The organism is Hydrobacter penzbergensis, assembly GCF_900106985.1.
Classification (GTDB): Bacteria; Bacteroidota; Bacteroidia; order Chitinophagales; family Chitinophagaceae; genus Sediminibacterium; species Sediminibacterium magnilacihabitans.
The window spans coordinates 115,344-173,014 of sequence record NZ_FNNO01000009.1 but is presented as its reverse complement, the minus strand read 5'-3'; the positions used below and the strand labels follow the sequence as shown (position 1 = coordinate 173,014).

Genomic DNA, 57,671 nt, shown 5'->3' with positions numbered 1-57,671 from the left:
CGTTCATGCCGGCAACAGCTTCATTGAACTTATCTGCCTGGCAACCTACATAAGACATGAATGCGAACTGGTCTTCTTTTTTAGCAGGTGTTTGCAATACCGCAAAAGTTGAATAGGCCAGCGCTTTCGATTCCCTTATGGTTTGGAATACAATGGCGCCCATTCCGAATCCGAAATAGTTATTGAAAATACCGGTTACCGCTTCTTTCTTAGGGTCATACGCATCCAGGTTCCTTACCCAGAAAATCTCCGACTGCACCATATCATAATCGGCAAACAGGACTTCATTTTTACCCTGTGTTCTGCGGGTAAATTTAGCCGGCTCTTTGGCAGCCATCCATGCAGCCGGGAGCTGGTGTATTTTGGCAATATCGGTTGCAAACGCAGCCAATGGTTTAGGGCCGTAATAAATAACCCTGTGCTGGTAATTGAACAGGTTATGCAGGATGTTCACCAGGTCTGCCGCTTTGATATCTTTGATCTCAGCGTCGGTTAAAGTATAATTGAAAGGATTTTTTTCTCCATACACACCGTAGTTGCGGAGCGCAGTCATGATCATACTTTTGTTGAGCTTGTTATTGGCCCTTGCGCGCATGAGCCGGTTCTTCATTCCTTCCAGCGCTGCCTCATCGGCTTTGCAATTGCGAACCAGGTCTTCAAGCAAAGTGGAGGCTTTATCAAAATTCTCCTGCAATCCATTCAGGGAAACCGTTGTTTCCTCATTGCCCGCATTCGCATTGAAACTGCAAGCCAGGTTGTAAAACGCTTTGCTGATATCTTCGGAAGATTTTTTCTCCGTACCAATGAATTGCAGGTACTGCAATGCCAAAGGCAAGAGCTTATCATTCCATCCGCCCATTTCAAACCTGTACTGCAGGTTGAAAAGGCCGTTGTCTTTGTTGGGTACATACAAAACTTCCGCCTTTCCCGCTTTAGCACGTTGCATATCCGTTGCAAAATTCAGCCATACAGGTTTTACAGGCGCCATAGACATGCCGTTGATGGCTTTTACAAAAGGCGATTGCTTATCTGCATTGGTCTCTACTGGTGTAATGGGCGGCTTTTCTACTTTTGCTACACCTTTCGCCTCCCCTTTGCGTTTGTACAACAACACATAGTTATTGGGATGAAAGAATTGATTGGCAAACGCCACCAGTTCTTCCTTGGTTACTTTACCCATCTTATCCAGCACAGCTACATCATCATTCCACAACAGTCCTTTGTTTTTGATGAATCCATCGGTAATCTCTTCCACACGGTTGGCATTGTTTTCCAGTCCCTGCAACTGTTGCAGTTTATAATTGGCTACAATGGCTTTGATCAGTGAAGCATCGAAATTTCCTTTCTTCAGGATATCCAATTGCTCCATCACCAGGTCTTTGGCTTCTTCGAGTGTCTGCCCTTGTTTGGGTGAAGCGTTGATGATGAACACGCCATAATCTTTGTACTGTCTCACCCCTGCATTGGAACGAAGTACTTTCTGTTGTTTGTTCAGGTTGAGGTCCAACAGGCCGGCTTTGCCATTCGACAATACAGAAGATGTAAGATCGGCCAGCAATGCCTCTTTCGAATTGGCAGGTCCCACCCTGAAATCGAGTTGCAGGCTTTCAGCGCTGGGTCCGAAAATATCTTTTACCGTTGACTCGGTGATGGGTTTTTCCGGTGAAGGCTTATATTCCTGGATCGGCTTGGCGTTCATGTAAGAGAATTTAGCATCGATGAGCCGAATGGTTTTATCGGGATCCAGGTCGCCCGACATTACGATGGCCATATTGTTGGGCACATAGTATTTATGGTAATAATCACGGATAGCATTGATAGAAGGGTTTTTCAAATGTTCGATGGTACCGATGGTAGTTTGCTGTCCGTAATTGTGTGTGGGGAACAGGTAGAAATGAGAAGCTTCCTGTATTTTCCAGGCATCTTCATCGAGCGAGCGGTTCTTCTCTTCATATACTGCTTCCAGCTCTGTATGGAAGATCCGCAGTATCGGGTTACGGAATCGCTCGGCCTGCAGGTCTACGAATTTTTCCAGCGCATTGGAAGGAATATCTTCTTCATATACGGTCTCTTCCACCCAGGTATGTGCATTGGAACCCTGGCCGCCCATGGCAGCCATCATTTTATCATACTCGTTGGCAATAGCATGTTTGGCAGCTTCACCAGAGGTTTTGTCGATCTCCTTATAGATCTCTTTTCTTGCTGCTTCATCTTTGGTGGAATTATACTGTTCGTATAACGCATCTATCTTATCTAGATAAGGCTTTTCTTTGGCCCAGTCGAGCGTACCGTATTTGTCTGTTCCTTTGAACAGCAGGTGCTCGAGGTAGTGGGCCAGGCCGGTATGGTCCCTGGGATCGGTATTACTGCCCGCTCTTACCGGGATGCGCACGGCAATGCGTGGCTCTTTTTTATTCACTGACAATACAACGGTGAGCCCGTTCCTGAGGGTATAGAACCGGGCATGCATGGGGTCGTTGGTCACGTATTTGTAAGTGTATCCCCCTGATGTGGCCTGTTTCCACTCATATTGTGTTTGTGCAAAATTCACCTGGACAATCATGACCAGTGCAACAAACCCAACCGATTTGATCCATTTCATAAGTACAGTTTTAGGCGGGTAAGATAAAAAAATATGATATGTTTTTCAGGATAATTTGTTGAATGGTTTTTTCCAAACCGTCTGCCCTTCTTGCGTTAACTTTGCAGCGTCAAAAATGATAAAATCATGAGTTACCGTATCGAAAAAGACACCATGGGTGAGGTTCAGGTGCCGTCCCATGTATACTGGGGCGCCCAAACGCAGCGCAGCATTGAGAATTTCAAGATCGCACAGGATATCAATAAAATGCCCAAAGAGATCATCAAGGCTTTTGCTTACCTCAAAAAAGCAGCGGCCCTTACCAATCTCGATGCAGGGGTATTACCGGAAGAGAAAGCCCGGCTGATTGGCCAGGTGGCCGATGAGATACTGGAAGGTACACTCGATGATCAGTTTCCCCTGGTGATATGGCAAACAGGCTCCGGCACGCAGAGCAATATGAATGTGAATGAAGTGATCGCCTACCGTGCACATGTGATCAAAGGTGGTGCACTGACCGATAAGGACAAATTCCTGCACCCGAACGACGACGTAAATAAATCACAATCATCCAACGATACTTTCCCTACTGCTATGCACATAGCAGCGTATAAAATATTGTTGGAAGTAACCATCCCCGGCATCAAAAAATTGCGCGATACACTGGCTGCCAAGAGCAAGGCTTTCATGCAGGTAGTAAAGATCGGCCGTACGCATTTCATGGATGCTACGCCGCTTACCGTGGGCCAGGAGATCAGTGGTTATGTAAGCCAGCTGGATCATGGCTTGCGTACCATCAACAACAGCCTCGCGCATCTCAGCGAGTTGGCATTGGGTGGTACAGCTGTAGGCACCGGCATCAACACACCTAAAAATTATGCGGTGAATGTGGCCAAACATATTGCAACGCTTACCGGTTTGCCTTTTGTTACGGCTGAAAATAAATTTGAAGCGCTGGCTGCACACGATGCCATCGTGGAAGCGCACGGCGCTTTGAAAACAGTGGCGGTAAGCCTGATGAAGATCGCTAATGACATACGCATGCTCAGCTCTGGCCCACGCAGCGGTATTGGCGAATTATTCATTCCCGATAATGAGCCCGGTTCTTCCATCATGCCTGGCAAAGTAAACCCCACACAATGTGAGGCCCTGACGATGATTGCTGCCCAGGTAATGGGTAATGATGTGGCCATCAACATAGGCGGCGCTACCGGTCATTTTGAACTGAATGTGTTCAAACCGGTGATGATCGCCAACTTCCTGCACAGCGCCCGCCTGATTGGCGAAGGTTGTGTAAGCTTCAACGATAAGTGTGCCACGGGTATTGAACCTATCGAGGCCAATATTAAAAAACATGTAGACAACAGCCTGATGCTCGTAACAGCGCTCAACACAAAGATCGGTTACTATAAAGCTGCCGAGATTGCGCAAAAGGCGCACAAAGAAGGTACTACGTTGAAAGAGATGGCAGTAAAACTGGGTTATCTTACTCCCGAAGAGTTCGACCAGTGGGTAATACCAGCAGACATGGTGGGAGAGATCAAATAACTTTCTTCCCTCCCAGGTAAGTGGCTTTCACTTTCACCTTTAAAATATCGGTCTCCGGAACCTTCATCAGGTCCTGGTCCAGCATAATGAAATCGGCTTTCTTGCCTTGTTCAAGACTGCCGATTTCTTTTTCCATGAAATTGGCTTTCGCTGCCCAGATGGTCATTCCCCTGATGGTTTCCTCGCGCGTCAAGGCATTCTCTGTTTGGAAACCATTGGCTGGATATCCTTTCGCATCTTTCCGCACCACTGCGGCCAGGAATGTTTTGAAAGGAGAAATATCTTCTACCGGGAAATCAGTGCCCAAAGGAATCCATCCGTTCTGTTGCAGCAGTTGTTTATACGCGTACGCACCTTTCAGTCTTTCTGCGCCCAGCCTGTCTCCCGCCCAGTACATATCGCTGGTGCCATGTGTAGGTTGTACAGAAGGAACAATGCTGGCATCACCGAACAAATGAAAATCCTGCTGGTTGATCACCTGCGCATGTTCTATGCGCCAGCGTTTGTCGTTTTTGCCATGCAGGTATTTATTGTAGATCTGTAATATTTCGCGGTTGGCGCTGTCGCCAATAGCGTGTGTACACATTTGAAAATCGGTGCTTGCCAATACCCGCGCGAGGGAATCATAGTGACTGGGATTGCGCAACAGGAAGCCCGTCCATCCCGGCTTATCATTGTAAGGTTGTAAAAGACAGGCGCCCCTGCTTCCCAAAGCGCCATCGGCATAAACTTTCACGCCTTTTACCAATAATTTATCTGTGCGGTAGGGGCCTTTTTTCAGGTATCTTTCAAGATTAGCCGGCTCATCACTCAACATAACATACAACCGCATATTCAGCTTGCCTTCTTTCTGTAATGCATCAATGGCTTCTACATCTCTGTAACCCAACCCGCAATCGGTAATGGTGGTTAGTCCCTGTGCGAAACAGTTTTTCTCTGCCTGCTGCAACCATTGCGTGTACATTTCTTTCGAAGGTTCGGGTATCTGTGCATATACTTTATCATCTGCATTATCGATCAATACACCGGTCAGCTTTCCGTTCTTCACTTCTATGAAACCGCCTGTGATGGTTTGTCCCGCTTTGATCCCGGCCAGATCCAATGCTTTCTGGTTGGCAATAGAAGCATGTCCGTCTACCCTGGTGAGCACCACAGGTTTATTGGGAAAGAGTTGGTTCAACGCTTCATTGGTGGGGAAAGATTTACCGGGCCACCGGTTCTGGTCCCATCCTCTACCCTGTATCCAATCGAGGTTAGGGTGTTCTGCAGCGAATGCTTTCACCCTGGTTACTGCTTCTTCCCAGTTATTGCATCCAAAAAGATCCACCTGGAAGAGGGAGCGCCCGTAACCTACAAAATGCGCATGTGCATCAATGAATCCCGGGTAAACCGCTTTGCCTTGTGCATCGATATTTTCCAAAGCGGTGAAATGCTTTAGTATATCTTCATTCTTTCCTGTGGCCAGGATTTTGCCATCTTTTACAGCCATGGCTTCAGTAACAGAAAAAGCTGAATCTACAGTGTATATTCTTGCATGATGAATGATCAGATCGGCTTGGGGGGCCTTACAGGCACAAAACATCATGACTGCTGCAATAGAAATGATTCTTCTCATAAAGCTATTTTAATGATCCTAAAATTAATAAAGGAGGAGCTAATTTCTCTTGTTCCTCAGGCTGAAGCCTGAGGCAAAGATTGTGAATGATTTGTTTTGCAGAGCTTTTGAATACTTTCCTCCAGGCTTCCTCTATCAAAATGATGCAGATACAAAAAACTACAATTTCTCTTGTTCCTCAGGCTGAAGCCTGAGGCAAAGATTGTGAATGATTTGTTTGTGGAGCTTTTGGATGTTTTATTACAGGCTTCAGCTATCAAAATGTAACTGATGCAGAAAGCCCTAATTTCTCTTGCCCCTCAGGGTGAAGCCTGAGGTAAAGATTATGAATGAGATACAAAGCAAATAAATTGAAACTTTGCTCCAGGCTTTAGCCTGGAGAACATAAAGATGTTTTTGTTGATGGGGCTTTAGCCCCTGTACAGGATTTTTTGAAAGAAAAATCAGGTGTTTATTCCTATTGTGTCATTCATTCTAAATCTCTTGTTTTACAAATAAAAATGCCTTACACAAGAGTATGTATCCATTATGTCTGGGCTACAAAATACAGAAAGCCCATTCTGATAAAACCTTTCAGAGAAATGTTATTCAATCATATAAAACAAAATGCTTTCGCTAAAGGAATCCATATTGACAGGATCAATGGATACGTTGATCATGCTCATTGCCTTGTATTCTTAAAGCCTACCCAAACTATTAATGACATTGTACAATTGATCAAAGGAGAATCTGCGCATTGGTTCAATCAACAGGCCAATGCACCTCCTTCAAAGTTGCAATGGCAAAGTGATTATTTTGCTGTCTCTGTAAGCGAATCGGCCATTCCGAACGTACAGCGATATATTGACAACCAGGAAGCACATCATCAACGAAAAACATTTCTGCAGGAATACAATGCATTCCTGAAATACCATGGTTTCAGCGAGACAAACTGATAGTTAATAACAAGAATAATTACTGCAACAATTCGCAGGGCTTGATACCTGTATGCTTCTTGAAGGCAGCGGAGAAATGCGAGATAGAAGAATAACCCAGCAAAGCAGAAACATCAGTCACGCTTAAGCTTTTCTCATACAAAAGGTATTTGGCGTGCTCCATGCGCTGTTGCTGGTAGAAATCGAATATGGTAGTGCCGAAGACTTCTTTGAAACCTTTTTTGAGGTAGCACTCGTTCATAGCCACTTTGCGGCTCAGTTCTTTGATCGTGATGGGATCACCGATGTGTTGTAATAAAATATCGCGCGCCTGGTAAATGCGTTCGCGGCCGCTTTCATCAGCCAGGAACTTGCAGACAAAACCTTCTTCTTTTTCATCAACCAAACATTCCAGGCTGTACAACAGGAGTTCATGCACTTTGGCATTCACGAAAATGTTTTCCAAAGCGCCTGAATAGCTGTGATTGAGTAACGCGTCCAAGGCATTCCGTTTGCGGTTACACAAAGGGAATATCTTGGTGAAAGCGTGCGGATGCCTGAAAGCCAGCACTTCATCTTTGCGGTTGCTCAACTTCACATTATGTACAAACTGGGCCAGGAAACTGGCTGTGAAATGAAAAGTGAATACATCTACCGTTTTGTGTTTTCCACTGCAGTTTTCTGTGGGCAGTTCACTGCAATTGGCACAGCTTTTTTCGCTGCAATAACGGTTACCGGTAGTGCAATAGCGTAATTCCAGGTAGTTTTCAGCAGATTTATCGGGGTTATAATGGTAAACCATCATGCCGGTATCTTCCGCCACCCAGGGATGTTGTGCATAATATCTCTTGATCTGGTATTGGATGGAACCGGGAACATGTTGCTCTTTCTGGTACAAAATATCCAAATCCGGCTCTATGCCGCTTTTGCTAGCCACTCTTAGTATATCCATTACCTGCAACATGCGGCACAAAATTAATGTACAAACATCTATCTGCAAAAACAGGCCCTATCAAAACCGTCACGGGCCTGTCATTTTATAACTTGGGAAGCGGGTTATAAATGGGGAAAAATTGCTCTATTAGCCTCGGCAGAACCCCTTATTTTCATTAACTTTGTCAACTTTGCAAAATCAGTTAAAATACAGGATTATCAAGCATTTATGAGTGAGGAACAAATGACCAAAGAAGAGGCACAAAATAAAAATTATGGTGCCGACAGCATACAGGTACTGGAAGGTTTGGAAGCGGTTCGTAAAAGGCCCGCGATGTATATCGGCGATGTAGGGGTAAAAGGTCTGCATCACTTAGTGTACGAGGTGGTGGACAACTCCATTGACGAAGCACTGGCCGGTTATTGTAAGAACATCAGCGTTACCATTCATGAAGACAATTCCATCAGCGTGCAGGACGACGGGCGCGGTATCCCTACCGCCATGCACAGCAAGGAAAAAAGAAGTGCTTTGGAAGTGGTGATGACCGTACTACATGCCGGTGGTAAATTCGATAAGAACACGTACAAAGTATCGGGCGGTTTGCACGGTGTGGGTGTGAGTTGCGTGAATGCCCTCAGCACCACTTTGCACGTGACCGTTCACCGCGAAGGAAAAATATTTGAGCAAGAGTACCATATCGGTGTGCCCCAGTATCCTGTTAGGGAGATTGGCACCAGCAATATCACCGGTACCATTGTACATTTCTGGCCAGATACCACCATCTTCCAGGAAACAGTATATAAAAAAGACATCCTGGAAGGCCGTTTGCGCGAGCTCGCTTACCTGAACAAACGCATCAGCATTACCCTCACCGACTTACGTGAGAAAGACGAAGAGGGCAATGTCTATATCCGTAATTTTTATAGCGAAGGTGGCATCGTTGAGTTTGTTACCATGCTCGATAAGAACGGCAACCGCACGCCCCTCATTGCGAATCCTTTGTATGTGGAAGGACACGATGAGTCTACCAATGTAGCCGTGGAAGTGGCGCTTACCTATAACGATGATTTCAAAGAGCACATCTTCTCTTATGTCAATAACATCAATACCATCGAAGGCGGTACACACGTAACGGGCTTCAGACAGGCCCTGACAAGGGTATTTAAAAACTATGGCGATAAGGAAGGTCTCTTTGAAAGAGCCAAGGTAACCGTTGAAGGAGATGATTTCAGGGAAGGACTGAGCGCTATCATTTCGGTGAAAGTACCCGAGCCGCAGTTCGAAGGACAGACCAAGACCAAGCTGGGTAACAGTGAAGTGAGCGGTGTGGTGCAAACCACCGTGTCGAGGGTATTGGAAGCCTACCTGGAAGAAAATCCGAAGGAAGCCAAATATGTGATCTCCAAAATCATCCTGGCTGCACAGGCAAGGGTAGCCGCTAAAAAAGCGCGCGACATGGTACAGCGCAAGACCGTGCTGAGCGGCGGTGGCCTGCCCGGTAAGCTGGCCGATTGCAGTGAACGCGATGCGGAGAAATGTGAACTCTACCTGGTAGAGGGAGACTCGGCAGGCGGTACGGCCAAACAGGGGCGCGACAGGAGCTACCAGGCTATTCTGCCGTTAAGGGGTAAGATTCTGAACGTGGAGAAAGCCATGGAACATAAGATCTACGAGAATGAAGAGATACGCAACATGTACACAGCGTTGGGCGTAACAGTAGGCACTGCCGAAGATCCCAAAGCGCTGAACACAACCAAACTTCGCTACCACAAGATCATCATCATGACCGATGCCGATGTGGACGGATCGCATATCGCCACCCTTATTCTTACGTTTATTTTCCGTTATATGAAGGAACTGGTAGAACAGGGTTATGTATACATTGCCCAGCCACCGCTGTACCTCGTGAAAAAAGGAAAAGAACAGGAATATGCGTACAATGAAGAGCAACGCAAATTGCTGGTGGAAAAACTGGCAGGGGGCCGGGAAGACAGCGTTACCATCCAGCGATACAAAGGTTTGGGTGAGATGAATGCCGACCAGCTCTGGGAAACCACCATGGATCCCGCCCGCCGAACCCTTAAACAGGTGACCATTGAAAGCGCTTACGAGGCCGACCGTATCTTCAGCATGCTCATGGGTGATGAAGTGGCGCCGCGCCGCGAATTCATTGAAAGTCATGCCAAATACGCCAAGATCGACGTTTAATGGCGCAACACTGGTTAGTAAATAAATGGCGGTATTAAGGAAAAAACCTTATTTTAGAATAGTTGAACTTTCATTAACCCTAAATTCGTATTACTATGGACACTTCAAAAATGATCAAAGCATACTGTCTCAAGACCAAAGAGAAGAATGTTCCCATGCAAGACGCAGTGATTACCAAAACTGCACGCGGCGGGTACATGGCTGCCGGTCATGATGGAAAAGGCAATAAAATGGCTGCCATCCTTGGCGAAGCAAAAGCGCTGCAGGCAATAGCCGATGGTGTGGCGAAGAAAGGATTCTAAGCCTTGCGGCAGTTTTTCATAACTCATTAATAGCGAAGGATCCGGTTCTGCAAAGGACCGGATTTTTTATTGCGCGAGGGCAGGTGCGGCCAATACTGCGCTGTGCATTTGCTGAAGGAAACGATACATGGCATCCATGTCTTTCACCTGATCAACCACCAGCAGGAAATTTTTGCCCGCTTGTTTCAGCCTGGCTTTATTGGTACCGGTTTGTAGATAAGCCAGTATCTTTTTAAACAATTCCGATTCAAAATAAGGCGAGTCCGGCCGGTTGATGAAATAACAACGCAGGGTATCTTCTTTCAAAGTCATTTTTTCAAAGCCCAGGTCTACCGCCAGCCAACGGCACCGCACCGTTGTGTACAGGTCTTCTACCTGCGGCGGCATAGGACCGAAACGGTCTACCATTTCCTGGTGGAAGCCGGTCAGTTCTGTTTCCTGTTCGCAATTATCCAGCCGCGTATAAAGCGATAATCTTTCGGTGATGCTTTCCACATAATCATCGGGTATCAACACTTCGAGGTCGGTATCAATAGTACAATCGCTCACATAATCATCTTGTTTGCTGATCTCTTCCTTGAACAAATCCTTGAAAGCACTGCGCTTGAGTTCACGGATGGCTTCTTCCAGTATCTTCTGGTACATCTCAAAACCGATATCCGCCATAAAACCACTTTGTTCACCACCCAGCAGGTTTCCTGCACCCCTGATATCCAGGTCGCGCATCGCAATCTGGAAACCACTGCCCAGGTCACTGAACTGCTCCAGTGTTTGCAAACGTTTTCTCGAGTCGGAAGGCAATGTACTCAAGGGGGCCAGCAGATAACAGAAGGCTTTTTTGTTGCTGCGCCCTACCCTTCCGCGCAACTGGTGCAGATCGCTCAGTCCGAACTGGTGCGCATTGTTTACAATGATGGTATTCACATTCGGAATATCTACGCCACTCTCCACAATATTGGTACATACCAATACGTCGTATTTCATGTCTATGAAATCCATGATGCGCTCTTCCAGTTCATGCCCTTCCAGTTGTCCATGCGCATGTCCCACACTCAGATCAGGACATAACCCTTGTATCAATGCGCTCATTTCTGCCAGTCCCTGTACACGATTGTGAATGAAGAAGACCTGTCCGCCCCGTTCTGTTTCATAATAAATGGCGTCGCGGATAAAATCTTCATTGAACACATGCAACTCTGTTTGAATGGGCTGCCGGTTAGGCGGAGGCGTATTGATAATACTCAAGTCCCGGGCACCCATGAGACTGAACTGCAGGGTCCGCGGAATGGGTGTAGCCGTAAGGGTGAGACAGTCCACATTCGTTTTCAGGGTCTTCAATTTCTCTTTGTGTCCCACGCCGAATTTTTGTTCTTCGTCTACGATCATTACACCGAGGTCTTTGAACTTCACTTCTTTCCCCAATAACCCATGTGTACCTACGATGATATCTACTTTGCCCTCCTCCAGTTTTTTCAGGGTTTCTTTTTTCTCTTTGGCCGACTTGAAGCGGTTGATATAATCAACGGTTACCGGGAAGTCCTTCAACCGTTCACTGAAAGTTTTGTAATGCTGAAAAGCCAGAATGGTAGTGGGTACCAGTATAGCAGCCTGCTTGCCATCTACTACCGATTTGAAAGCGGCGCGGATAGCCACTTCCGTTTTACCGAATCCTACATCGCCACATATCAGCCTGTCCATCGGCGAAGCGCTTTCCATGTCTTTCTTTACATCAGCCGTAGCCTTGCTCTGGTCGGGCGTATCTTCATAAATAAAGGATGCCTCCAGCTCGGTTTGCATATAGTTGTCCGGCGTATGCGCAAAGCCTTGCTGCGACTTACGCTGCGCATATAGTTTGATGAGGTCGAAAGCCACTTCTTTGACCTTCGCCTTTGTTTTGTCTTTCAGTTTTGCCCAAACATCACTGCCCAATTTATTCACCTTGGGAATCGTACCTTCTTTGCCTGTGTACTTGGAAATTTTATGCAGTGAATTGATGTTCACATACAGGATATCACTGTCTTTATAAATGATGCGCACAGCTTCCTGTAGTTTTCCGTTCACTTCCAGTTTTTGTAGTCCGCTGTACCGGCCCACACCATGATCGATGTGCGTAACAAAATCGCCCGGCTGCAGGTCGCGCAAGGTTTTAAGCGTAAGCGCCTTGTTTTTATTGTATGCCTGCTTGACCTTGTATTTATGGTAACGCTGGAACAACTGGTGATCGGTATAGCAAACTGTTTTGAGGTCTTCGTCGATGAAGCCTTCATGAATGCCCGACACCACCGGCACAAATTGTATATCGGTATTGAGGTCATTGAAAATACTGTGCAATCTTTCCAATTGCCTGGCCTGTTCGGCAAAAATGTATATGCTGAACCCGGCAGACTCATGCGCTTTGAGATCACGAATGAGCAAATCGAACTGCCTGTTGAAAGAAGGCTGGGGCCTGGTTTTGAATTCGATCTCGAAATTGGCGAGATAAGGCTTCAGCCCAAACTCAACAACATGCCGCTGTCTCAATGCATCTTGTAACGACGCCGCTTTGATAAAATCCTCGCTATTGATCTCTTTCAACACTTTGGTCTGGTCGTCGTCATCGAAAGACTGCATGGAATATCCTCCTTTGAGCATATCTATGAATCCTTCCAGGTCTTCTTCCTGCTGTTGCAGTTTCTCCTGCACTACATCGAGGTCTTTGAGCCATACCACCGTATTCTCGGAAAGGAATTGCAGCAGCGGTATCTTTTCTTCCGAACTGAATTGCGTTTCTACATTCGGAATGATATTTACTTGTAACAGCTTGCGTTCACTCAATTGTGTTTCGGGATCGAAAATGCGGATACTGTCTACCTCATTGCCAAACAATTCAACACGGTAAGGTTTCTCATTACCGAAAGAATAAATATCCAGGATACCCCCACGAACCGCAAACTGTCCGGGTTCATACACAAAATCGGTACGTTCAAACCCATACATCACAAACAATTCCATCAGGCTTTCAGGGTTGATGGTATCATTGGTTTTGATGCTGATGATATTACTGTTGAGTGTTTTGGGCAGCACCACTTTTTCAAAAAGCGCTTCGGGATAAGTAACAATGATCTTTTTATTACCTCCTGCGGCCAGTCTTGTCAGGGCTTCTGTACGCAACATCACATGCGAACTGTTGAGCACTTTAAAGTTTCTCCTGTTCTTAAAAGAAGCCGGGAAATAAAAAATATCCAGTGCCTGTGTGAGGCTCTCCAGGGTATTTAGAAAATAAGCGGCTTCTTCCGGGTCGTTCAGTACTACGAGATGGTTCAGTTGCTGATCGCGTTGAAAAACAGCGCTTACGATAAATTCTGTGCTGCTGCCCTGTAAATTTTTAAGAAAGATTCGCTGGGGATCGGCAAAAGAAAGCCTGTCCGCCAGCTGAAAAAGGCGGGGGTCATTTTGATACTGCGCTAACAACGTCCCCAGGTTCATACCGAGGTGCAAAGATAACAAAAAGTATCCGATCAATAAACGGCTGTAGTACTCACTGTGATCTTAACCGTGGTAAGCTTTCCTTCTTCCACCGTATACAATGCAATATTGTTGTTGTTATCGAACAGGTTGGCATAATAATGGTCATTTCTTTTTACGAAGAGTGAATAAGCGCCGGGAGGGAGTGCAATGGAAAAAGTGCCGGAACTATCGGTTTCCACCGAGGCAATCTGCCTGGTATGAATGGCCGTATATTCAGGTGCGTCTCCCATCCTGGTTACCTGTGACAAATTGGTAGGTTCATACACCAATATGGTTCCTTTGAGGGGTTGCGGATCATTGGGCGGGGCGCCTACCATGGGCATGTGGTTTCCCGAAGCAAACAGCAGTTTTCCGCTAATGCCCTGTTTGGGAACGGATGAATGCAGCTTTTTTCCCGATGAACACGCCATAAAGGTTAAACAGAGTCCGAAAACGAAAAAAAGAATATGCTTCATGCTTCACTTTGAATGATGAAAGTATCTAAATTTAACGATGATTCTACTCTTTAGATGGGATTTATGGCAAATCTTGCGATACGCTAAACTAAACAGGTTATGTTGAAAAAATCAATGCTCTGCCTGGCGCTTATGATGGGAATTGTGACAATAGGTCTGGCGCAGGTTTCTACGAACAACAAAATATTGGAACAGGCTGCACGTGGGTACAGGATTTTGGAAGATGATGGTTATACCCGTGCATTGTCAATGGCCAAACAAAAAGGATGGCCATTGGTCATTACCGGTAAAAATGGGGCGAAAGCTGTACTGGTGGGTGTTGATGCTTTCAATTATCCTAAATACTACATTACCAACAACAATACCATTGCCGCTGCCACCACCAGGGCCAACCAGTTATGGCCGGGGGGCGCAAGCGGACTTAACCTCAGCGGCAGTTCAGATTACCTGGCCAACAAGATGGGTATATGGGATGGTGGCAGGCCCCTGGATGCCCATGTTGAACTTACCGGGCGCATCGTTCAAAAAGAAGCGGCTACCGTAGCTTATGACGACCATGCTACCCATACCACCGGTACCCTGATGGCTTCGGGTGTAAATCCTTATGCAAAGGGAATGTCATTCGGACTGAAAAGCATCATTGCTTATGATTTCAAAAATGATATTTCTGAAATGGCCCTGGAAGCGCCGGGCCTGTTGATATCCAATCATTCCTATTCTATTATTGCAGGATGGAATTACAACGATACTAAGAGCCGTTGGGAATTCTATGGACGTCCCAATGAGAACAGGGACTATAAATTCGGGTATTACAGCATTGATGCCCAGGCATTGGATTCCATCACCTATTATGCTCCCAACTATCTGATCGTAAAATCTGCCGGCAACAACCGCACTTCGAACGGTCCGCCCGTTGATTCACCTTATTACCGTTACGATGCCAGTAACCAGATGGTTTTAGCAGGAAAGCGCCCAGCCGGCATCAGCAACAATGATAGTTATGGCAGCATCCCCTGGGATTGTAATGCCAAGAATATCCTCACAATAGGCGCCGTGCAGGGATTGCCCAACGGCTACAGCCGTCCTTCCGATGTGGTAATGGCCAATTTCAGCAGCTGGGGGCCCACCGATGATGGCCGTATCAAACCAGACCTGGTTGCAGACGGTGTCAATGTGTTATCGAGTATCGCCACTTCGAATAAAAGCTACGCCAGTTACAGCGGTACCTCCATGGCATCGCCCAATGCAGCGGGCTCTTTGTTCCTCCTACAGGAATACTATTCCAAACTGAAAAGCAGTTCCTCCGCTTTCATGCGTTCCGCTACATTGAAAGGCCTGGCCATTCATACTACAGAAGCAGCAGGCACAAATCCGGGACCCAATTATATGTTCGGATGGGGTTTGTTGAACGTTGAGAAAGCGGCGGCAGTGATGACCGCTGCCATTGGTAGCAACAATGCAGCTACCAGTACGCATTTGTTATATGAAAAATCACTCGACAATAACAGTTCCAGTAGTTTTACTATTCCTGTGGTGAGCTCAGGTAACGGGCCTTTAAAAGCCACCATCAGTTGGACCGATGTGGCAGGACCTGTAGAGACCGTTATGAGTGATACCACCAAAAGGCTGGTCAACGACCTTGATCTCCGTATTACCCAGGGCAGCCGTACTTATATGCCCTGGACACTTAACCCTACCAATCCGGGTGCTGCAGCGGTGCCGGGAGATAACAGGACAGATAATATAGAGCGCATTGATATAGACAGTACAGTACCCGGACGAACTTATACCATCACGGTTACCCATAAAGGCTCCCTCGTAAACGGCGGACAAGCTTATACCTTATTGGTAAGCGGTGCAGGTGGAACCGCTTATTGCGCTTCTACCCCCACATCAAATGCCGGATCGAGGATCGACAGCGTGAGCTTCTCCTCTATTCATTACGCCAATCCCGGTACTGCTACTACGTATACCGATAATACCAAACTCACTGCCAACATCGAACCCCTGCAAAACATTCCCATCTATGTGAAAGTAGGCAGTGCTGATGCTTCGGCTGCCAGCAAAATTGTAAAGGTCTTTATCGACTACAACAACAACGGCAGCTTTGCTGATTCGGGCGAATTGGTGGCAGTAAGCAGTGTTCTGTCTAATGGAAGTGTTTTTCAGGCAACTGTCAGTACCCCCAATACCCTGGTGGTGGGTAATTTTTACATGATGCGCATTGTGGAGGAAGAAACGACAGATACCAGTGTGGTGACACCTTGCAGCAATCCAGGTTATGTAAGAGGCGAAACCCAGGATTACCGTCTCCGGGCGGTGCCGCCTTCAATAGATATAGCAGCAGCGGGTATCGCTACGCCGGCCGCGCTTGAGTGTCCAGATAACCCTAAGTATTTTACCGTAACACTGAAGAATAACGGAACGGCCGCCCAAACCAATATACCGGTGCAGGTAGTGGTGAAAAACAGCGGCGGCACAACAGTGGCTACACTTACGGATACTTTGAAAAGAAACCTGGCTTCCCTCAGCTCTGATAATTTCACTTTGCAGACGCCTGTGAGCAGCATGGCGCCGGGAACGTATTCGATCACCGCTACCGCTTCATTACCAGGTGATCAGCTTCCTGCCAACAATACGATCACTACCAGCATTACCATTAGTTCTTCACCGGCAGGTCCTGCTGCTACGGCTGAACTTTGTAGCAGCACCGTATTCCTCAAAGCAACCAATCCGCAACAGGGTGCCAATTATCTTTGGTACACGTCTGCAACAACTGCTTCTCCTTTTGCAACAGGAGCGAGTACCAATACGGCCACCATTACCAGCGACAAAACTTATTATGCTGGCACAGATGCGGATGTATTCATTGGCCCCACAACTAAAATGGCTTATGACAGTGGCGGATATAATAATTTCTCAGGAAATCTCATCAAGTTCAACAACAGTGTGCCGGTTATATTGAAAAGCGTCAGGTTGTACACCAGCAATCCAGGTACTATCAAATTTACTGTAGCCAATCTGGGTTCGGCTGACCTTACCAACCGCACGTATACTTATACAATCCTGGCTACTACTACATTGAATGTTTCTTCTTCTAACCCTGTTATACAACCGGCTACTTCAGGTGAGGTTAAGGGTAATGATCCGAAAGATACCGGTGCGGTTTATTTTCTCAACCTGCCTGTAACGCAAACAGGAGATCATATCCTCATCACCGAATGCGATGCGGGCGGCGCCACTATTTTCAGGAACAACAATATCGCAGGAAGCAACACTTATCCTAAGGGTATACCCGGTATCATGACCATCACCGGTAATACCCTCGATGTATTCCCGCAAAGCGGTCAGCCCTCATCGGCTTATTATTATTTCCTGTACAATTTGAATGTTACCACGGGCGCCTGTATGAGCGCGAGAACAGCGGTAGTGGCTACATCACCCATAGCACCTGTTATCACACAGGTGGGCGATTCGCTTGTCAGCAGCGTAGGCGGTAACTTGCAGTGGTATGTAGACGGACAAGCCATCTCCGGAGCAAACGGTCAGAAATACAAACCGGTGAATTCCGGCGCTTATACCGTTTCTATAACGGATGGCATTGGATGTATGAAAACTTCCAATCCTTTCCAGGTAGCTGTTACAGCTATTCCACCGGAAGTGCTCGCCAGGGAGATCAAGCTCAGTGTATCACCCAACCCCAACGACGGTCGCTTCAATCTTTCGTTTGAAGTGAATACCAAAGCAGATCTCGGTATTGCCGTTTTCAATGCAGCCGGACAGCAGGTGTACCTGCGTTCGTATCCAGGCTTCTCTGGCAAGTTCTCTTCGCAAATTGACCTGGGTCAACTCAGTGCTGAATTTTACATATTGAAAATTCAGCACGATAAAAAAACCTATTCGCAAAAAATACTCATCGAACGATGAGCCAATATCTTATCTATGCGTTTGTTGATGATCTCTTTGTTATGCGAATTGGGTATTACCGTTTCTGCGCAAAAAAACAACCTGGTATATGGTTACCTGAAAGACAGCATCAGCGCTGAACCGGTGGCGCTGGCCAGTGTAACCAATATGAACACAGGCACTACTGTGATGACGAATTACCGTGGACTTTTTAAACTGCCCGTAACCGAAAACCAGGTATTGTCTTTCGGTGCTATCGGATACAAGTTCGATACTTTGCGATACAATGACCGTTATATATCACGCGATACCCTGGTCATTTTACTTCCTGTATTGCGAAGAAACCTGGGCATGGTTACGGTAAGGGCTACCATGAACCGGTACCAGGTTGATAGCATGCAGAGAAGAAAAGATTTTTTGCAGGATATTGTGAACTATACCATCCCTACGATAGCGGAAGCCAATTCCGGTGCGGGCATTGCACTCAATATCAGCCGTTTTTCGCGTCATGAAAGAAACAAACGGAAGGCATTTGCTTTTTATGAATCAACCGAAAAAGAAGCGTATATCAATTACCGTTTCAATGAAAAGCTGGTTACAGCATACAGTGGTTTAAAAGGCGATCAGTTATACGAGTTCATGCAGGCCCGTCGTCCTTCTTATCAATGGCTGCGCACACATCTTACCGAGGAAGACCTCAAGTATTATATCAACGAACAGTTGAAATTCTTTTTCAAGCGGCAATAAATCATTATTCGTAGCGAAGTGCAACGATCGGGTTGAGTCTTGCGGCTTTCATGGCCGGATAGATGCCGGCTACCAATCCTACGAGCGAACAGATCACGATCCCCAAAATCACCCATGCCCAGGGTACTACGAATCCTGTTTTGAGCAACATGCTGAAAAGGTTACCGATCAGTACGCCAAGGATAATGCCGAACAAAGCGCCGAGCAGGCTGATGATCATACTTTCAAACAGGAACTGCTGACGTACATTGCGGCTTTTACCACCGATGGCTTTGATCAATCCAACTTCTTTGGTACGCTCGTTAACCGCCACCAGCATAATATTCATGAGTCCGATTGCAGCGCCTATAAGTGTAATAAGACCTATCGCACCGGCCGAGCCTGTGATACTGCTCAGAAAACCCATGAGCATTTCTGCCACACGATCGCTTTTTTCGATAACGAAATTCTCTTCATCACGCGGTTCCAGTTTACGGATGCCGCGAAAAACGGCGGTCGCTTCACCTGTTGCAGCATCCATGGCATTTACATTACCTACCATCACACCCAGGAAATAGGAAGGTTGTGTGTTCTGGAAGTGCCTTACATTGGTATAGGAAGTGATCAGTACATCGTCCTGTCGCATCATGGCGCTGGAGCCTTTGCTTTTCAGTACACCGACCACACGGTAAGGGATACTGCCTACCCGCACGATTTTATCAATGCTGCTTTCGGGATGTTCACCGAATAATTTTGAGGCTGGATTACTTCCCAACAAACATACGTTTCTGCCGCTCTCAATATCGAGGTGGTTGATGTTGCGCCCTGCGCTGATGGAATAACCATTTACCAGCAGGTAATTTTCATCGCCTCCCCAGATATTGATCTGCGGATTGGTTTTCTTTTCTTCATAATGTAATTCCTGTGCACCGGGTCCGCGGCGATAGATACTGGTCTGTGCTGAGAGAAAATGAAAGCTGGCTTTGAATGCTTCTGCTTCTTCTTTCAGGATGGGTTTTCCCAGGTTCGATTTCTTCTCTTTGAGTCCGCGGGTTGTTTTTTTGAAATCGCTGTTTCTGCCGCCACCGCCAACACGTACTTTGGTTTCTTTAAACCGGATGCTGAATGCATTGGCCCCCATGGTAGCAAAACTCTCCCTGGCGCTCTGGTTCATGGCCTCGATGGCAGTGATGATACCGATCAGCGCCATGATACCGAATGCAATGATGGCAACAGTAATACCGGTACGCAGTTTATTGCTTCGCACGGTACGCCAGGCCAGGGAAAAAGAGTCGAGCGCAGTCATCTTCGCAAAGGGGTTCTTATCATTAAAGATAGTTGAGAATCCCCCGAATACGGCAGAAAAAAGTGAAGAACGGTTAAAAATACAACCAGTTCAGTACTACAGACGGCATGATGCCTACCAATACAATGAGCGCTGACAGCAGCAGCAGGGCATATTTAAACCCGTTGCTGATGGGCCCGTGGGTTTCGGCATCGCCATCTTTGAAATACATGGCCTGTATAACCCTGAAATAATAATAGGCACTGACAGCTGCAAATAATACAGCCACAATAACCAGCCAGAAAGCGCCCCCTTCTTTAATAGTGGCGGCCAGCATATAATATTTTGCGAAGAACCCTGCAGTTGACGGGATACCTGCCAGTGACAGGAGGCAAACAGTAGCGCCAAACGCCAGTACAGGTTGCTTTTTAGCCAACCCGTTGAACCCATCATAAGTATAATCTTTCATTTTGATGAGCACGGCAAAAATGCCGATGGTAGCAAGACTGTAAGCAACTGTATACAGCAGGATACCTTCCTGTGTGAGATCATTGTTGCTGTATAAAGCAAACAACATGAAACCCGCCTGCGCAATACTGGAATACGCCAACATGCGCTTAACACTTTGCTGGAATACCGCGGTGATATTGCCTATCAGTAAAGTGGCTATGATCACAAAAGAAAGTATGATCTTCCAGGTAGGACCTAATATCGTTGTATGTCCTGCAAAAAGGCGGATGAATGCAATGAATCCCGCTGCTTTTACAATGGTGGCCATAAAAGAAGTGAAGACCGAAGGCGCTCCATCGTATACATCGGGTGTCCAGAAATGAAACGGCGCAGCCGATACTTTGAAAGCCATTGAAACAAAGAGCAGTAACAATCCCGCCACTTCCAGGAATGAGCCCTGGTACAGTCCCGTTACCGGGTTAACGGGCGGAGGTGTCATGCCGAAAGACCCGGTAGCGCCATATACCAACGCAATACCCATGAGCATGATGCCGGTAGAAAAAGAGCCCATGAGAAAATATTTCAGGGCAGCTTCGTTGCTCTTCATGTTGCGTTTATCGGCACCGGTAAGTATGTACAAGGGTATAGATAATATCTCTATCCCCAGGAAGAGCATGAGTAATCCGTTATAAGCCGAAAGAATACTTACACCACACAATACAAAAAAGATCAACGCAAAATATTCGGCAACATTCAGGCCTGTATTTTCAATATCCTTTCCGCTCAGTAATACATATACCAGTGTAGCAGCAAATACAATGGAGTTGAAGAAGAGACCGAATTTCTGGAAGTCCAGCAGGCCATGGGTGTCTATGCGCACCTGGTAGATGCCGTATGTATGCATCAGGTTGGCGATCAGTAACAACAAGAGTCCAGCAGCCGCTATGTATTTCAATGCCGATTTCTCCTTGATGACGATGCCGCTGAACATCATCACTACACCTAATAATGCCGAAAGTATGATTGCGTTCATAATGTTTTATTTCAAGATGGCGTGTACTGTATCTGTTGTAAGGCTGATGATGGGCTGGGGGTAAACTCCCAGTACAATCACCAGCAACGCCAGTACCACCAGCGTAAATTGTACGTTCTGATTGATGTCGGTTGCATTTGCTGTGGCCGGAACCGTATTACCATAAAATATCTTCTGCACCATGTTCAGGGTATACACAGCCGCCAGTATGATGCTGATGCAGGCTACTGCCGCGATCCATACATTGTACTGGAACAGTCCGTTGAACATCAGGAATTCTCCAATGAAAGCATTGGTGAGGGGCAATGCAATATTGGCCAGCGCCATCACCATCAGCAGAATAGCTAATGCCGGTGCTTTTTGTGCCAGTCCGCCGAGCTCGCTGAATTTACGTGTTCCGAGTTGCTGTTCAATTACATCAGCCACGATCCAGAGTCCGATCACGTTTACACCATGATTGAACATTTGTATCATTACACCTTCCATACCTGTTTTGTTATTGGCAAATACAGCGGCACACATCAGGCCGATGTGCGCAATGGATGAATAAGCGATCAGTCGCTTCAGATCATCCTGCCTGATGGCAATCAACGAAGCGTATAACATACCAATCACAGAAAGGATGATGATCACATGGGCCGAGTCGGAAGCCGCTTGCGGAAATACCGGTAAAAGCCAGCGCACCAATGCGAAGACACCCATCTTCACCATCACGCCGCTCAATATCATCGTTACCGCAGTAGGTGATTGCTCATACGCATCGGGCTGCCAGGTATGGAAAGGAAATACCGGCATCTTGATGGCGAATGCCAAAAAGAAAAGCCAGAAAGCCAATCCCTGTTGTGCACCCGAAAGCTTTACCTGGTAAAAAGATTTGATAGCGAAAGATTGATCGGCCGTATGAAAATAGACGAACAGGATACCTGCCAACATCAGCAGTGATCCAAGGAAAGTGTACACGAAGAATTTGAAAGTAACGGCGATCCTTTTTTCTCCTCCCCAGATAGAGCAGAGAAAATAAACAGGTATCAGCGCCAGCTCCCAGAAGAAATAAAACAACAGCGCATCCTGTGCCAGGAAAACACCGGTGAGTCCGGCTTGTGTCAGCAACATCAATCCGTAAAAACGACCGGCATTTTTATAGGTGTTTTTTTGTGTAGCCACAAATACCACAGGAAAAGAAATGGCAGTAAGCAGACAAAGCATCTTACCCATTCCATCCATGCCAACGGCGAAATCGGCGCCCAAACCAGGCAACCAGCTTGTTGTATAAGTCAGCTGCGCAGCCGGGTAAAACCAACAGCCGGTTACAGCTACCACCAACGTAACCAACGAGGTGAGCAATGCCCAGCCTTTAACTGTTTTCTCTTCTTTGATGAGAAAACTGAGCAGACCAGTCAACAGCGGAATCAGTATCAGTAGAACAGGAATCATCTTTTAAAATATTTTACTAAAGAAACGCATGATGGTAGCGTCGTTGAACCAAATCAATACAAATACAACCATGGCCATTACCATGACCAGTATATAACTTCCTACCTGTCCGCTTTGCAATAAGCGCAACTGGCGGGATCCATAACCAACCAAGCGGCCTACCCCATTCACCACACCATCGATACCGCTTTTCTCTACTACATTTTTCAGGAAGCCGGCAAAAGCATTCAACGGGTTCACGATAAGGGCATCGTAGAGTTCATCAATATACCATTTGTTCTCGAGCACTTTGGCAATGCCGGTATTTTCTGCTGTTGTACGCTGGTATTTTTTGTAACTTCTTACAGTCAGTACAATGACCAGTATAATGGCTGCGGTTGAACCAGCCATGAACAGGTATTCCTGCGATGCCTCCATGTGATGCGCTTCTTTCAGTTGTTTGGAAGCGGCAAAAACCGGTGCAAGGAAATGTTCCAGGCTGTGTGCATTGGAAGCGAACACTTCGGGTATGCCTACAAAACCTCCGATCACCGATAAAACAGCGAGTATGATCAGGGGGATGGTCATAGCGGATGGACTCTCATGCAGGTGATGCTCCTGTTCATGTGTGCCCCGGAAATTCCCGAGGAAAGTTATGCTGTACAACCTGAACATATAGAACGCAGTCATCAAAGCGCCGGCCAATCCTATAAAATAATACAAAGGATTCTTGGCATAAGCCGCCATCAGTATTTCATCTTTTGAGAAGAACCCTGAGAAAGGCGGTATTCCTGCAATGGCCAAACAACCCAGCAAGAAAGTGATATGCGTAACAGGTAAATATTTTTTTAGTCCCCCCATATTCCTGATATCCTGTTCGTGGTGCATGGCATGGATCACAGAGCCGGCGCCAAGGAAGAGCAGGGCTTTAAAAAATGCATGTGTCATCACATGGAACACAGCGCCGGTATAAGCGCCTACGCCCAATCCGAGGAACATATAACCCAACTGGCTCACGGTGGAATAAGCCAGTACTTTCTTGATATCGTTCTGTTTCAGTGCAATGGTGGCTGCGAATACAGCGGTAACCAATCCCACAATAGCTACCAGCGTTTGTGTGGCAGGCGCCATTGTATATAATATGTTGCTGCGGGCAATCATATAAATACCCGCTGTAACCATGGTAGCGGCGTGAATCAGCGCTGACACAGGCGTAGGACCTGCCATGGCATCGGGCAGCCAGGTGTACAGCGGTATCTGCGCGCTTTTTCCCATCGCACCTACAAACAAGAGAACAGTAATAGCGGTAATATCGAAGCTGCTCAGTTGGTTAACCTGTGCAAATACATCGCTGTAATTAACCGTACCCAGTTTGGATATGAGCCAGAACAAAGCCAGCAGGAAGCCCAGGTCGCCAATGCGGTTCATCACAAATGCTTTCTTAGCTGCATAATTGTATTGATCGTTTTTGAACCAGTAACCGATGAGCAGGTAAGAACACAATCCTACTCCTTCCCATCCGATAAACATGATCACATAGTTGGCGCCCAACACCAGCAACAGCATGGAGAAAACGAAGAGGTTGAGGTAAGCAAAGTACCGCGCGAAATGCGGACCTTCTTCTTCATGCATGTATGCAGTAGAGTACAAATGAATGAGAAAACCAACGCCTGTAATGATGAGCAGGAATAAAGCCGATAACTGATCGGCCTGGAAGGCAAAAGGAATGGTCAGCCGATCGGTCTGGATAAAATTGAACAGGGTTACTACGGTGGCTCCATTCGCTTTTACATCGAAGAAAACCAGCAGGCTCACTACGAATGACGCCAATATAGTACCACTGCCGATGATGCCCACCATTGATTTGGAAAGCGATTTGCGTCCCAATCCGTTGATCAGGAAGCCCAGGAGGGGAAAGAGAGGAATTAAATAAACGAGTTTACTCATAATATAAAGCTTAAAGCCTAACGCTTAATGCTTAACGCAGAACGCTTTCTTATATGGGGCGTTACGCGTTTTGCGTTGCGCATTGAGCGTTATCCATCAGTTTTTCAAACGATTCAAAAAATTAATGTCCACGGAATGCGTATTCCTGAACAACATCACAATAATGGCCAGTCCCACGCTTACTTCCGCTGCAGCCACCACCATAATAAAGAATACGAACAACTGTCCTTCTACGCCTGTTTGCGATGCGGGATTCACTGCTATCGCAGCGCCATGGTGCATTTTTGAAAAAGCCACCAGCAGCAGGTTCACAGCATTCAGCATCAGTTCAATGCACATGAAAACAATGATGGCATTGCGGCGGGTAAGTACCCCGATGATGCCGATGCTGAACAAGGCCAAACAGAGATAGATATAATATTGTATTGGCATATCGATTGAATTAGTCTTTCTTTCCTATTACTACAGCCCCTACCATCGCGCTCAAAAACAGTACGCTGCTGATTTCAAAGGGCACTACAAAATCACTGAACAATGCTTTACCCAGGTTGCGGATGAGCCCGATGTCACCTGTTCCCACCAAAACACTTTTATGCTCGAGGTCTACCGCCTGTCTCACCAATGATACCAGCACCATCAAAAAGCATCCGCCTGCGATGGCTCCTGCGAGTTTGATCCAGATATGTTTTTGTGGCTCCGATTGGTTATTGAGGTTCATGAGCATAATCACAAACAGGAACAGCACCATGATGGCTCCCGCATACACGATGAGGTTTACAATGGCCAGGAACTGTGCATTCAATAAAATATAATGCCCAGAGATGGCGAAAAAAACACCAATCAGCCAAAGCACACTGTGCACCGGGTTTTTACTCACCAGCACCATGATGGCACTGAAGAGCGCAACAACCGTTAATGCATAAAAGAGTATTTGTATTGTGTCCATGTTCAGTGCTATTTAGTTCCTTTCTCCCTTTGCTTTTGCGTAAGCTTCCGGTTCTGTTTTAGGATCGGGTATCAACAGGTCATCTTTACCATAGATGAATCCCTTGCGGGCATAATTGGCAGGAGCGAATGTTTCGCTGAGGTAGATCGCGTCTTTCGGACAGGCTTCTTCACACAGACCACAGAAAATGCAACGCAGCATGTTGATCTCATAGCGGGCTGCATATTTCTCTTCGCGATACAGGTTTTCTTCACCCGGTAAGCGCTCTGCTGCTTCCATGGTGATGGCTTCGGCGGGACAGGCAACAGCGCAGAGTCCGCATGCCGTACAGCGTTCCCTTCCCTCCTCATCACGGTTCAGCACATGCAGTCCGCGGAATACGGGACTGAATGGCCTTTTCTCTTCGGGATAGCGTACGGTTGGTTTTTTCTTGAAAATATGACCGAACGTAATGGCCATGCCCTTCACAATCGCAGGCAGGTAAAGACGCTCCATGAGGGTCATGGGTTTCCGGTCTACCGCCTGTGCTCTCTTTGTTAGTGCCTGCATAAGTTGCAAAAATATTTTTATCGACTGTTAATCCAAATTTTTTCAGCGTTATACGCCTGCTCTCCACAATATCACTGCCGCTGTAACCAGCATATTCACCAATGCCAGCGGTACCATGGTTTTCCAGCCCAGGTTCATCAACTGGTCGTAACGGAACCGGGGAATTGTCCAGCGTATCCACATAAAAATGAAAACGAAAATAATGATCTTCACCAGCAAAGCCGCCACACCTATGATGGCTGCGATATTGGGCGCCAGCGCGCTTTCATCGAGGAAAGGCACATCATAACCGCCAAAGAACAGGCAGGCCATCACAGCGCTGCTCATGATCATATTCACATATTCAGCAAAAAGGTAAAATCCGAGTTTCATGGAAGAATACTCCTGGTGATAACCGAAGTTCAGTTCGTTCTCTGCTTCGGGCAGGTCGAAAGGCGTACGGTTACACTCTGCCAATGCACAAACAAAGAACAGGAGAAAACCCAGCGGCTGGTAAACAATGTTCCAAAAATGCCCCGGCGCCATCTGTTGCTCAACAATGGTTTTCAAGCTCAAAGAACCCGAGATCATCAATACGGCTATGAGCGACAATCCCATGGCCAGTTCATAACTGATGGCCTGTGAAGCGCCACGCAGTGCCGCCATGAGTGAGAACTTGTTGTTCGATGCCCATCCTCCGATCATGATACCATACACACCAATACTCACCACGCCGAATATGTACAGTATGCCAATATTGATATCAGCCACCTGTAAATCGATTTTGCGTCCGAACAATTCAACATGACTGCTCCAGGGAATCACCGCGCAGGTCATCAACGCGGCAGTCATGGCCAGTGCAGGTCCGAGTATGAACAATATTTTGTTGGATGTATTGGGAATGATCTCTTCTTTCATGATGAGTTTAAGACCGTCGGCAAAAGGTTGCAGGAGGCCGAACGGACCAGCCCTATTGGGTCCGGGCCTGTCTTGCAATATGGCCGCCACTTTCCTTTCGGCAAATGTAGTATACAGTGCAATACCCAGGCTTGCGAATACGATCACTGCAATCAGCACCAGTTTCTCTATCAGTAATGCCCAATCAATAGCAAGTAGTGTCATGAGTATATTGCGGTTATGCTTTCTTAGAATTAAAATCGGTTGAATGTGCAGGCCGTTCAATCGCACTCAGTGAAGTACCCGTTTGGTTCACTTCACTGATATCATGAATATCCATCAGCAAGCGAGGCTGCCTTCCATCATTCACTGCTTTGAATGTTTCCGTTGGTATCACGGTTCCTACCGAACCTGCATAATGTCCTTGTGAAATAACGGAATGCCTGTTGATGAGCCTGGGTCCTTCTATTACCCAATCGCTGGTCTTTTTCTTTTCAAAGCGGCAGGTATTGCAGATCCATTCTTCTACTTCTCCCCATTCGTCTTTCCGTGCAGTAACACGGTATACTTCATCACCACGGTTCCACAAAGTTACTTTACCACTGCAAGTGGGACAGTCGCGATGCGCATCCATCGGTTTGAGGAACCATACGCGGTTCTTGAAACGGAATGTCTTATCGGTCAATGCACCCACTGGGCATACATCAATTATGTTGCCGATGAAATCGTTGTCGAGGCTTTTTTCAATAAGCGTAGCGATCTCAGAATGGTCTCCCCTGTCGAGTACACCGTGTTCACGCTTTTTAGTGAGTTGATCGGCCGTGAATACACAACGGTAGCAAAGTATGCAACGCGTCATGTGCAATTGTATATACGGACCGAGATCGTGTTTTTGAAAAGTTCTGCGCTGGAATTCGTAACGGGTAGCTTCCTTACCATGCTCGTAGCTGAGGTCTTGCAGGTGACATTCACCGGCCTGGTCGCAGATAGGACAATCGAGCGGATGATTGAGTAACAAGAACTCTACTACACCGGCCCTCGCATCAACAACACGTTCGCTGGTGATGTTCTTCACTTCCATGCCATCCATTACAGTAGTACGACAGGAAGCAACCAGCTTGGGCATAGGCCTGGGATCTTTTTCAGAACCCTTGCTCACTTCCACCAGGCAGGTGCGGCATTTACCACCACTTCCTTCCAGCTTGCTGTAATAACACATAGCCGGCGGTGCCACATCACCTCCGATCTTGCGCGCAGCATTCAGGATAGTAGTTCCCGGGGGCACTTCTATGGTGATGTTGTCTATCGTTACTTTAAACAGTTGTTCAGACATATTCTTTTATTTCAAACACAGTTGCCTGTGTGATCTTTTCAATGTTTACGCCGTTACGGGCACATGAATGGGATCGGCATAATGCGCTAATCCGTAATTTCTTTTCTGTGCTTCTTCAGGATGCAATACATGCCACTCAAATTCATCCCTGAAATGCCTGATAGCAGCAGCTACCGGCCATGCGGCAGCATCTCCCAGCGGGCAAATGGTATTGCCTTCTATCTTGCGTTGTATATCCCACAAGAGGTCTATATCGCTCAGTTTTCCATGGCCGTATTCGATGTTCTTCAATATTTTCTCCATCCATCCTGTTCCTTCACGGCAGGGTGAACACTGGCCACAGCTTTCATGACGATAGAATCTTGCGAGCGACAAAGTATGACGAACCACACACTGGTCTTCATCCAGTACAATAAAACCACCGGATCCCATCATGGTACCTGTTGCAAAACCACCATCACCCAAACTTTCATAGTTCATGTAACGGGTTTTGCCTTTGGCTGTTTTCAACAACAGGTTAGCGGGCAAAATGGGAACAGAAGAACCGCCCGGGATACAGGCTTTGAGCTTTTTCCCGTTCGGAATACCACCGCAATATTCATCTGAATAAATGAACTCTTCTACAGAGATCGTCATGTCTATTTCATACACACCGGGCTTATTGATGTTTCCGCAGGCGCTGATGAGTTTGGTGCCGGTAGAACGTCCCACGCCGATCTTCGCATATTCTTCTCCGCCCATATTGATGATGGGTACTACTGCTGCCAGTGTTTCCACATTGTTCACTACAGTAGGGCGCATCCACAGGCCTTGTACTGCAGGGAACGGAGGCTTGATGCGGGGATTGCCGCGTTTACCTTCCAGTGATTCGATCAATGCGGTTTCTTCTCCACAGATATAAGCGCCGGCGCCCCGTTGTACGTGTATGTTACAATCGAAACCGGTGCCCAAAATATTTTTTCCCAGGAAGCCATTCTGTTTTGCTTCTTCAATGGCTTGTTCCAGTATGTCTACGATCCAGGCATATTCTCCGCGGATATAGATGTATGTATCATTAGAGCCCAGTGCAAAAGAAGAAACGATCAATCCTTCTATGAGCAGGTGCGGAATGAATTCCATCAGGTACCTGTCTTTGAAAGTACCCGGCTCGCTTTCATCGGCATTGCAAACCAGGTGGCGCGGAACGCCTTCGGGTTTGGCAATGAAACTCCATTTCATGCCCGCAGGAAATCCGGCGCCTCCGCGTCCGCGCAAACCGCTCTTCTTCACCTCTTCCACAATGGCTTCGGGCCCCATTGTTTTAAGCGCTTTCTCTACACTGCGGTAGCCGCCTTCACGGCGGTACACATCGTAGTAGCGGATGCCTTCTACATGGGCTTTTTCTAATAATAATTTCTTACTCATTTCCGTTTATTTCTTCAACTCACAATTAAACATAACATCCCGTTAGGGTAACTTAACAGCCTGGCGGGCCACAAGACGCCATAATTTTCCAATCTTCATCCAGGTTTGCAACACCCCCAGGTGCAACACACCTTCTTTACCGTTCTCGAATGTCTTTGCCTTCAGTTCATGTCTCGAAACGGCAGTATTGCCTTCGAAAAAAACAGTGGCATTTTCCATCCTGAAATCACCGTAAGTAGTTGGACTGGACACTGCATGACGGATCATTTGCTGCTTGTTCTCAATGAGTCCGCTTGAGTGGCCATACGTTACTTTTTCCGACAACAGCCTGTCTAACGTTGCACTGTCTCTTTTATCGAGGTCTGTAAAAACAGCTTTGTTCAGTGCAGCGATATTGTTCAACACTTGTTTTTCCTGTGCTGTTTGCGCAGCAACGGCAAGCGTCATGAACAAGGCGCATATCGTGATCAGCTTTTTCATTTAATTATGTATGGTTGCGTTTTTACGACAGTCTTCGATAATGGCATCCACCTTTGCTTTGGTAAGATGTTCGCGATAAGTTTTCCCCATTTGCATCATCGGTGCGTAGCCGCAGGCGCCCAGGCATTCTACCGTTTTCAGGGTGAACAAGCCATCACTGGTTGTTTCACCGGGTTTGATGCCCAGTTTTTCACCGATATATGCAATGATATCATCGCTGCCATTCAACATACAGGGACCGGTCTGGCATACTTCAAACATATACTTACCTACGGGTTTGAGGTTGTACATGCTGTAGAAAGTAGCCACTTCATACACTTCAATGGGATTGAGTTGCAGCAGTTCCGCCACATAATCCATGGCTTCGGCGCTCAACCATCCGCCAAAGCTGTCCTGCGCCAGGTGAAGCACAGGCAAGAGGGCGCTCTTCTGCTTTCCTTCCGGATAGCGGGCCACCAGTCGGTTGAATTCGGTTAATTGTTCTTCGTTAAACTTCATATTCAATTCAACATTCAAAAGTCAGCATCAAAAAATATTATGCATCCAGTTCTCCTGCAATCAGGTTCAGGCTACTCATCGTAACGATCGCATCGCTGAGCATACTGTCTTTGATCAGTTCAGGATAAGCCTGGTAATAAATGAAACAAGGTCTCCTGAAATGCAGGCGGAATGGTGTACGGCCGCCATCGCTGATCAGGTAATAGCCCAATTCGCCGTTGCCTCCCTCTACAGAATAGTACACTTCACCTTTCGGCATATCCACTTCTCCCATGATGATCTTGAAATGCCAGATCAGCGCTTCCATTTTGGTGTATACATCTTCTTTTTTAGGAAGATAGTATTCGGGCACATTGGCATGGTATACTTCCGCTTCCGCACCCTTGAATTCCTGTATCTTCCGGTATGCCTGTTCAATGATGCTGAGGCTCTGCCACATTTCGGCATTGCGCACCAGGAAGCGGTCGTAGTTATCGCCGGTATTTCCTACAGGAACAGTGAAATCAAAATCTTCGTAACTGCTGTATGGCGTGTGTACGCGTACATCGTAATCAACACCCGCAGCGCGCAGGTTAGGACCGGTAAAACCATAGTTCAACGCTCTTTCAGCGCTGATGGCGCCACCACCCTGGGTCCGTTCCATGAATATGCGGTTGCGGGCAAAGAGGTTTTCAAATTCCTTCAACACTTTGGGATATTCTTTCAGGAATTTCTCGAGCTTCGTAAACGCTGTATTTGTGAAATTCCTTTCAAAACCGCCAATACGCCCAATATTAGTAGTAAGGCGGGACCCACATACTTCTTCATATATCTCATAAATTAATTCGCGGTATTGCATCACATAGAGAAAGCCCGTATATGCACCGGTATCTACCCCTACTATTGAATTACAGATGAGGTGGTCGGAGATGCGCGCCAGTTCCATGATGATCACGCGCAGATAGTCTACACGTTTGGGTGTTTGTACACCCAGTAATTTTTCACAGGTAAGGTGCCAGCCCATGTTGTTGATGGGACTGCTGCAATAATTCAACCGGTCTGTAATAGGTGTGATCTGGTACAACGGCCTGCGTTCGGCCAGTTTTTCAAATGCACGGTGGATATAACCTACCGTTTGATCTGTAGAAACGATCCGCTCACCATCGAGCTCCATGATATTCTGGAACACACCATGCGTAGCCGGGTGAGTAGGCCCGACGTTGAGTGTGGTGGTCTGTTTTTCTATAGACCCTTCCGGTAGTTTGATATGTTGATTGGACAGCATTTCTTAGTTGATAGTTGTTAGTTGTCAGTTGTTAGAAGGTTTTCATTGAGCCATTGAGTATTGAGCAATTGCATCATTTATTTACCCTCTCCCAAACATCTCATCATCTTTATCGATCCTCGTCTGGTCTTCCAGCGGATATTCTTTTCTCATCGGGAAATAATCCATCTCATCTACATTCAATATCCTTTTCAGGTTGGGATGCCCAAGGAAGTTCACGCCGAAAAAATCATAGGTTTCCCTTTCCATCCAGTTGGCAGATGCAAAGAGCTGGGTAGCAGTGAACACATCGGGTGTGGTTACAGATGTAAACACTTTGAAACGTATGCGTACATTGGCTTCCAGGTTATGCAGGTGGTATACAACAGCCAGTTCCTTTCCTTTTGCTTCAGGATAGTTCACTGCGCAGAGATCTGTCAGGAAGCGGAACTGTAATTCCGGTTCATCGTATAGGAACTGCAATACTTTCAGGTTTTGTTCTTTCGGGGCTTCGAAGCTGAGCATGCCGTAATTTTCTTCGAACGTCAGTGTTTCTGTGCCGAACTTTTCCGTCAGTCGTTGTTGAATGTATTCGTTGCTTAATCCCATAATTTCTATTACTGTATTCCGTATTCGTTCATCAATGCTTTGTATTGCTCGCTGTTCCTTCTGCGGATACTTTCCTGTCCTACCAGGTCCTGTATTTTCATGAATCCGTCGAGGATCGCTTCGGGACGGGGCGGGCATCCGGGCACATACACATCTACAGGTATCACCTGGTCGATGCCCTGTAACACACTGTAAGTATCGAATATACCGCCACTGGAAGCGCAGGCACCTACGGCCATCACCCAACGTGGTTCAGCCATTTGCAGGTATACCTGACGCAATACCGGGCCCATTTTTTTAGCAATGGTTCCCATGACCATCAACAGGTCGCACTGGCGGGGAGAAAAACCCACGCGTTCTGCACCAAAGCGGGCAAAGTCGTAATGTGAACCCATGGTAGCCATGAATTCAATACCACAACAGGAAGTAGCGAACGGCAGGGGCCACAATGAATTTTTGCGGGCCAATCCTACCACACTGCTCAGGTTGGTGGTAAAAAATCCTTCGCCTGAATAACCTTCGGGTGCTTCTGCCACGGCAACTGCGTCGCCCAGCATGGCTTCTTTCGGATGAATATTAAATCGTACGGGACGCATAATTAAATTTGACAATTTGGCAATTCAACAATTTGACAATTCATTAATGTTAGTCATCATTCTAACAACTGACAACTAACATCCAACAACCCCTTAATCTTCCCATTTCAATGCTCCTCTCTTGATGATATAGATGAATCCTACTATAAAAAAAGCAACGAACATCAACACTGCACTGAAACCAGCCCAGCCTAACTCCTTAAAAATAACAGCGTAAGGGTAGAAAAAGATCACTTCCACATCAAATAAAACGAACAGGATGGCTACCAGGAAGTATTTGATGGCCATGGGCTGACGGGCATCTCCGTGGCTCTCGATACCACTGGCGAAAGTTTCCAGTTTATCTGCTGTTTTACGTTTAGGTCCCACCCACTGAGAAACACCGATCATGGTGGCCACAAAACCGGCGGCGAAAATCAACTGTATCCCGATAGGTAAATAATTGGCGGCGGAATTGGAATGGCCGGCATCTGACAGCAAAAAAAGCCAGTTCATGTTAAAACATTGATTGAAAAGCAAAAATAAGCTTGTGAGGCATATAAACGAAAAACTCCCCGCTTCAGGGGAGTTTTTTCTTTATTATTTCTGGTTATTTGGGCGAACCGGCACTGTTTCTGTGGCCGGTAGCCGCTGTACCCGTGCTGCTGGTTGGTTTATTACCAGGCTTGGTTGGCTGCTTGGCCTTGTTCAGTGCATCCGAAATGGTGTTCTTGGTATCTGTAGCATACTTGTTCTCTTCACCAGGTTCAGGATATAAAAGCAACATTTTATCTGTTACCTCCAACGCTTTATCTAATTCTTTCGACTTATTTACAAAATATTGTAGCCTGTAATAAAGATTAAGGAATATTTGGCGTTTGTTCTTTTCTTTATCTTTTGAATAGAATGAATCCAGGTAATCAAGTGATTCAAGTGCAGTTCCCTTAGAAGTATCTGGGTCAGAAGATAGGGCCGCACGCTTCAGGAAAATATAAGGCTGCGGCTTATCGGGAAATGCCGCCAGGTATTTTTTTCCAAGATCTATTGCCAGTGCATAATCTTTTGCATTGATGGCAGTGCTGGTGAATTTATAGTATTCAAATTCACCCATAGTCCCCCCTTTTAGTTCCTGTTGTTTCTGCAACCACTTTAATTCATCACCATACATTTTTGCTTTTGCAAAAAGTTCGGCTGCCTGCCCCATATAGCTGATCCTGTTCGCTTTGGCAGTATCGCCAGCAATAGCTTTTTCCAGGTATGATACTGCTGTCGCCTCACTACCAGGAAATTTAGAGAATACTTTCACAGCCAGTTCATAGTCTGTCGGTTGAAACTCGGACTGAGGTGCAGAAGTAAAGAATTTCTCCAGGTATGATTTGGCTTTCAAAGAATCGCCCAATCTGTCGTAGTTGTAAGCATACAGGATACTTAACCTGGGCAAAGCAGTAAATCCGGTTGAAGTTTCCAAATCTTTGGCTTTAGCGAGACTTTCATTGTATCTGCCGGCACGGAACAGGTAATCTGCCAGGAAATATTCGTTCTTGGGATCTTTATCGGCTGTATTTACATATTTGTCGAGGTAGTCCTTTGCCTTGTTCACATCTTTATCTGAATAGTAGCCGTACAAGGCCAGGTATACTGGAGGGAAAGAAGGGTCGATGGCAATAGCTTCATTATAATATTGTTCCAACAAGTCTTTGTTGTTCTGGCTCTGGTAAATCTTTCCTATTTTATATTTGGGCAATGGACTTTTCGGGTCACGGCCAGCTGCTTCCATATAAGCTTTTACCGCTTCGCCGCCATTCTCTCCTCCCATTTTCTGGTAGTTAATACCTATATTGATAAAGATATCAGGATTAGTAAGATCGATAGCTGCAGCTTGTTTCAGTTTGTCGATCGCATAAACGGGATCGCCTATTTTGCTGTCGCCATCGGCATTCGCACGGCCAATCGCATCCAGGATGGCGGCATTGGGCTTGCCTTTGTTCTTACCCCTTGTTTCGGTTGAAGCAGTAATTGCCTGCTCGAATTTTTGTTTGGCAGCATTAATATCTCCGCCAGACAACAGGTCGAGGTGGGCAACGCCTACTACCAGCCAGGGATCGCTTCCAACATCCTGCAGTCCTTTCTGGTAAACAGCCCTTGCCTCTGCAATATCTTCTTTGGTAAGATCCCTGTTACGAGAGATCAGGGATTGTCCATACCAGTAAATCGCTTGCGGATCTTTTGGATTGGCGTCATACAGCTTCTTGAGGATGTCCCTGGCTGTGTTGTTCTTTTGGTAGTTGAGGTCCTTGATACCCTCAGCCAACTGCGCTATCACACACTGCCCAATAAGCAATGCAGTAAACAACAGTGATACGGTCTTCTTCATTTGGTTTGCTTTTATATTGATTGGTTAATCACTTTCTTTGATCATTCCGCGCCGTTGATCAAAACCCATTTTAGCCGGCGCCAGGAACGCTCTTCTGAAAATCAGTTGTCCTCTTTCCATGCTCATGAAATTCATGAATCCTGTTCCGAGTCCCGCTGCATTCTCTTTCAGTATATAATACAAGGGGCGTGCCAACGGATATTCTCCATGCGTAATGCTGGCCTGTGAAGGTTTTGTGAAAAGATCTCTTTCCTTACACAACACACATTCTACCAAACCCAGTCTGATCGTTTTCAGGTATTCCACCTGTTTAGGATCATATCCATCCCCCACCCAACTCTGTCCAACAAAACCTACCACATCGCTTCTTTTAGATACGAGATCTATTACAGCCTGGCTGCCTTGTGCAGCTACTACATTCGCACCAAAAGAAGCGCCCTTCAAAATACTGTCCTGTAAAAAACGCACGGTGCTGGTGGCATTCTCTCCATCCATCACCGCCGTTAATTTTTCTTTTCCGCTCAATATATCTTTCAGTCTCGCCATCGTAAACACACTGTCTTCCGATGCGCGGTTAATGATCACCGCTACTGCATCATAAGCCAGCGGTGCAAACTGTGGCCTGAATGACAACTTATCTCCATAATAAACCTGCTCCTTTTCTGTCAACCCCCTTGCTACAATGATCATCCGCGTACTATCTGACTGCAAATCCCTGAAACAAGCTGCTTCGGGTTTGTACGATACATTGATCTTTGTGTTAGGGAATGATGCGTGATGCACCCTTAACTGCTCTTCAATGACCGGTTTGAAACTTTCATCCACACTGATATTGATCGTTCCCTGCTCAGGGGTATCTCTTGTATCTGTTCCCGGCCTGGATTTACAACCTGCCCCTGTCAGCATCAACAACAAACAACCAGCGTATATCAGTCCTTTCTTCATCTACTAATAATCATTCTTGAATCCCCTGTACAACCGGAACCCTCCATACAGCAGGCAGAGCCCGCCGAAGAGATACCGGAACGTGTTATCAATTCCCAAAAATTGCTCAATGTTGAATTTAGCCGCTCCCAGCATCACTACAGCCATTCCAAGAATCAATAGGGCCATTGTAAAGTCATAAATACGACGCATCAAAGTATAACTTTTACGTCGTTTATCTCTCAGCTCGTTCTCCATTTAACAAAAAGTTGAACCCAGGGGCGGGCAATTTAGTTAATAATTGTATTCGCTACACATTAAAAAATCATGCATTTTTCGAAAACCCGCATTTCATTATTAAGATGCAGGGGGCCAGTATTTTCCATAATGCATAAAATTTCATGTTTGTCCGCCACAGAGCCAGATTGGCCGCAGCCTATTATCTTTGTGCTATGAAGATACTGATGATATGCCTGGGTAATATTTGCCGCAGTCCGCTCGCAGAAGGTATTTTGCAGCAGAAGGCCGATTCACGGGGTTTGCGCTGGCAGATAGACAGCGCCGGCACTGCCGGGTACCATGTAGGCGAACCACCTCATCATCTCTCGCAGAAAGTAGCGAAGCTGAACGGAATAGACATCAGTTCCCAGCAGTGCCGGCAGTTTGCTGCCGAAGACATGGATGATTTTGATCGCATCTATGTTATGGATGTCGATAATTATGCCGAAGTAAAACGAATGAGTGGTCGTTATTGGCAGCCAGGTAAAGTATCGCTGTTACTGGATGAATTGTATCCCGGCGAAAAGAAGAGTGTACCCGACCCCTGGTATGGTACCGAAAAAGATTACCACGAAGTATTCGGGATGATCGATAAGGCCTGTGAGCAGATCATTTATAAATACGAGCCAGCATCCATTCATTAATTCAACAATATTCAGATACTATTTTCATGAGCAAACCGGGATTACCTCAAGGCACCAGGGATTTCAGCGCAGCCGTTGTTCGCAAGCGCCAGTATATTTTCAATACCATCCGCACCGTATTCGAGCGTTATGGCTTCCAGCCGCTGGAAACGCCTGCCATGGAAAACCTCGACACACTCATGGGTAAGTATGGCGAAGAAGGAGATAAACTCATTTTCAAAATACTCAACAACGGACTGGATAATCCTGCCAAACACGACGCAGCCACAGCAGATTTCGAAAAAGTATTGCAGGGAAAAAACACGAAGGGCATTACGGAAAGAGCGCTTCGTTATGACCTTACCATTCCTTTTGCGCGTTATGTGGCCATGAACCATGGTCAGCTGACCATGCCTTTCAAACGTTACCAGGTACAGCCGGTATGGCGTGCCGACAGGCCGCAAAAGGGCCGGTACCGCGAGTTCTACCAGTGCGATGCGGATGTGGTAGGCAGTTACAGCCTGTTGAATGAAGTAGAATTGGCCAATATCTACGCTACTGTTTTTGCGCAATTGGGCGTACGTGTTGAGATACGCATCAACAGCCGCAAAATACTGGCTGCATTGGCCGAAATATGTGGCGGGGCCGATAAAATGACCGATATTACCATTGCTGTTGACAAGCTGGATAAAATTGGTATTGAAAAAGTGAAGGAAGAATTGATCCAGCGCGGATTGAATACCCAACAGGTGGCTACCATCGAAACCTACCTGCACATCGAAGGCGACAATGCCGGTAAAATAAATCAACTGCGTTCGCTGCTGGGCAACAACACAACGGGACAAAAAGGAATTGAAGAAATCGAATACCTGCTCTCCTTTTCACAACTAACAAACAATAATTCACCACTCACAACAGATTTCACCCTGGCCCGCGGCCTCAACTACTATACGGGTATCATTTTCGAAGTGAAGGCGCTGGATGTGCAAATGGGCAGTATTGGTGGCGGTGGCCGCTACGACGATCTCACCGGCTTGTTCGGTGTACCCAATGTGCCCGGGGTGGGCATCAGTTTCGGAGTTGACCGGATTTATGATGTGATGGAAGAATTGCAACTGTTTCCCGATGCAGTTCAGGCAGGTACCCGTGTATTATTCTTTAATTTGGGCGATGCAGAGAGTAAAGCGGCGTTTGTATTGATGCAGCAACTGAGGGAAAAAGGTATTGCGGCTGAGTTGTATCATGAAAACAGCAAGTTCGATAAGCAATTTAAATATGCTGAGAAAAAGCAGATCCCTTTTGCAGTGATCATTGGCAGCAAAGAACTGGAAACAGGCACTTGCGTGGTTCGTCAATTGAGCGATGGGCAACAGCAAACCATCCCCCAATCAGCGTTGGCCGGCCGTTCCTTCTAAACTTTGGCACAATATTCGGTGGATTGGGTAGTCAATTCCTGATACCATGAGAATCCCGGTTATTGCTTTATGTTTCGTTGTGCTGGTTGCTGCCTGTCACCGGAAAACCGTTCCTTCCAAAAACAACGCACCTCCTGCAACTACATTGCCAGGCAAGTCCGTTCCACCCAACACAACGGTGCCGTCTGCTCACGCAGATTCACCTGCAATCATCAATCCAACTATTTTGGGAAGCCCCCTCATCGTGGTAGACGGGTCGGGCAATATTGTTACATCGAAAGACAGACTCCCTTCCGATATCGCGGCCAAAGTACATCTCTCCAATTTAGCCAGGTCTTTCACACCTGCACAAAAAAAGAACCTGGTGTACCGGTATAAAATGATTCCTCCAAAAGTGTTATATGTACCCGAAGGATATGTTTCGAAAAGCGCCCGCGGTAAATACATTATCTACAGGAAAAAATTCTGGTACTGGCAACAAGCCGATGGGCTTTTTCATTTAGACCCTACTTATTATCAATGAACCGTTCCGTCATCCCGAGCAACGTTACCCTGAGCGAGCGAAGCGAGTCGAAGGGGCAGCCGAGGTATCTGCCCGAGTCTCCAGCAGTTCCTTCGACTCGCTTCGCTCGCTCAGGATGACGATGCAGTAATTACAAGCCTTCGTATACAACAGCGGCCCCCTGGCCTACACCCACGCACATAGTAGCGAGCCCGTATTTCAATTCACGCCGGTGCATCTCGTGTAATAAAGTAGCGGAAATACGTGCCCCGCTGCATCCCAGCGGGTGACCAAGCGCAATAGCACCACCATTTACATTCACTTTGGTATGATCGAGTTCCAGTTCACGCATACAGGCAATACTTTGTGAAGCGAAGGCTTCATTGAGTTCTATAAGATCGAGGGCCTTCACGGTAAGTCCCGCCCGCTGTAACGCTTTCTCCGACGCCGGTACGGGCCCAATACCCATGATGCCGGGATGCACGCCTGCAACACCCATGCTTACCACACGCGCCAGCGGTGTGAGGTTGAATACTTTCACTGCTTCTTCGCTGGCCAGTAATACCGCAGCGGCGCCATCGTTGATGCCCGATGAATTCCCTGCCGTAACGGTTCCGTCCTTCGCGAAAGCCGGACGCAATCCCGCCAGTTTCTCCAATGAGGTTTGCCTGGGATGCTCATCCTGTACGAACCAGTTCACCATATTATCGTTCACCATTTCTACCGCCACGATCTCATCATCCCATTTACCTGCGGCCAGTGCCGCCGCATATTTTTCCTGCGAAGCCAGCGCAAAAAGGTCCTGCTCTTCCCTGCTGATCTCCCATTCGCGGGCCACATTCTCTGCGGTCTCGCCCATGCTGTAAGGATGATACATTTCGGTCAGTTTCTTATTGGTAAAGCGCCAGCCGATGGTAGTATCATAAGTTTCTGTTTTACGGCTCCAGGCCCCATCGCTCTTAGCGGTTACAAAAGGCGCGCGCGTCATACTTTCCACGCCTCCTGCGATATACAACATGCCTTCATTGCACATGATGGCCCTGGCTGCATCCATGATGGCCTGCAACCCGCTGGCACAAAGCCTGTTAACAGTATTGCCGGCTACACTGATGGGCAAGCCCGCCAGCAACGCAGCCATACGCGCCACATCGCGGTTGTCTTCACCCGCCTGGTTGGCAGCGCCGGCAATCACATCTTCTATCCTGGAAACATCTATACCGGGATTACGGTTGATCAGGGCGGTGATCACCAGTGCCAGGAGGTCGTCGGGCCTGGTGGCACTCAATCTTCCGCCATAACGGCCAATGGGTGTTCTTACCGCATCTATTACATAACAGGTTTGCATATCAAAGGGGCTTATGTTTCATTGATGCGCAAGATAGAATATGTAGCGGTATCTTTGCAGGATGGATACACAGCGGGAGAATATCAGGCACCTGGGTTTGGATGGACTGACAGCTTATTTTGAACAGATAGGCGAAAAGAAATTCCGTGTCAAACAAGTGCACGAATGGCTCTGGCAGAAGCACGCGCATAGCTTTGAGGAAATGACCAACCTGAGTAAGGACCTGCGCGCAAAGCTGGCACAAGATTTCTCATTGCCTGCCCTGCAGGTAGATGCCACCCAGTTCAGTAACGACGGTACTGTTAAAAGTCGCTTCAAAACCGTAGAAGGACATTTGGTAGAAGGTGTGCTGATACCTACCGAGGACCGCAAAACAGCCTGCGTATCGTCGCAGATCGGTTGCAGTCTCAGTTGTAAGTTCTGTGCCACCGGATATATCGAACGTAAGCGCAATCTGCACTTCGACGAGATATACGACCAGGTGGTGCTCATCAACCAGCAAAGTCTGCAAGCTTATAACCAGAAGCTGAGCAATATTGTTTTCATGGGTATGGGCGAGCCTTTGCTCAACTATTCCAATGTAATGAAAGCCATAGAGCGCATTTCGGCGGAAGATGGATTGTTCATGAGTCCGCGGCGCATTACGGTTTCCACTGCCGGTGTTGCCAAGCAGATCAAAAAATTGGGTGATGACCAGGTGCGTTTCAAACTGGCTTTATCGCTCCATGCAGCCAATGATGCCAAGCGGAACGAGATCATGCCCATCAACGAATCGAACAATATCAAAGCGTTGATCGAAGCCCTGAATTATTTCTACAAACAAACGGGAAATGAGATCACGCTGGAATATATTCTTTTCAAAGACCTGAACGACAGCAAGCAGGATGCAGAAGAACTGGTGAAAGTATTCAGGCAGATTCCTGCCGACCTGGTCAATATCATCGAATACAATACCATCGATGCTTTTAAATTCACGAAGCCCGATGAAGACGATATCCAGCGTTTTATGAACATACTGGAGGCCAATCATGTGAATGCCCGGTTGAGAAGGAGTCGTGGCAGGGACATAGACGCGGCTTGCGGACAATTGGCCAATAAAGGATAAATAAACATACCGTCATCCCGAGCGAGCAAAGCGAGTCGAGGGACCTGTTGTAAAACAGCAAATCAATACAAATGCAAAAAAAACGTACCGACAACTTCAACAAGTTTGCCAATAAAAAGAAAGGCAGTGCTATCAAAGAATCCATCCGCCAGGAAAAGAAAAAGGTCAAGGCCGAAGCCAGGGCTGCAGGCGAAGAGTTCCGCAAGAAAAAGCTGGATAAGATGCGGGGAGTGAAAGAAGGAAAAGAGATCAAACACCAAAAGCCAACAACCAATCATCAAAAAAACACCCGTCAACCGGCTGCCGCAAAATCAGCTACCGGTCAGCAGCAGGTCATTCCCCAATCAACCATAAGCCAACAATCATCGGAGTTGATGCCGCTGAACAAGTTCATTGCACATGCAGGCGTTTGCGGAAGAAGAGAAGCAGCAGAACTGGTGAAAGAAGGGAAAGTAGTGGTGAATGGTGATAAAATATTTGAACCGGGATATAAGGTTTCTGCAAAAGATAAAGTAGTTGTAAAAGGCAAGCAGGTTTTCCTGCAAAAAAATGCCGTTTATGTTTTGCTCAATAAACCAAAAGATTATATCACTACTTCAAACGATCCGCAAGGCAGGAAAACCGTGCTGGAGCTTGTTAAAAGCGCTACCACAGAACGCATATATCCGGTGGGTCGTCTCGACAGAAACACAACAGGCGTACTGCTGCTTACCAACGACGGCGAGTTGGCGCAAAAACTCACCCACCCTTCTTTTGAAGTTAAAAAGATATACGAAGTAACGCTCGATAAACCTGTTATCAAAAAAGACCTGGACGCCATTTTATCGGGTGTAACGCTGGAAGATGGTTTTGTATCGGCCGATGCTGTTGGCTATGCCGATACAAAAAGTAAAAACATCGTAGGTATTGAAATACACAGCGGCCGCAACCGCATCGTGCGCCGTATTTTTGAGCACCTGGGGTACGATGTAAAAGGATTGGATCGCGTGATGTTCGCCAATCTCACCAAGAAAAATGTAGACCGCGGCAAATGGCGCTATCTCAACGAAAAAGAAGTGAGACTGTTGAAGTTCCTCAACAACTCCTTCATTAAAAAAACTGTCTAGAAAAGATCGTTACCCTCTAACAACTGCCAACTAACAACTATCATCTCCATGAAGCCGGAAATTATTTTCGAGAACGAATATTTTGTTGCAGTAAACAAACCTGCGGGGCTGCTGAGTATCCCCGATCGTTTGGGACAGGAACTCTCTTTGAAGCAATTACTGAAAGACAGGTACGGCGAAATTTACACTGTTCACCGCCTCGATAAAGACACCAGCGGCATCATTGTATTTGCGAAAGATGAAGCCACGCACAAACAATTATCGCAGTCGTTCGAAGGACGTGAAGTAGAAAAATATTACCAGGGCCTTGTGCAGGGCATTCCCTTTAACAAACAAGACAGTGTTGACGCTTCCATCATGGAACATCCCGGCAAGACCGGCAAAATGATCACGCATGTAAAAGGCAAAGCCTCCCTGACCGATTATGAAGTATTGGAATCGTTCCGTTTATACAGTTGGATGCAGTTCCGCATCCATACCGGGCGCACGCACCAGATCAGGCTGCACATGCAGCACATAGGGCATCCCATTGTATGCGACGAGCTCTATGGCGACGCGCAGCCTGTTCTGTTATCAGCCCTTAAAAAGAAATTCAAACTTTCCAAAGCCGCGGAAGAAGAAAGGCCTTTGTTGTCACGACTGGCATTGCATTCCCACCGGTTGAGCTTTGAACTGAACGGAGAACGTTTTGAACTGGAAGCCGAATTGCCCAAAGAACTCCGCGCATTGCTGCAGCAATTACGCAAGTGGAGTTTCTGATCAATCCTGCTTGTATACAATACCATTCTTCATTACAAATTTTACTTTCTCCATAGACCGGATGTCTTTTACCGGATCACCATCGATCGCAACAATATCGGCCAGCTTTCCTTTCTCGATCACACCCAGGCGATCATCGCCCAGCAGGTCGGCAGCAGAAAGCGTTGCAGCCCGGATGGTTTCCAACGCAGGCATGCCGGCTTCATTCATGTACACAAATTCCATCCAGTTCTTGCCGTGGGCATAAACACCGGCATCTGTACCAAACGCAATCTTTACGCCTGTCTTGTATGCTCTGGCAAATGTGTTTTGCACTTTAGGTCCGATGGCCAATGCCTTGGGGGCAACCAACTCCGGAAAATAACCGGGCTTTTTAGCCGAATCGGCAACAGATTTTCCTGCAATGATGGTGGGTACATAATAGGTACCCATTTTCTTCATCAGTTCCATCACTTCATCATCCATATAAGTGCCATGTTCAATAGAGTTCACGCCTGCACGTATGGCGCGTTTCATGGCTTCTGCACCGTGACAATGCGCCGCCACTTTAAAACCATAGTCTTTTGCCGTTTCTACAACGGCTTTCAGTTCTGCATCTGTGAACTGTGGGTTCTCACCGCTTTTGGCCACACTCAGCACACCGCCTGATGCAGTGACCTTGATCAAATCGCTTCCTTCCTTGTACCGCTGGCGAACGGCTTTCATAGCATCATCGGCGCCGTTGATTACGCCGGCAGCCGGACCGGGATCACCCATCAGGTCTCTGCGGTAACCGTTGGTTGGGTCTGCATGTCCGCCTGTAGTGGCAATAGCTTTGCCCGCAGTATATACACGTGGGCCCACGATCAATCCTTTATTGATGGCATTGCGCAATGAAATATTCACGCCCGATCCACCCAGGTCGCGAACGGTGGTAAACCCGGCCATCAGGGTTTTACCGGCAAACACCACCGACTGGAATGCATAGTCTGCCGGGTTGTATGTGAAGGTTTCCATGTACCTGTTGGGATTGGTTTCCAATTCCAGGTGCACATGCATATCAATCAATCCGGGCATCACCGTTCTGTTCTTCAGATCGATCAGTTTATCGGCAGGACCGGCATTTACATAACCTTTCTGTACTTCAGCAATCTTATTGCCTTCTGTTATGATGGTCATTTCTTTCAGCAATTGCAGGTGCTGAACATCTACCAGTTGTCCACAATGGATAATGGTGCGTTGCGCCAGCAGGTTACCTGCCATGCAACTCATAAAAAAGAAAAGTAGCAGTTTTCTCATGGATGATACAGTTTGGTGAAAGTTAATCAAAAAAAAGCCCCGGTAATCAAATTACCAGGGCCTTTGGCTGAGAACAAAATATCGATTGCTTGCTTTTATTTGTTGGGCTGTGGCGTATAACGCAGGTAAGGCTTCACCTCTTTCACACCTTTGGGGAACTTCTGGATCGCATCTGCAGTGCTGATAGAGGGAACCACGATCACATCTTCGCCTTCTTTCCAGTCGGCAGGCGTAGCCACGCTGTAATTGGCTGTCAGTTGCAAAGAGTCGATCACACGCAATACTTCGTGGAAATTCCTTCCGGTTGATGCGGGGTAAGTAAGGGTGAGTTTGATTTTTTTATCCGGACCAATCACAAACAGGGAGCGAACGGTAAATGTTTCTGATGCATTGGGATGGATCATGCCATAAGCATTGGCAATGGATTTATCTTCATCGGCAATGATGGGGAAACCAACAGTAACATGCTGTGTTTCGTTGATATCATTCACCCATCCATTGTGTTTATCGAGCGGGTCAACGCTTAGCGCCAACACTTTCACATTGCGTTTGGCAAACTCTTCCTGTAAAAGAGCCGTTTTGCCCAATTCAGTAGTGCAAACCGGTGTATAATCGGCAGGGTGGGAAAAAAGAATACCCCATCCATTGCCTAAATACTCGTGAAAATCGATATTGCCTGCCGTGGTTACGGCCTTGAAGTTGGGCGCCAGGTCCCCTAAACGTAAACTCATGGTGATTATTTTTTGGATCACGAAAATACTTATTTCCTACCAAACTGGTAGACTTATTTTAAAAAATATTCTTACTCTTTTCCTTTTTTAAGGGTTCTTGCCTTTTTCAGGGCGGTTTTCCCGAATTTATTCTTTACCTCGTCAATGGCTTTATACAGCTTGTTTTTTCTTTCAGCATCATCAAAAAGGCTGCCCTGCACAGCATGGTTGGTGAGCTCACTCAACCGCACGCCCAGCAAGCGAACGGACTGTCCTTTGCGGTATAATTGATGGAAGAGTTCAATGGCCTGTGGTATCAGTTCATCATCGCGTAGTGTACGGGAAATGGTTGTTTGTTTTGATGTGGTCTCAAAATCGGGATAACGGATCTTGACAGCGATGCATCCAGCCAGCTTTTCATCCCTCCTTAACTCAAAAGCCACCCTTTCTGTGAGCCGCACCAATTCACTCAATAAGAAATCTGTGTCGGCCGTATTTTCATGGAACGTGTTTTCACTCGATACCGATTTTGCTTCATGATAAGCGTGTACCTGGCCGTTGTGAATGCCCTGCGATTTTTTCCAGAGGTCAGCGCCGGTCTTGCCCAATTTTTTTTCAAGTATCGCAACAGGTGTCTCGCTCAGGTCGCGTATGGTATGGATGCCCATCGCTTTGAGCAGCAGGAAAGTTTGTTCACCCACTCCGGGAAATTTGTTTACCGGCAACGGAGCTAAGAAATCTTTTTCTTTCCCGGGTTGAACAAAAAGATAACCATTGGGCTTGGCTTCATCGGTAGCGATCTTGGCTACCATTTTATTTGCAGCCAAACCAAATGAAATGGGTAATTGGGTTTTGTCGATGATCTCCTGCCGCAGGTCAATGGTCCATTGATACGGATCGAAAAAACGGTCCATACCTGTGAGATCAATATAAAATTCATCGATCGACGCTTTTTCAAACAAAGGGGCTTTGGCGGCGATGATATCGGTTACCCATTGGGAATAGCGGCGATATTCAGTATGTGTGCCGCGGAGTACAACAGCATGCGGACAAAGTTTCATAGCCCTGCTCATAGGCATAGCACTGCGTACGCCGAATTTCCGCGCTTCGTAACTACAGGAAGTCACTACGCCTCTTTCAGGTGTACCACCCACGATCACTGCTTTTCCTTTCAGGGCAGGCTGCTGCAACAATTCAACACTCACAAAAAAAGAATCGAGATCGAAATGGGCAATATAACGCTGCTGTTCTGCCATACGTCCACTAAGTTAGAGAGATTTCAAAAGGATCAGCGGTAAATATCCAGCAGTCCGTCCGGTAGGGTAACATGCACTTCTTTTCGTGCATGATCAATGCTGTTCAATGTTTCAGCATGTAAGGGTATCAATGCTTCATTGCCATTGAGGTTGATGCGCAACAACACCTGATGTGGTTGTTCGATCACTTCTTCAATAGGGCCTAAATGTTCGGCTTCATCAGTAATGAGTTCAAAGCCCAGCAATGAAATGGGGGCAGATTTGCCGGCCAGCTTGCGGAAATCGGCTTCGGGCAGCCATACATTGCGTGTAGCAAGCCGGTTGGCGGCTTCTTTGGTATGAACACCCTCCAGTTTGATATAGGTTTCGGAATGATCTTTCGCTTTTGAAGATTCTATGAAATAAGGCAGGTAAGCGCCTTTCACTTCTTCAACAAAGATGGCTTCCAGTCCGGCGAAAGTGGTTTTCTTACCCAATGCATGCTTGAGTATCACTTCTCCTTTCAAACCAAAACTGGCTACGATCTTACCAATATGGATATAATCATTCATGCAGTAAAAATAAAAACAAAGCCCCAACAATGTCGGGGCTTTGCAACTATGGTTTTATCCCATTAAGCTTCAGCAGTTCCTTCAGAAGCTTCTTCATGTTTGCTTTCCACCTTCTTTACTACGGGGGTGTAAGCTTTACGGGCTCTTTGGGTTTTTCTGTGCTCTTCGTTACGACGGGCGATGCTTGCTTCATGCTCACTATGCCATGCCTGGAATTTGGTCATTGCAGTAGCATCATCAAACAGTCCCAGTTTCACACCCCTCAGCAGGTGCTTCAGGTACAATACTCCCTTGAAAGAGAGGATACGGCGAACTGTATCGGTGGGCTGAGCTCCCTTGTGCAGCCATTCCAGTGCTTTCTGACGATCGAGCTGGATGGTAGCGGGTACAGTAAGCGGGTTGTAAGTTCCGATCTTTTGGATGAACTTACCGTCTCTTGGCGCACGTGCATCGGCTACTACAATGAAGTAGAAGGGCCGTTTTTTGCTGCCGTGGCGTTGTAGTCTCATTTTGACTGCCATGTTAAATAGAAATTTAAAGGCGTTAAGAAATTAGTTAACAAATCAGACCGCGAAATTAGCCCAAAATCTTAGAAAATCAAAGTACTAGTCTACCAAACTTGTTATGATTCTGTAAAAACTATCGCTTCATACCGGGGAACCTGCCTCCCATGGGCATATTATTCATCATTTTCATCATTTGTTTCATCTGCTCAAATTGCTTCATAAAGGCATTCAGTTCCTGTATGCTCTTGCCGCTGCCCTTGGCGATCCTTTCCTTGCGGGATGGGGTCATTGCATCGGGATTGGACCGCTCGAAAGGTGTCATGGACTGTATCATGGCTTCGATGCCTTTGAAAGCATCGTCGTTGATATCTACATCTTTGATGGCCTTGCCCACACCGGGAATCATACCCATCAGGTCTTTCAGATTACCCATTTTTTTTATCTGTGCAAGCTGGTCGAGAAAATCCTGGAAATCGAACTGGTTCTTGCGGATCTTTTTCTCCAGTTTTTTGGCCTCCGCTTCATCGTACTGCGCCTGGGCTTTTTCTACGAGCGTAGTAATATCACCCATGCCCAGGATACGTTGTGCCATCCTTTCAGGATAGAACACATCCAGTGTATCCATCTTCTCACCACTACTAACAAACTTGATGGGTTTGTTCACCGTGTACTTGATAGATAAAGCCGCACCACCGCGTGTATCACCATCGAGCTTGGTAAGCACCACACCGCTGAAATCGAGCCGGTCATTGAAAGCTTTGGCGGTGTTTACCGCGTCTTGTCCGGTCATGGAATCCACTACAAACAATATCTCGGCAGGATTCACCGCCTGTTTGATATTGGCCACTTCGGTCATCATCGCTTCATCGATGGCCAGTCGCCCCGCCGTATCGATGATGATCACATTTTTATTTTTAGCTTTCGCTTCTTTGATCGCATTTTGGGCAATCGCTACGGCATCTTTGTTTTCGCGCTCGCTGTAAATATCCACACCCACTTGTTCTGCCAGCACGGTCAACTGGTCAATCGCCGCAGGGCGATAGATATCGGCCGCTACCAACAGGGGTGATTTACCTTTTTTTGTTTTGAGGTAATGCGCCAGCTTACCGGTGAAAGTGGTTTTACCACTACCCTGTAACCCGGCAATGAGTATGATGGCAGGATTGCCTGTGATGTTGAATTGCGCTTCGGTACCGCCCATGAGCTCGGTGAGTTCGTCTTTCACGATCTTCACCATCAACTGCCCGGGGCTGATGGCATTGATCACTTTCTCTCCTACCGCTTTTTCCTTCACCTTATCGGTGAACTCTTTGGCTATCTTGAAATTCACATCGGCATCGATGAGTGCCCTGCGGATGTCTTTGACAGTATTGGCAACATTCAGGTCGTTGATGCGCGCTTCTCCGCGGAGGTTCTTAAACGCCGATTCGAGTTTTTCACTGAGTGAATTGAACATGGTACGCTGGTTTCAATCTTTCACAAATAAAAAATGAACCAATCAGGTTCATCTTAAAAAGAGGTGCAAATATAGTGCGAATCGGGTTTATCCCAGGTATACCTTTAAATGCTTGCAGCGGCTGGTGCTGCGCAGCTTGGTAATGGCTTTGTCCTTGATCTGCCGAACCCTTTCCCGGGTGAGGTTGAACCGCTCGCCGATGTCTTCGAGGCTCAACGGGTGGTCTACCCCTATGCCAAAGAAAAAGCAGACCACATCTTTCTGTCTTTCGGTAAGGGTTTTCAAGCTCCTTTCGATCTCCATCCGCAGGGATTCGTGGTGCACCAGTTTTTCATCTGTTTTCTCTGCATTGGGATTTTCCATCACGTCTATCAGCGTACCATCTTCCCCTTCGGAAAGCGGGGTATCCATGCTCACATGCCGGAAGCCCACACTCATGGTGGCGGCCACTTCTTCCTGGCTGATCTCCAGCATGTCGGCCAGTTCCTGCGACGTGGGTTCGCGTTCGTATTCCTGTTCCAGTTGCTGATATGCTTTGCTGATGCGGTTGGTGAGCCCTACTTTGTTCAAAGGCAACCGCACGATACGGCTCTGCTCGGCCAATGCCTGCAATATGCTTTGCCTGATCCACCATACCGCATAAGAAATGAATTTGAAACCCCTTGTCTCATCAAAACGAAGCGCCGCTTTGATAAGTCCCAGGTTGCCTTCGTTGATGAGGTCGGGTAAAGTGAGCCCCTGGTTCTGGTATTGCTTGGCAACCGATACCACAAAACGCAGGTTCGATTTTACCAGGCGGTCCAGCGCCCGCTGATCTCCATGACGGATGCGCATGGCCAGTTGCACTTCTTCTTCGGGACTGATCAGATCAACCTTCCCTATCTCCTGTAAATATTTCTCCAGGCTCTGGGACTCACGATTGGTGATGGATTTCGTGATTTTTAGCTGACGCATGCTCATAAAAAAGCAAGTTTAAGGTTGTATGGTAGAAGGTTGATTTTGTATAGCGGAAAATGTCCATTATAAACCGCAGACACGCTGCGGGACTCCTTGCGTCACCTATCTAAAGCAATTTAAGTATTTTTTCGATGCGGTCAAAAAAAATATTCATTGCAATAACCTGAAGCACAATGATTTATACTTCATTTGTCAAATAGGGTATTTTTTCGACCCATTGCGGGTCACTGCCGGCCAAAAAAACATTTGGACGGTGTTGATTATTTAATATTATTGCAGACCTGCGATCAAGCTAGGTATAAAGCGAATGTAATGAGCAAGAAGCAACTATTTACTTTGGAATTCCCCGTCAGGTGTTCACCAACAATATTGTATGAGTTTTTAGCTACACCTGCCGGTTTGCAGGAGTGGTTTGCAGATAAAGTAGATGAATGGGAAAATGTATACAGTTTTTCATGGAATGGCGGCACGCCCGATAAGGCAGACGTGCTGGACCTGGAGCAAGACAAATTCATCCGTTTCCACTGGCAGCATACTGATAAAACCGAATATTTCGAATTCAGGATCGAGAAGACCGAGATTTCAAACCAGACCATACTCCTGATCAAGGATTTTGCTGAAAAAGCAGAGATCAAAGACCAGAGCCAGTTATGGGGCTACCAGGTGAAAGAACTGTTTCACCGCCTGGGTGCTTAAGGAGTACCCACCCGTTATCATACCATTCATCCCACAACGGTATATGAGCTGGATTTTATTTCGTTAAATTGACGTGTTGTTGCGTTGATCATCTCTTTCCTTTGGTGAATGCACTATTTTTGTAATCCTTAACGAATAAACTCCGGCTGGATTTGTTTAAAAAGCTCGACATACTCATCATCCGTTCTTTTGTTGGTCCTTTTATTGCCGCTTTCACTATCTCGCTTTTTGTGCTGACCATGCAGTTTTTCTGGCTGTATATCGACGACCTCGTAGGAAAAGGACTCGATTTATTTACAGTGATGAAGCTGATTGGCCTGGTGGCGCTTTTCTGGGTTCCGCTGGCTTTGCCGCTGGCCCTGCTTTTCTCTTCCATCATGACATTCGGCAACCTGGGCGAATCATTCGAATTGGTGGCCATCAAAGCATCCGGTATCCCGCTCCTGCGCTTCATGCGCCCGCTGATCATCATCACCATTTTCATCAGCGGCATTGCTTTTTTATTCGCCAATAATATCATCCCGGTAACACAACTGAAACTATCAGCGCTCAAATACGATATCATCGTTTCCAAACCCGCCATCGATATCAAAGAAGGTGTTTTTTATGATAAGATCGATGGGTATGTGATCAAACTGGGTAAGAAAGAAAAGAACGACAGCATCATACATGATGTGGTGATATTTGAAAGAAGTCCCGGTGGTCTGCAGGATCATATGCTGATCGCCGAAAGCGGCGTCATGCGCGTAACGAAAGACAAGCGCTTCCTGGAATTCATTTTGCGCAATGGTTGGCGTTACCAGGAAAAAGGACAACGGGGCACTACCAACACCGAATTCATCCGAATGGGATTCAAAGAATATAAAAAGATGTTCGACCTCAAAAGCTTCCAGATGAACAAGAGTGGCGACAGCGCTTTTTATGACCCCAAAATGCTCAGTCTTCGGCAACTGAATGGCGTGATCGATTCCCTGCATAACATCGATACTTTTTACAGAAGAAGGACCCGCTACGAGGTCTCACCCTATTTGCGCTTCACCAAATACGAAGACACCGGCTGGGCAAGGATAGACAGTTCCAGGATCAACCGAAAAGCGAAAACATTCAACAGCCTGCTGCCCGATTCGCTGGCATTTTCTGTGTTGCAAAACGCCGGTAGCCAGATCGGCACGCTCAAAGGCAATGTCAATGTATTGGCGAACGATTATACCCAGCGTTACCTTTCACTGCAATTCCATAAAATAGAATGGCACCGGAAATTCACACTGTCCGTTGCCTGCCTGGTATTGTTCCTGATCGGTGCGCCGTTGGGTTCCATCATACGAAAAGGGGGACTGGGTACACCGCTGGTATTTGCGGTGATCTTCTTTGTAAGTTTTCACCTGCTCAACCAGTTTGGTGAAAAATTTGCACGGGCCGGCGAAATGAGTCCCCTGATGGGCATGTGGCTTTCTACCATGGTACTGATACCGGTGGGTATTTTCCTTACGTACAAAGCCATGCGGGATTCACAACTGTTTAACCAGGAGTTTTATTATCGTTTGTTTAGACAGGTGAGGCGTTTTTGGACTAACTTTAAGAATAGAAAAAGTTCAACTTAATATCATCGTTATGAAAAAAAATACTTCGAGCCGTCGCGACTTTATTAAAGTCACCGGCCAAGCTGGCGTTGCAGCAGGTTTATCCATGACCATTCTTCCTTCACTGGTAAAAGCAGAAAACGAATTTCTGGCAGACAGTGCTTTCACACAACATGCGCTCCCTTATGCCTACAATGCACTGGAGCCTGTTATCGATGCCATGACCATGGAAATACATTACAGCAAGCATGCCACCGGTTATGCCAAGAACCTGGCAGAAGCCTGTGCAGCGGAAAAAGTAAACACCAATTCAGAGAAGCTGGAAAACCTTCTGCGGAATATCTCTAAATATTCTACCAAGATGCGTAACAACGGCGGCGGACATTATAACCATGAATTGTTCTGGCAATGCATGAGGCCGGGAACTGCTGCCAAGCCCGAAGGAAACCTGGCAGCAGCCATTGATCGTTCATTCGGTTCTTTCGAAACTTTTAAAACACAGTTCTCCGATGCAGGTAAGAACCGTTTTGGAAGCGGCTGGGCCTGGCTGGTGCAAACACCCGATCATCACCTCGTGGTTACTTCTACTCCCAACCAGGATAATCCCCTGATGGACATCAGTGAAGTAAAAGGAACACCGCTGCTGGGATTGGATGTGTGGGAGCACGCTTATTACCTCAAATACCAGAACAAAAGGCCGGACTATATCAACAACTGGTGGAACCTGGTGAATTGGGATTTTGTTGCGAAAAGAATGATGTAATCGATGGCTCAATGAGATTTAATAAAAACAGAAAGTGTAATACTTATGAGAACGATCACCAAATGGGTGTCGGCACTTGCTTTTGATGCAACGGCAGATACGGGGCATACGGTAAGGATAGACACAGCAGTAGAAAGCGGTGGGTTGGGAAGCGGCATGAACCCCAAGAGAATGTTACTGGGATCGCTGGCAGGTTGCAGCGGCATGGATGTGGTAGACATCCTGCGTAAAATGAAAGTGAACTTCACCAAACTGGAAATAGATACTTCGGCAGAACAAACGGAAGAGCATCCCAAAGTATTCAAGTTTATTAATATGATCTATCGTTGTGATGCGCCCGCCGAAGACATCGATAAAGTGAACCGTGCGGTAGCGCTCTCACACGAAAAATACTGTGGCATCTCGGCTATGCTCTCCAAGCATTGCAAGATCGATTACAAAGTAGAACTGATCGGTTAATGCAAATCGCCAAGCAAAACTATCGCGTACAATTATCGATCACTTTACTCAGTGTGGTATTGTTTGCTGCCAAGATTATTGCGTATCAGTTCACTCAATCCCTGTCAATACTAACCGACGCGCTGGAAAGTATTGTAAACGTGATCGCCGGGTTCATTGGTCTTTACAGCTTATATGTGGCTGCCAAGCCGCGTGATATGGATCATCCTTATGGACATGGCAAAGCAGAATTCGTTTCAGCAGCTGCAGAAGGGGCATTGATCATAGCAGCGGGCATCATGATCGTTTATGAAACTGTGCTCAACATTATCCGGCATAGTCCTTTACAGGAACTCAGCATCGGTTTGTGGCTGGTAGGTGGCACTGCAGTAATCAATTTCATAGCAGGCGGCATTTGCATCAAAATAGGAAAGCAAAACAATTCCCCTGCCCTGCTGGCAAGCGGCAAGCATTTACAGATAGATACTTATTCCACACTGGCTGTCATTGCCGGGCTGTTCCTGATCCTGTTCACCGGGTTTGCCTGGCTCGACAAGCTCATTGCTTTCTTTTTAAGCGTCCTTGTTATTTACAATGGTTACAAAATACTCCGGCGTTCTCTGGCGGGGATCATGGATGAAGCGGATATAGAATTGCTGAACCGTTTCATACGTGTACTGAACGAACACAGGCAGGAAAATTGGATCGACCTGCACAACCTGCGCGTAATCAAATACGGCAGCCTTTTGCATGTGGATTGTCATCTTACCGTTCCCTGGTACCTCAACGTACACGAAGCGCACCGCGAAATAGATGCACTCTCGGCCCTCATCAAACAACAATTCGGTGATGCACTCGAATTAATGGTGCATACCGATGGTTGCCTGCCCTTCAGTTGCAGTATCTGTACCAAGCAGAACTGCTCTGTACGGCAGCATCCCTTCGAACAAAAAGTAGAATGGACCATGAAGAACCTTATTTCCGATCAGAAACACCGATTGGCGTAAATTGCGCTCCATTATTCCATCACTTTAAAACCCAATTGTATGCAGGTTTGGAAAGCGTACCAGGAAAAACACAAAGACCGTTTTCTTGAAGAACTACTCGATCTATTGCGCATACCCAGTGTAAGTGCCCGCAGCGAGCACAAAGGCGATATGATCGCTTGTGCCGAAGCAGTGAAGCAGCGCTTACAGGAAGCCGGTGCCGATAAAGTTGATATATATACTACTGCAGGACACCCTATCGTGTATGCAGAAAAGAACATCGATCCCGCCAAACCCACTGTACTGGTATACGGGCACTACGATGTGCAACCGCCCGATCCGCTGGAACTCTGGCACAGCGGGCCTTTCGAGCCGCTGATCAAAGATGGTAAGATCTATGCGCGCGGTTCCTGCGATGACAAAGGCCAGTTTTACATGCACGTGAAAGCGCTGGAAACCATGGTGCAAACCAATAGCCTGCCATGCAATGTCAAGTTTCTCATTGAAGGCGAAGAAGAAGTGGGTAGTCCCAACCTGGCCACTTTTGTAAAAGCCAACAAAGCATTGCTTAAAGCCGATGTGATACTGATCAGCGATACTTCCATGCTGAGCATGGAAACGCCTTCCATCGATATCGGCGTGCGTGGTCTCAGTTATATTGAAGTGGAAGTAACAGGCCCCAACCGTGACCTGCACAGCGGTGTATACGGCGGCGCTGTAGCCAACCCCATTACCATGCTGGCGAGGATGATCGCTTCCTGCCATGATGAAAATAACCACATTACCATACCTGGTTTTTACGATGATGTGGTAGAAGCCACTCCCGAAGAGCGCGCTAAAATGGCGCAAGCGCCTTTCAGCGAAGAAGCGTATAAAAAAGACCTGGGCATCAACAGCCTGTGGGGCGAAAAAGGATATACGACGAATGAAAGAACGGGTATCCGTCCAACTTTGGAACTGAATGGTATCTGGGGTGGTTATACCGGCGAAGGAGCCAAGACGGTGCTGCCTTCAAAAGCTTATGCCAAAATATCCTGTCGCCTCGTTCCCAACCAGTCGTCTGAGAAAATCACAGAGAAATTATTGAATTATTTCAAGCGCATCGCTCCTGCAGGCGTTACTGTGAAAGCCGAAGAACATCATGGCGGCGAACCTTATATGACGCCCATCGATTCCAATGCATACAAAGCGGCGGCCAAAGCCATTCAAACCACTTTTGGTAAAGAGCCCATACCGGTTCGCGGCGGCGGCAGCATTCCTATTTGCGCCCTTTTTGAAAAAGAACTGGGCATCAAGATCGTATTCATGGGATTTGGTCTCGACAGTGATAACCTGCACAGTCCGAATGAGAAATTCGATGTATTCAATTTCTATAAAGGCATTGAAACCATCCCTTATTTCCACCAGTACTATGGAGAGATGCAATAAATCGCAATGATGGCAACCGCTAAAGAAAAGTTAAGGGTAGATAAATATCTCTGGGCCATCCGTTTGTTCAAAACGCGCAGCCAGGCGGCCGATGCCTGCGATAAAGGGAAAGTGAAATGCCAGGGAACTGCTGTCAAAGCATCCAAAACCGTGACCCTGGGAGATGAATACGAAGTCAAGGCCGAGTCACGCAAATGGGTGATCAAAGTTACCGGCCTGCTCGACCACAGGGTACAATACAGCGAAGCCATACAATATTATGTCGACCTTACGCCTGCCGAAGAGATCGACCGTATAAAATATGAGGCGGCCACCTATCAAACGGGTAAACGTTTGAGTAAGATTGGCCGCCCCACCAAGAAACAACGCAGAGACCTCAACGATTTCCTGGATTGATCTGTTTATTGAAGACTCAATTTGTATCGTGTCAATGAATGATATTGTTTACCCGGCCTCAGAATAGTGCTGGGGAAAGCAGGTTCATTCGGCGAATCGGGGAAATGCTGTGTTTCCAAACAGAGTCCTGTATGCTGGTTGATGGCTTTTCCTGCTGAAGTTTTCAATGTGCCATCAAGGAAGTTACCGGAATAAAATTGCAATCCCGGTTCGGTGGTAAAGACTTCCAGCTTCCTGCCACTGGTTGAATCGGATAAAACTGCCGCCAATGATATAGCCGTATCTTTCTTATTCAACACAAAATTATGGTCATAGCCACCAGGTACCGAAGCAATGCGGGCGCCGATCTTTTCTGCCTGTGTAAAATCGAATGGTGTTCCTTTCACTGCTTTGATCTCGCCTGTAGGTATCAACGTGGTATCTACCGGCGTATAATGATCGGCATCAACCCATAAACGATGATCCAGAATGGTATTGCCCACATCTCCTGTTAAATTGAAATAAGAATGGTTGGTAAGATTCACCGGAGTGGCTTTATCGGTCTCAGCCCAGTATTCAATCTCCAACGCATCATCGTTCGTGTAATGGTAGCGCACTTTTACACGCAGTGTACCGGGATATCCTTCTTCACCGTCTTTGCTTACATAACTCAGCACCAACGCAGGTGTTGAATCATTTTCAGTAACAGCATCCCATACTACTTTATCAAATCCCTTGTTACCACCGTGCAGGTGGTTTTTACCGTTGTTGGTAGCCAAAGTATAAGTAGCGCCATCCAATGTGAACTTACCATTGGCAATGCGATTTCCATAACGGCCAATCAGCGCCCCAAAATATGGCGGATGAGCAAGATAACCGCTTAAGCTATCGTAGCCCAGCACAATACCGGATCTTTTTCCCT

General features: G+C 46.7%; 52 protein-coding genes (2 of these 52 cut by a window edge). 19 read left to right on the top strand and 33 right to left on the bottom strand.

What is annotated here, in order from left to right; translation table 11 throughout:
• On the bottom strand, positions 1-2,602 hold the 5' portion of the coding sequence (locus BLU98_RS11380; RefSeq protein WP_092724132.1) for a M16 family metallopeptidase. The gene continues 338 nt to the left of window position 1, outside the view; 2,602 of the gene's 2,940 nt are visible here — the first part of the coding sequence; its start codon is at positions 2,600-2,602; its stop codon lies off the left edge, out of view.
• 126 nt (positions 2,603-2,728) lie between these two features.
• Between BLU98_RS11380 and fumC the strand changes: the two genes are divergently transcribed.
• On the top strand, positions 2,729-4,129 hold the full coding sequence (fumC, locus tag BLU98_RS11375) for a class II fumarate hydratase (protein WP_092724131.1): 1,401 nt from the start codon (positions 2,729-2,731) through the stop codon (positions 4,127-4,129).
• On the opposite strand, the gene BLU98_RS11370 is transcribed toward fumC, so the two are convergent.
• A complete protein-coding gene (locus tag BLU98_RS11370; protein WP_092724130.1) occupies positions 4,122-5,744 on the bottom strand; it encodes an amidohydrolase in 1,623 nt (540 codons plus the stop codon). The two genes, fumC and BLU98_RS11370, sit on opposite strands and share 8 nt — an antisense overlap.
• A 500-nt stretch (positions 5,745-6,244) precedes the next feature.
• Here BLU98_RS11370 and tnpA point away from each other — a divergent pair, with 500 nt between their 5' ends.
• Positions 6,245-6,679 carry an IS200/IS605 family transposase gene (tnpA, locus tag BLU98_RS11365; RefSeq protein ID WP_092724129.1) on the top strand — a complete coding sequence of 145 codons (435 nt, stop codon included), beginning with the start codon at positions 6,245-6,247 and terminating at the stop codon, positions 6,677-6,679.
• Positions 6,680-6,698: 19 nt separating this feature from the next.
• Here tnpA and BLU98_RS11360 read toward each other — a convergent pair whose 3' ends face one another.
• The gene (locus tag BLU98_RS11360) at positions 6,699-7,622 is read right to left on the bottom strand and encodes a helix-turn-helix domain-containing protein (RefSeq protein ID WP_092724128.1); all 924 of its coding nucleotides are present in this window, start codon (positions 7,620-7,622) and stop codon (positions 6,699-6,701) included.
• A 198-nt stretch (positions 7,623-7,820) separates the two neighbouring features.
• Between BLU98_RS11360 and gyrB the strand changes: the two genes are divergently transcribed.
• Both gyrB and BLU98_RS11350 read left to right on the top strand, forming a co-directional pair.
• On the top strand, positions 7,821-9,800 hold the full coding sequence (gene gyrB, locus BLU98_RS11355; protein WP_257574919.1) for a DNA topoisomerase (ATP-hydrolyzing) subunit B: 1,980 nt from the start codon (positions 7,821-7,823) through the stop codon (positions 9,798-9,800).
• 95 nt (positions 9,801-9,895) lie between these two features.
• Positions 9,896-10,102 (top strand): hypothetical protein, encoded by a 207-nt coding sequence (locus tag BLU98_RS11350; protein WP_026768059.1) that lies wholly within the window; start codon positions 9,896-9,898, stop codon positions 10,100-10,102.
• Between the two features lie 66 nt (positions 10,103-10,168).
• Here BLU98_RS11350 and mfd read toward each other — a convergent pair whose 3' ends face one another.
• Together mfd and BLU98_RS11340 are read right to left on the bottom strand one after the other, a co-directional pair.
• Positions 10,169-13,567 (bottom strand): transcription-repair coupling factor, encoded by a 3,399-nt coding sequence (mfd, locus tag BLU98_RS11345; RefSeq protein WP_092724176.1) that lies wholly within the window; start codon positions 13,565-13,567, stop codon positions 10,169-10,171.
• 32 nt (positions 13,568-13,599) lie between these two features.
• Positions 13,600-14,019, bottom strand: a complete 420-nt coding sequence (locus BLU98_RS11340; RefSeq protein ID WP_139173904.1) for a carboxypeptidase regulatory-like domain-containing protein — start codon at positions 14,017-14,019, stop codon at positions 13,600-13,602.
• Between the two features lie 144 nt (positions 14,020-14,163).
• Between BLU98_RS11340 and BLU98_RS11335 the strand changes: the two genes are divergently transcribed.
• Together BLU98_RS11335 and BLU98_RS11330 are read left to right on the top strand one after the other, a co-directional pair.
• Entirely contained in the window at positions 14,164-17,991 is a 3,828-nt protein-coding gene (locus tag BLU98_RS11335; protein ID WP_092724125.1) for a S8 family serine peptidase, read from the top strand.
• A 15-nt stretch (positions 17,992-18,006) separates the two neighbouring features.
• A complete protein-coding gene (locus BLU98_RS11330; RefSeq protein ID WP_092724124.1) occupies positions 18,007-18,717 on the top strand; it encodes a hypothetical protein in 711 nt (236 codons plus the stop codon).
• A 4-nt stretch (positions 18,718-18,721) separates the two neighbouring features.
• Here the strand turns inward: BLU98_RS11330 and BLU98_RS11325 are convergent, their stop codons facing one another.
• From BLU98_RS11325 to BLU98_RS11235, 19 genes are all read right to left on the bottom strand, one after another.
• Positions 18,722-20,002 carry an ABC transporter permease gene (locus tag BLU98_RS11325; RefSeq protein ID WP_092724123.1) on the bottom strand — a complete coding sequence of 427 codons (1,281 nt, stop codon included), beginning with the start codon at positions 20,000-20,002 and terminating at the stop codon, positions 18,722-18,724.
• A gap of 73 nt (positions 20,003-20,075) precedes the next feature.
• The gene (locus BLU98_RS11320) at positions 20,076-21,464 is read right to left on the bottom strand and encodes an NADH-quinone oxidoreductase subunit N (protein ID WP_092724122.1); all 1,389 of its coding nucleotides are present in this window, start codon (positions 21,462-21,464) and stop codon (positions 20,076-20,078) included.
• Positions 21,465-21,470: 6 nt separating this feature from the next.
• A complete protein-coding gene (locus BLU98_RS11315; RefSeq protein ID WP_092724121.1) occupies positions 21,471-22,898 on the bottom strand; it encodes a complex I subunit 4 family protein in 1,428 nt (475 codons plus the stop codon).
• Between the two features lie 3 nt (positions 22,899-22,901).
• Positions 22,902-24,824, bottom strand: a complete 1,923-nt coding sequence (nuoL, locus tag BLU98_RS11310; protein WP_092724120.1) for an NADH-quinone oxidoreductase subunit L — start codon at positions 24,822-24,824, stop codon at positions 22,902-22,904.
• Between the two features lie 96 nt (positions 24,825-24,920).
• Positions 24,921-25,256, bottom strand: coding sequence for an NADH-quinone oxidoreductase subunit NuoK (gene nuoK, locus BLU98_RS11305; RefSeq protein ID WP_026768066.1), 336 nt, complete (start codon positions 25,254-25,256; stop codon positions 24,921-24,923).
• A 10-nt stretch (positions 25,257-25,266) separates the two neighbouring features.
• Complete coding sequence (locus BLU98_RS11300; protein WP_092724119.1) at positions 25,267-25,770, bottom strand: NADH-quinone oxidoreductase subunit J family protein; 504 nt, start codon at positions 25,768-25,770, stop codon at positions 25,267-25,269.
• A gap of 12 nt (positions 25,771-25,782) precedes the next feature.
• Complete coding sequence (gene nuoI / locus BLU98_RS11295) at positions 25,783-26,319, bottom strand: NADH-quinone oxidoreductase subunit NuoI (protein WP_026772890.1); 537 nt, start codon at positions 26,317-26,319, stop codon at positions 25,783-25,785.
• Between the two features lie 48 nt (positions 26,320-26,367).
• Positions 26,368-27,420, bottom strand: a complete 1,053-nt coding sequence (nuoH, locus tag BLU98_RS11290; RefSeq protein WP_257574918.1) for an NADH-quinone oxidoreductase subunit NuoH — start codon at positions 27,418-27,420, stop codon at positions 26,368-26,370.
• A gap of 13 nt (positions 27,421-27,433) precedes the next feature.
• Entirely contained in the window at positions 27,434-28,528 is a 1,095-nt protein-coding gene (locus tag BLU98_RS11285; protein ID WP_092724118.1) for an NADH-quinone oxidoreductase subunit G, read from the bottom strand.
• A gap of 45 nt (positions 28,529-28,573) precedes the next feature.
• Positions 28,574-29,932 carry an NADH-quinone oxidoreductase subunit NuoF gene (nuoF, locus tag BLU98_RS11280; protein ID WP_092724117.1) on the bottom strand — a complete coding sequence of 453 codons (1,359 nt, stop codon included), beginning with the start codon at positions 29,930-29,932 and terminating at the stop codon, positions 28,574-28,576.
• Between the two features lie 42 nt (positions 29,933-29,974).
• Entirely contained in the window at positions 29,975-30,412 is a 438-nt protein-coding gene (locus BLU98_RS11275) for a nuclear transport factor 2 family protein (protein WP_092724116.1), read from the bottom strand.
• Positions 30,413-30,910 (bottom strand): NADH-quinone oxidoreductase subunit NuoE family protein, encoded by a 498-nt coding sequence (locus BLU98_RS11270; protein WP_037326277.1) that lies wholly within the window; start codon positions 30,908-30,910, stop codon positions 30,413-30,415.
• Between the two features lie 37 nt (positions 30,911-30,947).
• Positions 30,948-32,174 carry an NADH-quinone oxidoreductase subunit D gene (locus BLU98_RS11265; RefSeq protein ID WP_092724115.1) on the bottom strand — a complete coding sequence of 409 codons (1,227 nt, stop codon included), beginning with the start codon at positions 32,172-32,174 and terminating at the stop codon, positions 30,948-30,950.
• An 81-nt stretch (positions 32,175-32,255) separates the two neighbouring features.
• On the bottom strand, positions 32,256-32,762 hold the full coding sequence (locus BLU98_RS11260) for an NADH-quinone oxidoreductase subunit C (RefSeq protein WP_026768074.1): 507 nt from the start codon (positions 32,760-32,762) through the stop codon (positions 32,256-32,258).
• Positions 32,763-32,770: 8 nt separating this feature from the next.
• Positions 32,771-33,358 (bottom strand): NADH-quinone oxidoreductase subunit B, encoded by a 588-nt coding sequence (locus BLU98_RS11255; RefSeq protein ID WP_307777216.1) that lies wholly within the window; start codon positions 33,356-33,358, stop codon positions 32,771-32,773.
• Between the two features lie 93 nt (positions 33,359-33,451).
• Entirely contained in the window at positions 33,452-33,853 is a 402-nt protein-coding gene (locus tag BLU98_RS11250; RefSeq protein ID WP_051416433.1) for an NADH-quinone oxidoreductase subunit A, read from the bottom strand.
• A 94-nt stretch (positions 33,854-33,947) separates the two neighbouring features.
• Positions 33,948-35,711, bottom strand: a complete 1,764-nt coding sequence (locus BLU98_RS11245) for a tetratricopeptide repeat protein (protein ID WP_092724114.1) — start codon at positions 35,709-35,711, stop codon at positions 33,948-33,950.
• Positions 35,712-35,735: 24 nt separating this feature from the next.
• Positions 35,736-36,656, bottom strand: coding sequence for a PstS family phosphate ABC transporter substrate-binding protein (locus tag BLU98_RS11240; RefSeq protein ID WP_092724113.1), 921 nt, complete (start codon positions 36,654-36,656; stop codon positions 35,736-35,738).
• A gap of 3 nt (positions 36,657-36,659) precedes the next feature.
• Positions 36,660-36,893: a hypothetical protein gene (locus tag BLU98_RS11235; protein ID WP_026768078.1), complete on the bottom strand. Its 234-nt coding sequence runs from the start codon at positions 36,891-36,893 to the stop codon at positions 36,660-36,662.
• Between the two features lie 194 nt (positions 36,894-37,087).
• Between BLU98_RS11235 and BLU98_RS11230 the strand changes: the two genes are divergently transcribed.
• The 3 genes from BLU98_RS11230 to BLU98_RS11220 are packed head-to-tail and all read left to right on the top strand — an operon-like array spanning position 37,088 to position 39,475.
• Positions 37,088-37,558 (top strand): low molecular weight protein-tyrosine-phosphatase, encoded by a 471-nt coding sequence (locus tag BLU98_RS11230; protein ID WP_257574917.1) that lies wholly within the window; start codon positions 37,088-37,090, stop codon positions 37,556-37,558.
• Positions 37,559-37,584: 26 nt separating this feature from the next.
• Positions 37,585-38,952, top strand: a complete 1,368-nt coding sequence (gene hisS, locus BLU98_RS11225; protein ID WP_257574916.1) for a histidine--tRNA ligase — start codon at positions 37,585-37,587, stop codon at positions 38,950-38,952.
• Between the two features lie 46 nt (positions 38,953-38,998).
• Complete coding sequence (locus BLU98_RS11220) at positions 38,999-39,475, top strand: hypothetical protein (RefSeq protein WP_092724111.1); 477 nt, start codon at positions 38,999-39,001, stop codon at positions 39,473-39,475.
• A 130-nt stretch (positions 39,476-39,605) separates the two neighbouring features.
• Here the strand turns inward: BLU98_RS11220 and BLU98_RS11215 are convergent, their stop codons facing one another.
• Positions 39,606-40,799, bottom strand: coding sequence for a thiolase family protein (locus tag BLU98_RS11215; protein ID WP_092724110.1), 1,194 nt, complete (start codon positions 40,797-40,799; stop codon positions 39,606-39,608).
• A gap of 61 nt (positions 40,800-40,860) precedes the next feature.
• Here BLU98_RS11215 and rlmN point away from each other — a divergent pair, with 61 nt between their 5' ends.
• The 3 genes from rlmN (at position 40,861) to BLU98_RS11200 (ending at position 43,769) form a co-directional block, all read left to right on the top strand.
• Positions 40,861-41,904, top strand: coding sequence for a dual-specificity RNA methyltransferase RlmN (rlmN, locus tag BLU98_RS11210; protein ID WP_092724109.1), 1,044 nt, complete (start codon positions 40,861-40,863; stop codon positions 41,902-41,904).
• A 71-nt stretch (positions 41,905-41,975) separates the two neighbouring features.
• Positions 41,976-43,010, top strand: a complete 1,035-nt coding sequence (locus BLU98_RS11205) for a pseudouridine synthase (protein ID WP_092724108.1) — start codon at positions 41,976-41,978, stop codon at positions 43,008-43,010.
• 48 nt (positions 43,011-43,058) lie between these two features.
• Positions 43,059-43,769 (top strand): RluA family pseudouridine synthase, encoded by a 711-nt coding sequence (locus tag BLU98_RS11200; protein ID WP_092724107.1) that lies wholly within the window; start codon positions 43,059-43,061, stop codon positions 43,767-43,769.
• On the opposite strand, the gene BLU98_RS11195 is transcribed toward BLU98_RS11200, so the two are convergent.
• The 7 genes from BLU98_RS11195 to BLU98_RS11165 form a co-directional block, all read right to left on the bottom strand.
• Positions 43,770-45,047 carry a metal-dependent hydrolase family protein gene (locus BLU98_RS11195; RefSeq protein WP_092724106.1) on the bottom strand — a complete coding sequence of 426 codons (1,278 nt, stop codon included), beginning with the start codon at positions 45,045-45,047 and terminating at the stop codon, positions 43,770-43,772.
• Between the two features lie 95 nt (positions 45,048-45,142).
• Positions 45,143-45,778 carry a peroxiredoxin gene (locus tag BLU98_RS11190; protein ID WP_092724105.1) on the bottom strand — a complete coding sequence of 212 codons (636 nt, stop codon included), beginning with the start codon at positions 45,776-45,778 and terminating at the stop codon, positions 45,143-45,145.
• Between the two features lie 71 nt (positions 45,779-45,849).
• Positions 45,850-47,013, bottom strand: a complete 1,164-nt coding sequence (gene dinB / locus BLU98_RS11185) for a DNA polymerase IV (RefSeq protein WP_092724104.1) — start codon at positions 47,011-47,013, stop codon at positions 45,850-45,852.
• A 32-nt stretch (positions 47,014-47,045) separates the two neighbouring features.
• Complete coding sequence (gene rimM / locus BLU98_RS11180; RefSeq protein ID WP_092724170.1) at positions 47,046-47,564, bottom strand: ribosome maturation factor RimM; 519 nt, start codon at positions 47,562-47,564, stop codon at positions 47,046-47,048.
• A 62-nt stretch (positions 47,565-47,626) separates the two neighbouring features.
• Entirely contained in the window at positions 47,627-48,085 is a 459-nt protein-coding gene (rpsP, locus tag BLU98_RS17970; RefSeq protein WP_092724103.1) for a 30S ribosomal protein S16, read from the bottom strand.
• A 118-nt stretch (positions 48,086-48,203) separates the two neighbouring features.
• Entirely contained in the window at positions 48,204-49,526 is a 1,323-nt protein-coding gene (gene ffh, locus BLU98_RS11170) for a signal recognition particle protein (RefSeq protein WP_092724102.1), read from the bottom strand.
• A gap of 87 nt (positions 49,527-49,613) precedes the next feature.
• Positions 49,614-50,480, bottom strand: a complete 867-nt coding sequence (locus BLU98_RS11165) for a sigma-70 family RNA polymerase sigma factor (RefSeq protein WP_092724168.1) — start codon at positions 50,478-50,480, stop codon at positions 49,614-49,616.
• A 315-nt stretch (positions 50,481-50,795) separates the two neighbouring features.
• On the opposite strand from BLU98_RS11165, the gene BLU98_RS11160 reads away from it, so the two are divergent.
• The 7 genes from BLU98_RS11160 (at position 50,796) to BLU98_RS11130 (ending at position 56,770) form a co-directional block, all read left to right on the top strand.
• Positions 50,796-51,179, top strand: a complete 384-nt coding sequence (locus BLU98_RS11160) for an START-like domain-containing protein (protein ID WP_026768092.1) — start codon at positions 50,796-50,798, stop codon at positions 51,177-51,179.
• 152 nt (positions 51,180-51,331) lie between these two features.
• Positions 51,332-52,780, top strand: a complete 1,449-nt coding sequence (locus BLU98_RS11155) for an LptF/LptG family permease (protein WP_092724101.1) — start codon at positions 51,332-51,334, stop codon at positions 52,778-52,780.
• A 10-nt stretch (positions 52,781-52,790) separates the two neighbouring features.
• A complete protein-coding gene (locus tag BLU98_RS11150; RefSeq protein WP_092724100.1) occupies positions 52,791-53,522 on the top strand; it encodes a superoxide dismutase in 732 nt (243 codons plus the stop codon).
• Positions 53,523-53,567: 45 nt separating this feature from the next.
• Positions 53,568-53,981, top strand: a complete 414-nt coding sequence (locus BLU98_RS11145; protein WP_037360317.1) for an OsmC family protein — start codon at positions 53,568-53,570, stop codon at positions 53,979-53,981.
• Entirely contained in the window at positions 53,981-54,967 is a 987-nt protein-coding gene (locus tag BLU98_RS11140) for a cation diffusion facilitator family transporter (protein WP_092724099.1), read from the top strand. The genes BLU98_RS11145 and BLU98_RS11140 overlap by 1 nt, the downstream gene beginning before the upstream one ends.
• Before the next feature lie 39 nt (positions 54,968-55,006).
• Positions 55,007-56,374, top strand: coding sequence for a dipeptidase (locus BLU98_RS11135; RefSeq protein WP_092724098.1), 1,368 nt, complete (start codon positions 55,007-55,009; stop codon positions 56,372-56,374).
• A 6-nt stretch (positions 56,375-56,380) separates the two neighbouring features.
• Positions 56,381-56,770, top strand: coding sequence for an RNA-binding S4 domain-containing protein (locus BLU98_RS11130; protein WP_257574915.1), 390 nt, complete (start codon positions 56,381-56,383; stop codon positions 56,768-56,770).
• Between the two features lie 5 nt (positions 56,771-56,775).
• Here the strand turns inward: BLU98_RS11130 and BLU98_RS11125 are convergent, their stop codons facing one another.
• Positions 56,776-57,671: the 3' portion of an aldose epimerase family protein gene (locus BLU98_RS11125; RefSeq protein ID WP_092724097.1), read on the bottom strand. Its footprint extends 232 nt past the window's final position; only the last 896 of its 1,128 coding nucleotides appear in the window; the start codon falls outside the window, past its right edge; its stop codon occupies positions 56,776-56,778.

Bases quoted from the DNA above. Each gene is read 5' to 3' on its own strand.
- rpsP (WP_092724103.1), bottom strand. From the start codon at position 48,085: ATGGCAGTCAAAATGAGACTACAACGCCACGGCAGCAAAAAACGGCCC.
- BLU98_RS11150 (WP_092724100.1), top strand. From the start codon at position 52,791: ATGAAAAAAAATACTTCGAGCCGTCGCGACTTTATTAAAGTCACCGGC.
- nuoH (WP_257574918.1), bottom strand. From the start codon at position 27,420: ATGACACTACTTGCTATTGATTGGGCATTACTGATAGAGAAACTGGTG.
- BLU98_RS11240 (WP_092724113.1), bottom strand. From the start codon at position 36,656: ATGAAGAAAGGACTGATATACGCTGGTTGTTTGTTGTTGATGCTGACA.
- BLU98_RS11195 (WP_092724106.1), bottom strand. From the start codon at position 45,047: ATGAGAAAACTGCTACTTTTCTTTTTTATGAGTTGCATGGCAGGTAAC.
- BLU98_RS11335 (WP_092724125.1), top strand. From the start codon at position 14,164: ATGTTGAAAAAATCAATGCTCTGCCTGGCGCTTATGATGGGAATTGTG.
- nuoF (WP_092724117.1), bottom strand. From the start codon at position 29,932: ATGAGTAAGAAATTATTATTAGAAAAAGCCCATGTAGAAGGCATCCGC.
- BLU98_RS11370 (WP_092724130.1), bottom strand. From the start codon at position 5,744: ATGAGAAGAATCATTTCTATTGCAGCAGTCATGATGTTTTGTGCCTGT.
- BLU98_RS11165 (WP_092724168.1), bottom strand. From the start codon at position 50,480: ATGCGTCAGCTAAAAATCACGAAATCCATCACCAATCGTGAGTCCCAG.
- gyrB (WP_257574919.1), top strand. From the start codon at position 7,821: ATGAGTGAGGAACAAATGACCAAAGAAGAGGCACAAAATAAAAATTAT.
- BLU98_RS11255 (WP_307777216.1), bottom strand. From the start codon at position 33,358: ATGCGTCCCGTACGATTTAATATTCATCCGAAAGAAGCCATGCTGGGC.
- BLU98_RS11245 (WP_092724114.1), bottom strand. From the start codon at position 35,711: ATGAAGAAGACCGTATCACTGTTGTTTACTGCATTGCTTATTGGGCAG.
- BLU98_RS11190 (WP_092724105.1), bottom strand. From the start codon at position 45,778: ATGAGTTTACGTTTAGGGGACCTGGCGCCCAACTTCAAGGCCGTAACC.
- BLU98_RS11230 (WP_257574917.1), top strand. From the start codon at position 37,088: ATGAAGATACTGATGATATGCCTGGGTAATATTTGCCGCAGTCCGCTC.
- BLU98_RS11320 (WP_092724122.1), bottom strand. From the start codon at position 21,464: ATGAACGCAATCATACTTTCGGCATTATTAGGTGTAGTGATGATGTTC.
- dinB (WP_092724104.1), bottom strand. From the start codon at position 47,013: ATGGCAGAACAGCAGCGTTATATTGCCCATTTCGATCTCGATTCTTTT.
- BLU98_RS11325 (WP_092724123.1), bottom strand. From the start codon at position 20,002: ATGACTGCGCTCGACTCTTTTTCCCTGGCCTGGCGTACCGTGCGAAGC.
- BLU98_RS11260 (WP_026768074.1), bottom strand. From the start codon at position 32,762: ATGGGATTAAGCAACGAATACATTCAACAACGACTGACGGAAAAGTTC.
- BLU98_RS11350 (WP_026768059.1), top strand. From the start codon at position 9,896: ATGGACACTTCAAAAATGATCAAAGCATACTGTCTCAAGACCAAAGAG.
- BLU98_RS11315 (WP_092724121.1), bottom strand. From the start codon at position 22,898: ATGATTCCTGTTCTACTGATACTGATTCCGCTGTTGACTGGTCTGCTC.
- mfd (WP_092724176.1), bottom strand. From the start codon at position 13,567: ATGAACCTGGGGACGTTGTTAGCGCAGTATCAAAATGACCCCCGCCTT.
- BLU98_RS11160 (WP_026768092.1), top strand. From the start codon at position 50,796: ATGAGCAAGAAGCAACTATTTACTTTGGAATTCCCCGTCAGGTGTTCA.
- BLU98_RS11250 (WP_051416433.1), bottom strand. From the start codon at position 33,853: ATGAACTGGCTTTTTTTGCTGTCAGATGCCGGCCATTCCAATTCCGCC.
- ffh (WP_092724102.1), bottom strand. From the start codon at position 49,526: ATGTTCAATTCACTCAGTGAAAAACTCGAATCGGCGTTTAAGAACCTC.
- BLU98_RS11235 (WP_026768078.1), bottom strand. From the start codon at position 36,893: ATGGAGAACGAGCTGAGAGATAAACGACGTAAAAGTTATACTTTGATG.
- BLU98_RS11360 (WP_092724128.1), bottom strand. From the start codon at position 7,622: ATGTTGCAGGTAATGGATATACTAAGAGTGGCTAGCAAAAGCGGCATA.
- BLU98_RS11270 (WP_037326277.1), bottom strand. From the start codon at position 30,910: ATGAAGTTTAACGAAGAACAATTAACCGAATTCAACCGACTGGTGGCC.
- rimM (WP_092724170.1), bottom strand. From the start codon at position 47,564: ATGAATGATTATATCCATATTGGTAAGATCGTAGCCAGTTTTGGTTTG.
- BLU98_RS11140 (WP_092724099.1), top strand. From the start codon at position 53,981: ATGCAAATCGCCAAGCAAAACTATCGCGTACAATTATCGATCACTTTA.
- nuoK (WP_026768066.1), bottom strand. From the start codon at position 25,256: ATGCCAATACAATATTATATCTATCTCTGTTTGGCCTTGTTCAGCATC.
- BLU98_RS11145 (WP_037360317.1), top strand. From the start codon at position 53,568: ATGAGAACGATCACCAAATGGGTGTCGGCACTTGCTTTTGATGCAACG.
- BLU98_RS11275 (WP_092724116.1), bottom strand. From the start codon at position 30,412: ATGAAAAAGCTGATCACGATATGCGCCTTGTTCATGACGCTTGCCGTT.
- BLU98_RS11200 (WP_092724107.1), top strand. From the start codon at position 43,059: ATGAAGCCGGAAATTATTTTCGAGAACGAATATTTTGTTGCAGTAAAC.
- BLU98_RS11300 (WP_092724119.1), bottom strand. From the start codon at position 25,770: ATGGACACAATACAAATACTCTTTTATGCATTAACGGTTGTTGCGCTC.
- BLU98_RS11135 (WP_092724098.1), top strand. From the start codon at position 55,007: ATGCAGGTTTGGAAAGCGTACCAGGAAAAACACAAAGACCGTTTTCTT.
- rlmN (WP_092724109.1), top strand. From the start codon at position 40,861: ATGGATACACAGCGGGAGAATATCAGGCACCTGGGTTTGGATGGACTG.
- BLU98_RS11205 (WP_092724108.1), top strand. From the start codon at position 41,976: ATGCAAAAAAAACGTACCGACAACTTCAACAAGTTTGCCAATAAAAAG.
- BLU98_RS11220 (WP_092724111.1), top strand. From the start codon at position 38,999: ATGAGAATCCCGGTTATTGCTTTATGTTTCGTTGTGCTGGTTGCTGCC.
- BLU98_RS11265 (WP_092724115.1), bottom strand. From the start codon at position 32,174: ATGCTGTCCAATCAACATATCAAACTACCGGAAGGGTCTATAGAAAAA.
- BLU98_RS11285 (WP_092724118.1), bottom strand. From the start codon at position 28,528: ATGTCTGAACAACTGTTTAAAGTAACGATAGACAACATCACCATAGAA.
- fumC (WP_092724131.1), top strand. From the start codon at position 2,729: ATGAGTTACCGTATCGAAAAAGACACCATGGGTGAGGTTCAGGTGCCG.
- tnpA (WP_092724129.1), top strand. From the start codon at position 6,245: ATGCCTTACACAAGAGTATGTATCCATTATGTCTGGGCTACAAAATAC.
- nuoI (WP_026772890.1), bottom strand. From the start codon at position 26,319: ATGCAGGCACTAACAAAGAGAGCACAGGCGGTAGACCGGAAACCCATG.
- BLU98_RS11215 (WP_092724110.1), bottom strand. From the start codon at position 40,799: ATGCAAACCTGTTATGTAATAGATGCGGTAAGAACACCCATTGGCCGT.
- BLU98_RS11130 (WP_257574915.1), top strand. From the start codon at position 56,381: ATGATGGCAACCGCTAAAGAAAAGTTAAGGGTAGATAAATATCTCTGG.
- BLU98_RS11330 (WP_092724124.1), top strand. From the start codon at position 18,007: ATGCGTTTGTTGATGATCTCTTTGTTATGCGAATTGGGTATTACCGTT.
- nuoL (WP_092724120.1), bottom strand. From the start codon at position 24,824: ATGAGTAAACTCGTTTATTTAATTCCTCTCTTTCCCCTCCTGGGCTTC.
- hisS (WP_257574916.1), top strand. From the start codon at position 37,585: ATGAGCAAACCGGGATTACCTCAAGGCACCAGGGATTTCAGCGCAGCC.
- BLU98_RS11340 (WP_139173904.1), bottom strand. From the start codon at position 14,019: ATGGCGTGTTCATCGGGAAAAAAGCTGCATTCATCCGTTCCCAAACAG.